The organism is Streptomyces sp. NPDC092369 (assembly GCF_044755245.1).
GTDB lineage: Bacteria > Actinomycetota > Actinomycetes > Streptomycetales > Streptomycetaceae > Streptomyces.
This window is the reverse complement of record NZ_JBIVQP010000008.1, coordinates 487,521-543,940: the sequence shown is the minus strand read 5'-3', so window position 1 is coordinate 543,940 and position 56,420 is coordinate 487,521. Positions and strand designations below refer to the sequence as shown.

Sequence of the window (56,420 nt, the reverse complement as noted above, 5' to 3'; positions counted from 1 at the left end):
CTGCTGCTCGGCATCGGCTTCTACGGCCGCGGCTGGACCGGCGTCACGCAGGCGGCGCCCGGTGGCACCGCGACCGGTCCGGCGACCGGCACGTGGGAGGCGGGCATCGACGACTACAAGGTGCTCAAGACCAAGTGCCCGGCGACCGGCACCGTGGCGGGCACCGCGTACGCCAAGTGCGGGAACAACTGGTGGAGTTACGACACCCCGGCGACCATCGGCACGAAGATGACGTACAAGAACCAGCAGGGCCTCGGCGGCACCTTCTTCTGGGAGCTGAGCGGGGACACCACGAACGGTGAGCTGATCAAGGCCATCAACTGACCTTCAGCAAAGGGTGACTTAGGGCGGTGGTCCGGCCACGGGCCGCCGCCCCTTTGTCAGTTGGCCCGGTCAGGTGTCGCGGCGCGCGGGTGCCGGGGCCGGGTAGGAGGGGTCCAGTTCCTCGATGGCGCGCATGGCGCCGCCGAGCGTCTTGACCAGGATCTCGCGCATGGTCTCGCGGGACAGCGAGGGGCGGTCGATCCAGTCGAGGGTGGCGCCCTCGACACCGCACACCCACGCGAACAGGCCCATACGGGCCAGCGGCGCGATGTCGGTACGGCCGTACGCCCCGTCGGCGATGGTCGCGACGATCGCCTCGCGCACCCCGTCCCGGACGGCGTGCACCTCGGCGTCGAAGCCGACGCCACCGCTGACGATCGTGCGGTAGGCGGCCTGGTTGTTCTCGGCCCAGCGCAGATAGCTGTCCATCGTGCGCTGGACCCGGTCCACCTGCGGCAGTTCGAGTCCGCTCGCGGCGAAGGTGATCAGGTCGGCGACCGAGTCGTGGATGATCGCCAGGTAGTAGCCGCGCTTGGACTGGAAGTAGTAGTAGATCAGCCCCTTGGCGACATGCGCCTGCCGGGCGATGTCGTCCATCGAGAGCGCGTCGTACGACGTGTCGGCGAACAACTTCCGCCCGATGGCGATCAGTTCGGCCCGGCGCGCCAGCGAGCGCTCCGTGCCGCGCGCCCGCGGTCGGACGGCGTCGCTGTGGTGGCTGATGTTCAAATTCGACCCTGTTTCCAAAGGGCGGTGGGACTTCCGCAGTATGGCAGGTCGTATGTGTCAGGTCACAGCAGTCCGAGCTGGGCCACGAGCATCGCGACGACCACGACGAGGGTCCAGCCCATGACGTGCTCCAGGACCTTCGGGCCGTCGTCCTTGGGACCGCCGGTGCGGGCTCGGGCGGCGGTGGCTGAGTGTGTCGTCATGGCTTCTCGCTGAGGTCGGATGCGTCGGTGGATTCCCCCACCGATCCGTCCACCTTGCCACTGATCAGCCCTTTTGCGTCCGAGAGCTTGGTCACACGGGGTTTGGTTTCCGGACAGGCGCGGGGGGCCGGTCTCCCAGCACCCCGCGCCTGTCCGTTCCTGTGCGTTCCTGTCCGCTCAGCGCACGCCGACCGCCGCGAGCGCCTTGCGTTGGCGGTGGCTGGGATCCGCCGGGAAGTAGAGGTAGCAGACCCCGCCGGTGCCGGAGACGACCTTGCCGGAGGCGTTGTACCGCTTGGTCCGCAGCCAGATGTTCTCGAATTCCCGCCGCTTGTAGACGCGCCGCACCGCCGCGTCGCTGGCCGAGAAGGGGTCGTTGGCGATCACATCGCCGTCGGCCGTGAAGCCGATCACCGTCATCAGGTGCCCGGAGGTCCCGTAACCCGCCCCGGTCAGCTCCTCCTTGAGGAAGGACTGGGACGTTATGGCCGGGACGCCGGCCGCGATCAGCGTCTCCAGGTCGGTGAGCGAACCGAGCCGGGTCACCACGCCCTGCAGATCCTTGAAGGTGGCCGCGTAGGCCGCGTTGAACGGCCAGTTGCCGCAGCCCGCGTACTGGTAGTCGTAGGTGTAGCGGGCCGCGTGGCACACCTGCGGGTCGGCGAACGCCGGGTCCACCCACGCCAGTTGCTCGGGGGTGAGCCGGCCGCCCCAGTACTCGATGATCATCTGCGAGGAGGTGGGGCTGCACCAGGCCTCGCCGCCGTTGTCGTACTCGGGGTACTGGCCGGCGTGGATCTCCTGCGAGTAGCGCGGGACGATCAACTCCTGGGCCAGGCCCGGGGTCGAGGCAGGGACGGTGAAGCGGTCCGGGACGTCGGAGCCCATCGCGCCGAGCCGCCACACCGTGGGCGTGAGCCGGGTGCCGGGCTTGCGGTAGAGGGTCAGCCGCAGCCGGTACGACACCAGGCGCAGGCCGGTGGTGGCGTCGTCGATGGCGAAGGTGTCGGTCCAGACCGTGCTCCTGCCGTCGGTCTGGTCGTCGACCGACGTCCGCTTGATGTCCCCGTCACCGGCGGCCCAGCGGCCCATGACGTACCAGGGCGTGGCCGTGCCGTCGGAGTAGGTCCCGGTCAGCTCGACCTGGATCCAGGTGCCGGCCGGGGTGCGCGCGTTCCAGGAGGAGATCACCTCGGTGGCCGGGACAGCGAGCTTGTGGACGGGGGACGTCCAGGTCGCGTACTCCCAGGCGGCGGTCGTGCCGGTGTGCGGGTCGGTGTAGTCGGTCGTCCCGGCCGGGGCCGCGATCACCACGCCGGGACGGGCGCCCGCGAGCGCCCGGGCCCCCTTGGCGGTACCGCCGCGCCAGTCGGTGTACGTCGTCCAGGCCCGGTAGTCGACCTGGCGGCCCTGCCGGGCCGGGATGTCGCCGGCGTCCACGGAGTCGGTCGCGTCGGCGGCGACCGCGGGTCCGGCGCTGCCCACCACGGCCGCGGCGACCGCGGCGGCCAGGACGGTTCTGCGGGACGGCTGTTCGGCTCTGCTCATAAGTGGAGAGACCCCCGTGTGTCCGATTCGGTGCTGGTCCCATGCACGGTGCGCTGCACGGTTGTGGGCCAACTATGACCGCACGTGACCGCTCCTGCCAGCACTTCCGTCCATGGCACGCCCACCAATATTGGTCTCGACCGCTGGCGTGACCGCATCAGGAACACGGTGGGGTGAGCGTCCCGGGATCCCGCCCCGAACACCCTCGTGAGACACTGCCCACCGCTCATCCCATATCGGCCCATTTCGCCACCGCACAGCCAAGGAACAGCCATTCACGACCTCGCCTCCCGGCTCCGTCACCTTCCCGCCTCCTGCGGCCCGGTCCGCCTGGTCGGCGTCGACGGGCACGCCGGCTCCGGAAAGACCACGTTCACCGGGGAGTTGAGCCGCGCCCTCGACGACGCCCCGGTGCTGCACCTCGACGACATCGCCAGCCACGACGAGTTGTTCGCGTGGACCGGGCGACTGCTGACGCAGGTGATCGAGCCGCTGTGCCGCGGCGAGCGCGCCGAGTACACCCCCTACGACTGGCACGCCCGCCGCTTCGGACCGCCCCGCGCACTTCCGCCCGCCACGGTCGTCCTGATCGAGGGCGTCGGTGCGGGCCGCCGGGCACTGCGCCCGCATCTCGCGTGTCTGCTGTGGATGGAGTTGCCCTCCGAGGAGTCGTGGACACGGGGGCTCAGGAGGGACGGGGAGGAACAGCGGGACTTCTGGGGCGAGTGGGTCACGGTGGAGCGTCTGCATTTCGCCGAGGATCCTTCACGACCGTTCGCCGACGCCTTGGTACGGCAGTGCGTGAAGGGGTACGAGGTGCTCCCGGGGCCGGGGAACACCGCTGGACCGGACCAGGAAATCACGCTGGGTGACGGACCATCCGCAGTGTGCTGAACTTGTGAAGACGCCCCTTCGGCAACTTGCCGGAGTGCCTCAACTCGGCTTGACCGGGGGGCCGTACAGGACTTACGTTCTGAATGTGCGGCCATGCGAAGCCGCCCAGAAACGCGAAGCCCCCGGTTGTTCCCCCGTGATCGGGGGCTTCGTTCTGCCCGCGTCCCGCCATCCGGACGCTGTACGGCGCAATTCGCTCACGCACGGTGACCGTTCCCGATGCGCCCCCTCTGCTCCCACCTCGACAAACGGCCTGTGCGGCACCCTACGGCGGGCGACACCTGCGCAGGTACGATGCCCTCGGTGCGACCTTCGGACGGCTGCGCGCACCGCAACTCCGGTCCGCGGCACGGCGGTTCGATCAAGGAGGCCGACGGGCAACGGCCCGCCGGCCAACCGACGGGGGCACGGTTTGTGGGGGACGTGATGGACTTCGGCACGCGGGGCCCCGAGGCCCCGGCCGACCTCGCCTGGCTGCGAGGTGTGGATGCCTACACGATGGGCGCCTATCCGCAGGCGGAGGAGGAGTTCCGGGCCGCGGTGCGGATGGATCCCGGGATGGCCGACGGATGGCTCGGTCTGCACGCGCTGCGCGCCGACACGACGACCGCGCTGCTGCGGATGTTCCGGCACCGCGACCGCTTCGGCGAACAGCGCGCCCGGCACCGGCGTTCCCTCAACTCCTGGTACTGGCTGGGCTGGTGGGTGCAGCCCGTGCTGGAGAGCCCGCGCGATCTGCTGCTCGCGCACGCCTCGCACTGGCTGGACGGACGGCATGTCCCCGAGCTGGACCGGGCCCTGGCGGGCCTGCCGCCGGTGGACGCCGACCACCAGGTCCGCTTCCTGCACGCCTGCCGTGCCTACCTGGTCAAGGACTGGGAGCAACTCGTCCGGCACACCGACCCGTTGATCGACGACGCCCTGCTCGGCATCGAGGCGGGTCTGTTCGGCGGCATGGCGCGGGTCCGTCTGGAGATGTACGGGCAGGCCGAGCCCCTGCTCGCCTCCGCGCTGATGCGCTGTCGCAGCGAACAGCCGCAGCGCAAGGAGCTGCGCTACTGGCTGGCGCGGGCCCACGAGGGCACCGGCCGCTCGGCCGCCGCGCTCCCCCTCTACCGGGCCGTGCACCGCGTCGACCCCGCCTTCATGGACACCTCGGCCCGGCTCGCGGCGATCTCCGAGGGCGACGGGTACGACGAGGCCACCGACCTCGCGGCGATCACCCTCTCCGGCGGCGCGGACGCGCTGGAGGGGCCGGACAGCCTGGACCCGCTCTTCGGCGCCGAGGGCCGCGACCTGCGGCTGTCCGAGCCGGAGTTGCCGCCGACCGGTCCGCTGCCGTCGGTGATCGATCCGACCGTGCGGGAGAAGAACGCCACGACGTCGTCGGCGCTGCCCACCGGCCCGACCGACCCCGCATTACTCGAGGAGGCGCTCGCCGAACTGGAGCGCATGGTGGGCCTTGAGCCCGTGAAACGCCAAGTCAAAGCGCTGTCGGCGCAGTTGAACATGGCCCGGCTGCGTGCCGGGCAGGGCCTGCCGGTCCAGCCGCCCAAGCGGCACTTCGTCTTCTCCGGGCCCTCGGGCACCGGCAAGACCACGGTCGCCCGCATCCTGGGCCGCGTCTTCTACGCGCTGGGTCTGCTCGGCGGCGACCATCTGGTGGAGGCCCAGCGCGCCGACCTGGTCGGCGAGTACCTCGGGCAGACCGCCGTGAAGGCCAACGAGCTGATCGACTCGGCGATCGGCGGGGTCCTCTTCGTCGACGAGGCGTACTCGCTCTCCAACTCCGGTTACGGCAAAGGGGACGCGTACGGCGACGAAGCCTTGCAGGTGCTGTTGAAGCGCGCCGAGGACAACCGGGATCACCTGGTCGTCATACTGGCCGGCTATCCCGAGGGGATGGACCGGCTGCTCGCCGCGAACCCCGGTCTGTCGTCGCGCTTCACCACGCGGGTCGACTTCCCGTCCTACCGTCCCCTCGAACTCACCTCCATCGGCGAGGTGTTGGCCGCGGAGAACGGGGACGTGTGGGACGAGGAGGCTCTTGACGAGCTGCGGTCCATCGCGGGGCATGTGGTGGATCAGGGGTGGATCGACGAACTCGGCAACGGGCGGTTCCTGCGCACCCTTTACGAGAAGAGCTGCGCGTACCGGGATCTTCGGCTGTCGACGTATCCGGGTGTGCTGACGCGTGATGATCTGTCGACGTTGCGGCTGCCGGATCTCATGCAGGCGTATGGAGAGGTGTTGTCCGGACGGGGGCCGCAGGACCCTGCAGGGATGTGACGGTCGCGAGAGCGCGATTGGTTCTGTGTGATGCGCGGCTGCGGGGGCGTGGGGGCCCGTCGCGCAGTTCCCCGCGCCCCTGGGTGGGTGCGGGGGAACCGCGTCGGTCAGCACCGCCTGCCTCAGCGCGCCAAGGCCTGCTCCGGGTCGGCGGTGGTCGAAGCCTGCTCCGCGTTGTCGCTCGCTCGCGGCTCCGTCACCTTGACCTCCGGAGTCTCCCTGTGCGCCGGGTCCGTCACCTCGCCCACCAGTAGCTCCAGGACGTCCTCCAGGGCCACCAGGCCCAGGACCTTGCCGGAGGTGTCGGCGATCTGGGCGAGGTGGGTGGCCGCTCGGCGCATCACCGTCAGGGCGTCGTCCAGGGGGAGTTCGGCCCGTAGGGTCGTCATCGGGCGCCACAACTGTTGCGGCACCGCGCGGTCCGAGTCCTCCAGGTCCAGGACGTCCTTCACGTGCAGGTAGCCCATGAAGGCGCCGTTGTCGGCGGCGATCGGGAAGCGGGAGTAGCCGGTGCGGCCCGTGAGTTCGACGATCCTGCCCGGCGTCACCGACGGGCTGACCGTGATCAGGGACTCGCGCTTGAGGAGTACGTCCGTCACCGGGCGGGAGCCCAGCTCCAGGGCGTCCTCCAGGCGCTCCTGCTCCTCGGGGTCGAGCAGACCCGCCTGACCGGAGTCCTCCACCAGGCGGTTGAGCTGCTCGCTGGTGAAGACCGCCTCGACCTCGTCCTTGGGCTCGACGTGGAAGAGCCGAAGGATGGCCTGGGCGCAGGCGCCGAGGGCGACGGTGATGGGCCGGCACACGCGGGCGAAGGCGACCAGGCCGGGGCTGAGCCACAGCGCGACCTTCTCAGGAGCCGCCATCGCGAGGTTCTTCGGGACCATCTCGCCGATCACGAGGTGGAAGAAGACGACGGCGGCGAGCGCGATGACGTAGCCGAGCGGGTGGATCATCCCCTCGGGCAGACGGACCCACTCGAAGACCGGTTCCAGCAGGTGGGCGACCGTCGGTTCGGCGACCGCGCCCAGGGTCAACGAGCAGACGGTGATGCCGAACTGAGCCGCGGCCATCATCTGCGGCAGCCGCTCCAGGCCGTACAGGACCTGGCGGGACCTGGCCGTGCCGAGCGGTTCGATCTGGCTGCGGCGCACGGAGACGAGGGCGAACTCGGCGCCGACGAAGAAGCCGTTGGTGAGCACGAGCAGTCCGGCGAACAGGAGTTGGAGCACGCTCATCGGGCGACCTCCACGACCGACCCGGTCCGCACCAGGCGGACGCGCTCGGCGCGGTAGTGGCCGACGCGTCGCACGGTGAGCCGCCAGCCCGGCAGTTCGGCCCGGTCACCGGCGGCCGGGATCCGGCCGAGCAGGTCGGCGACGAGACCGGCGACGGTTTCGTACGGCCCCTCGGGCACGTCCAGGCCTATGCGTTGCAGGATGTCGACCCGGCAGCTGCCGTCGGCGTCCCAGGCGGGCCTGCCGTCCTCCGGCGGTGCGGCGGCGAGTTCGGGCACGTCCTGTCCGTCGTGCTCGTCGCGGACCTCGCCGACGATCTCCTCGACGATGTCCTCCAGCGTGACCACGCCGGCCGTGCCGCCGTACTCGTCGACGACCACCGCGATGGGCTGCTCGCTGCGCAACTGACTGAGCAGCGGCTGCACCGGCAGGGTCTCGGGGACCAGCAGCGCCGGGCGGGCGATGCGGCCGACGGGGGTGCGCAGGCGGTCGTGCGCGGGGACCGCGAGGGCGTCCTTGAGGTGGACCATGCCGACGACCTCGTCGATCTTCTCCCGGTAGACGGGGAAGCGGGACAGGCCGGTGGCGCGGGTCAGATTGACCACGTCCTCGGCGGTCGCCGACGACTGCAGGGCGCTCACCTTCACACGCGGTGTCATGACGTGCTGCGCGGTCAGTTCGGCGAGCGACAGGGTCCGTACGAACAGGTCGGCGGTGTCCTGTTCGAGGGTGCCGGCCTGGGCCGAGTGGCGGGCGAGGGAGACGAGTTCGCCCGGGGTGCGGGCGGAGGCCAGCTCCTCGGCGGGCTCGACGCCCAGGGCCCGCACCAGGCGGTTGGCCACGGTGTTCAGCGCGGAGATGACCGGGCGGAACAGCCGTGCGAAGGCGTGCTGCGGGCCCGCGACGAAGCGCGCGACCTGCATGGGCTTGGACACCGCCCAGTTCTTGGGCACGAGTTCGCCGATCACCATCTGCACGGCCGAGGCCAGCAGCATGCCGACGACCACCGCCACCCCGGACACCGCGCCCTCGGGGACGCCGACGGCCGTGAACGGGCCGTGCAGCAGTTCCGCGAGCGCCGGTTCGGCGAGCATGCCGACGACGAGGGAGGTGATGGTGATGCCGAGCTGGGTGCCGGAGAGCTGGAAGGAGAGTTCCTTGAGGGACTCCGCGACTCTGCGGGCCCGTCGGTCGCCCTCGGCCGCGGCCTTCTCGGCGTCCGTCGACTCGACCGTGACCAGGCCGAACTCGGCCGCCACGAAGAAGCCGTTGGCGAGGATCAACAGGAATGCCGCTCCGAGAAGCAGCAGGGGGATGGTCATGATGCCGCCGCCTCGATATGTCGTGAGGGGGCGGCGCAGGTACTACAGGACGATCCGTCCATCGCTGGAGGGAGTCACTCCTCGGGTAGCAGGGGGCCTCTGAGGACCGGTGGGAACATCAGTGGCGGAGGCGCAACGAAAACGCCTCCGCCAACAGATTAATCAAGACATGGGTCTCTAGGGCAGATCCCTTGTCGAGTGGGCTTCGGCGAGCGCCCGCAGGGCGCGCGCGTCGGCGATGGCGTGCTGCTTGGCGATGCCCGGCTGGATGCCGAGCGCGGGCAGGCTGGTCCCGTCACTGAGGTTGAGGAACACCCACGGGTCGCCCGGCCGCAGGTTGACCTGCAGGATCTCCGCCCAGGCAAGGCGGCGCCTGCTGGCGATGTTGACCACGGTCACACCGGACTCGTCGGCGACGACCTTCACCCGGGCCAGCATCGCGAGCACACCGAAGAGCAGCGCGGCCGTGACGATGAAACTCAGCCGCTCACCGGGGCCGAGCTGCTCCAGGAGCATCGCGACCGTCGTGATGACCACGAAGATCACGGCACCGGCGACGAGCAGCACGGCGCGCGTACGGCCCGGCCGGAAGGTGACGGGGAGAACTGGCAGATCGGACATGACTCGTACGTCCCTCAGAGCCGGCAGGCGTGGATCGCCGTGGTCAGGATGGCGCGGGCGCCGATGTCGTACAGGTCGTCCATGATCCGCTGGGCCTCCTTGGCGGGGACCATGGCACGGACGGCGACCCAGCCCTCGTTGTGCAGCGGGGAGACGGTCGGCGACTCCAGACCCGGGGTCAGCGCGACGGCCTTCTCCAGCTGCTCGACGCGGCAGTCGTAGTCCATCATCACGTACGTCCGCGCCACCAGGACGCCCTGGAGGCGGCGCAGGAACTGCTGCACCTTCGGCTCGGCGGCCTCGTCGGCGTCCGCGCCGGTGCGCCGGATCACGATCGCCTCGGACTTCATGATCGGCTCGCCGAAGACCTCAAGGCCCGCGTTGCGCAGGCTGGTGCCGGTCTCGACGACGTCGGCGATGACCTCGGCGACACCGAGCTCGATGGCGGTCTCTACGGCGCCGTCCAGGTGCACGACGGAGGCGTCGACGCCGTTGTCGGCGAGGTACTTGGCGACGATCCCCTCGTAGGAGGTGGCGACCGTCTTGCCCTTGAGGTCCGCGAGGGTCTTCGCGGCGCCGGGCTTGGAGGCGAAGCGGAATGTGGAGCGGGCGAAGCCGAGCGGCAGGATCGCCTCGGCGCTCGCGCCGGAGTCGATCAGCAGGTCGCCACCGGTGATGCCGATGTCGAGGCGGCCGGAGGAGACGTAGATCGCGATGTCACGGGGGCGGAGGTAGAAGAACTCCACCTCGTTGACCGGGTCGACGATCCGCAGTTCCTTGGACTCGCGGCGCTGCTGGTAGCCGGCCTCATGGAGCATGTCCGCCGCAGGTCCTGAGAGGGAACCCTTGTTGGGGACGGCGATGCGCAGCATGAGGTCGGCTTCCTTCGCGTGACGGTTTTGTACGGGTTTACGTGGAACCAGGAGACGTGCGGGCCTGGAGACTTACAGGTGGGCGTAGACGTCGTCCAGCGAGATTCCGCGGGCGACCATCATCACCTGGACGTGGTACAGCAGCTGCGAGATCTCCTCGGCGGCCGCTTCCTTGCCCTCGTACTCGGCGGCCATCCAGACCTCGGCGGCCTCTTCGACGACCTTCTTGCCGATGGCATGGACGCCCTTGCCGACCAGCTCTGCGGTGCGGGAAGTGGCGGGGTCGCCGGTGGCGGCCTTGTGCTGGAGCTCGGTGAAGAGCTCCTCGAACGTCTTATTGGACATGATGGTGCTCAGCCTATGCGCAAGTGCCCGGCACTCACCTCCAGGGTTCAGATACTGAGCGGAGAGTGGCCGCCGTCGCCACCGCGGCCGTCACCGCCTCGTGCCCCTTGTCCTCGTTGGAGCCCGCAAGGCCCGCCCGGTCCAGGGCCTGCTCCTCGGTGTCGCAGGTCAGCACGCCCATGCCGACGGGGACGCCGGTCTCGACCGAGACCTGGGTCAGGCCCTGGACCACGCCCTGGCACACGTACTCGAAGTGGGGGGTGCCGCCGCGGATGACGACGCCGAGGGCGACGATCGCGTCGTAGCCCCGGCCCGCCAACACCTTGGCCACCACCGGGAGTTCCCAGCTGCCGGGGACCCGGAGCAGGGTCGGCTCGTCGATGCCCAGGTCGTGCAGGGCGCGCAGGGCGCCGTCCACCAGTCCGTCCATCACCTTCTCGTGCCACTGTGCCGCGATGACGGCGACCCGCAGGTCTCCGACGTTGCGTACGGACAGGTCCGGTGCGCCCTTGCCGCTCACGTTCTCTCGTCTCCTCTGTGCCGGTCCGTGCCGGGCTCGAAAAACGTTGCTGTTACTGGTTGTTGCAGGTGGACAGGGGTGCCGCCGGAGCCGCGTCCAGCCACGGCAGGTCGTGGCCCATCCGGTCGCGCTTGGTGCGCAGGTAGCGGAGGTTGTGCTCGCCCGCCTGTACGGGCATCGGCTCCCGGCCGGTGATCTTGAGGCCGTGCCGCAGCAACGCGTCCGTCTTGTCGGGGTTGTTGGTCATCAGCCGCACGCTGCGCACCCCGAGGTCCTCCAGGATCTGCGCGCCGGCGCCGTAGTCCCGGGCGTCGGCGGGCAGGCCGAGTTCGAGGTTGGCGTCGAGGGTGTCGCGGCCGCGCTCCTGGAGTTCGTACGCCCGGAGCTTGGACAGCAGCCCGATGCCGCGGCCCTCGTGGCCGCGCAGGTAGACGACCACGCCCCGGCCCTCCTCCTGGATGCGCTCCAGGGAGGCCTCCAGCTGCGGGCCGCAGTCGCAGCGCAGGGAGTGGAAGACATCGCCGGTCAGGCACTCGGAGTGGACGCGGACCAGGACGTCCTCGCCCTCGCCGATCTCGCCGTGGACGAGGGCTACGTGCTCGACGCCGTCGACGGTGGAGCGGTAGCCGTACGCCGTGAACTCGCCGTGCTTGGTGGGCAGTCGGACCTCGGCCTCGCGGCGGACGGTGGGCTCGGCGGCCTGGCGGTAGGCGATCAGGTCCTCGATGGAGATGATCGTCAGGCCGTGCTTGCGGGCGAACGGGATCAGTTCGGGCAGGCGGAGCATCCGGCCGTCCTCACCCGCGATCTCGACGATCGCGCCGGCCGGGCGCAGGCCCGCGAGGCGGGCGAGGTCGACGGCGGCCTCGGTGTGGCCGTTGCGGGTCAGCACCCCGCCGTCCCGTGCGCGCAGCGGGAAGATGTGGCCGGGGCGGACGAGTTCGTCGGCCTGGGCCGTGCCGCTCGCGAGCAGCCGAAGCGTGGTCGCCCGGTCGGCGGCCGAGATACCGGTGGTCACACCGTGAACGGCCGAGGCGTCGACCGACACCGTGAACGCGGTCTTCATGGACTCGGTGTTGTCCTCGACCATCTGCGGCAGCTTGAGCCGGTCCAGCTCGTCGCCCTCCATGGGGGCGCAGATCAGACCGCGGCACTCGCTCATCATGAAGGCGACGATCTCGGGCGTGACCTTCTCGGCGGCGACGACGAGGTCGCCCTCGTTCTCGCGGTCCTCGTCGTCGACGACCACGATCGGGCGGCCGGCCGCGATGTCGGCGATGGCCTGCTCGACCGGGTCCAGGGACCAGTCCTCGATGCCGTCTGTGCTGTAGAGAATCGGTGCCGATGTCATGCCGGCGCTCCTTCCAGGACGGGCCGCGCGCCGTCGCGGGAGCGCAGCCACCAGTCGCGCATGCCCCACAGGACGAGTGCGCCGTAGATGACGTAGACGAAGCCGGAGAAGGCGTAGCCGTTGGCGAAGTTGAGGGGGACGCCGACGAGGTCGACGAGGAGCCAGGCGAACCAGAACTCGACCATGCCGCGCGCCTGGGCGTACATGGCGACGACGGTGCCGACGAAGATGTAGGCGTCCGGCCAGGGGTCCCAGGACAGGGACGGGTAGGCCTTGAAGAGCAGGGCCACCGCGACCGTGCCGACGGCCGCGGCGCCGATCATCGCGCCGCGCTCGCGCCAGGTGGCGAACCGCGGGGCGATGTGACCGTCGGCTCCCGTGCCCTTGTTGCGGTTCCACTGCCACCAGCCGTACAGCGCGACGACCACGACGACGGCCTGCTTGCCGGCGCTGCCGGTCAGATGGCCGTAGAAGGCGCCGAAGAGGATGAGGCCGGAGGCGAACTGCACCGGCCAGCTCCACAGGTTGCGCCGCCAGCCGAGGGCCAGGGCGATCAGGCCGAGGATGTTGCCGATCATGTCCGACCAGAGGATGTGCTGGCCGAACAGGACGAAGGCCTCGGAGTTGAGGGAGTTCACCTGCCCGCTCCCTGGCTGGACGCGAGCAGCCGCTCGACGTACTTGGCGACGATGTCCACCTCGAGGTTGACCGGGTCGCCGGGCTGCTTGAGGCCGAGCGTGGTCAGGGCGAGGGTGGTGGGGATCAGGCTGACGGTGAAGTAGTCGGGGCCCGCGTCGACGACGGTGAGGCTGATGCCGTCGACGGTGATGGAGCCCTTCTCCACGACGTACCTGGCCAGGTCCGCGGGGAGGGAGATCTTGATGATCTCCCAGTTCTCCGACGGCTTGCGCTCCAGCACCGCGCCGGTGCCGTCCACGTGCCCCTGCACGATGTGCCCGCCCAGGCGGTCGCCCACGGCGGTGGGGCGTTCGAGGTTGACGCGGGAGCCGACGGCGAGGGCACCGAGGCTGGAACGGTTGAGGCTCTCGGCCATCACGTCGGCGGTGAACTCGTCACCCTCGTGCTCGACGACGGTGAGACAGACCCCGTTCACGGCGATGGAGTCGCCGTGCTTCGCTCCGTCGGTGACGACGGGGCCGCGCAGACGGAAGCGGGACGAGTCGCCGAGATTCTCGACGGCGGTGACCTCACCCAGCTCTTCGACGATTCCGGTGAACACTTCCCGGGTCCTCCTGCCACATCGGGCACGGACTCCGGGGCCTGTCGATGACGACAGAATCGAGCGAACGAGAACACCGGGGGCGACGCCGAGAGGGACCCGCCCGACAGGGCGAGCCCAGAAACGGCGACGCGCACACAAATGGTGCTCGTCCGCCGCGCACTGCCTCCCATCCGGACTTTAACCGTCGGTCCAGGAATTTCACCTGGTCAACCGGTCACTGGAAGTGACCGGGTCGCGGACTGTAACCGCCGGTTCGGACTTTCACCGACCCCGGAGTGCGCTGCTTCTGGTACACGGCCAGTCTGCCACGCCTGATCCAGGTCCATACGGGCGAACGATGTGGGGTGGCTCACAGGCGACGTCGCTGGACTTCTCAACAGGGCATTCCTTGAGGAACCCTTTGGTCTAGTCCTTTCCGAGGTACCCTGAACCGGTCCGGCGACGGTGACGACGGCCCTTGCCCGTCGCCGGGCCTCCCAACGCGCGCCACGGCTTCGAGCATCACGGACGGTCGAGGGCGCGCGCGGCTCACCGCCCCGGCGCGAACAACTCCTCCTGCGCCCGGTCCCGCGCCGTCAGCAGCGCCCCGCGCAGCACCGCCCCACCGCCCAGCGCACCGGCCCGCACCTCCGTCGGCAGCGGTGACATCCGGCGCAGCCGCGCCTCCACCCGCCCCGCCAGCTCCGCTCCCCCGGCCTGCCCGACCTCGCCGCCGAGCACCACGCAGCCGGGGTCGAGGATCGCGACGACGGAGGCGACGCCCACGGCGACACGGTCGGCGAGCGCGTCGAGGAAACGGTCGGCATCGGTACCGCGGCCGGTCACAGCAGCGCGTACGAGCCCAGCCGCGACCGGTTCGTAGGGTCCCGACTCCGCCACCACCCCGTACCCCTGGGCCAGTTCGGCGATCGCCGACGACCCCGCCAGCGTGTGGAAGCCGCCCTCGCAGTCCGTGGCGGACGGCAGCCCCGCCGTCCCCGGCACCGGCAGGAACCCGATCTCACCCGTGCCGCCCGACGCGCCGCGGCGCAGGGTGCCGTCCAGGACGACCGCCGCTCCGGTGCCGTGGCCGAGCCAGAGCAGGACGAAGGTGTCGCGGTCCTGGGCCGCTCCGTCGCGCTGCTCCGCGAGGGCCGCGAGGTTGGTCTCGTTCTCGACGCTGACGCGGGCCTCGGGAAGCCGTTCCTGGAGGGCGGTGGCCAGCCGGCGGTGCCAGGCGGGCAGGCCCGAGGAGTCGCGGAGTTCGCCGGTGACCGGGTCGATCAGACCGGGGGCGCCGATGCCGACGGTGTGCAGACGGTCGGCGCCGGCCTCCTTGACCACCCGCTCGACCAGGGCGACCGCCTGTTCCACGGCGGGGCCGGTCCCGGTGTCGTCGCCGATCGGCACGGACGCCTCGGCGAGGACCTGGCCGACCAGGTCCGACACGACCACCCAGACGCCCTCGGTACGCACGTCCAGGGCGGCCAGTTGGGCCCGGTCGGTGACGATCCCGTACAGCTTCGCGTTCGGCCCGCGCCGCTGTTCGCCCGCCTCGCCGACCACCGTGATCAGGCCGGAGGCGGTGAGCCGCTCGACGAGGTCGGCGACCGTCGGGCGGGACAGTCCGGTCAGCTGCTTGAGCTGCCCCGCCGTCAACGGGCCCTCCTGCTGGAGCAGTTGGAGGGCGACCCGGTCGTTGATGGCCCGGGCGGTGCTCGGTGATGCGGGCATGCCGAGATCCTTCCAGATCGGCGCTGCCGTACGGCAGTGGGGACGGGTACTCGGCCCGAGTGCCCGCGGCCATTATTGCCCTATCTATCAGGCAGGGTTCCTGATAGTTTACGCGGCGCAGGTGGGGAGCCGTAGAGATCCTGGGAGGGACCGGAGCATGAGCGACGTGGCATACGACGCGCACGAGGTGAGGCGGGCCCGGTACGCGGTGGCCGCCGTGTTCGCCGTGCACGGCGCCGTGACCGGCTCGTTCGCGACCCGGGTGCCGTGGATCCAGGAGCACGCCCACCTCAGCGCCGGCCAGCTGGGATTCGCGCTCGCCTTCACGGCGTTCGGCGCCTCCTGCTCCATGCCGCTGGCGGGCCGTATCAGCCATCGCTTCGGCAGCCGCACCGCGCTGCGCGGTCTGCTCGCCCTGTGGACCCTGTCGCTGATCCTGCCCTCGCTCGCGCCGAACCTGTACACGCTGTGCCTGGCGATGTTCGTCTACGGCGCGAGCGCGGGCATGGCCGACGTCGCCATGAACGCGCTCGGCGTCGAGATCGAGGCGCTGCTCGGCAAGTCGATCCTGTCCGGGCTGCACGGCATGTGGAGCGCCGGCGCCCTGATCGGCTCGGCGGGCGGCACCCTCGCCGCGCACCTGGATTCGGACGCGCGCGTGCACTTCGCGCTGGCGGCGGCCACGCTCACCGCGCTCGGCACGCTGTTCTGCCGCTGGGTGCTCGACCTGCAGCCGGCCGAGGACGAGGAGCCGCCGCCGAGGTTCGCGCTGCCGCCGAAGTCGGCGCTGCTGATCGGTGCCGTCGGTTTCTGCGCGGTGTTCGCCGAGGGCGCGAGCCTGGACTGGTCGGCGGTCTATCTCCGTGACCAACTGGACTCCTCCGCGGGTCTGGCGGCGGCCTGCACGACCGGCTTCATGCTCACCATGGCGGTGGCCCGGCTGGTGGGGGACGCGGTGGTCAACCGCTTCGGCTCGGTCCGCACGGTCCGCGTCGGCGGCTTCCTCGCGGCCGCGGGCGGCCTGCTCGTGGTGGTCGCGGGGCATCCGGCGGTGGCGATGACCGGCTTCGCGCTGATGGGCCTCGGCATCGCCGTGGTCGTGCCGCTGTGCTTCGCGGCCGCGGGACGCAGCGGCCCGAACCCCAGTCAGGCCATCGCGGGCGTCGCGACCATCACGTACACCTCGGGTCTGATCGCGCCCAGTCTGATCGGCGGGGTGGCGCAGGCGTCGAGCCTGGTGGTGTCGTTCGTGCTGGTGTCGGTGCTGGCGAGCGGGCTCGTCGTGTTCGCGGGGGTGCTGCGGGCCGGCGACCGGGACCGGCCGAAGGTCAGTCGGCCGAGCGCAGCAGTGCCCGACCCGCGGCCCTGAAGTCCTCGCTCCACGGCGCCGGGCGCATGGTGACCGGGTCCAGCCGGACCAGGACCCGGGTGCCGCGGGCGTAGGTCACCGAGCCGTCGGCCGAGCAGAGGCGGAAGCCGTAGGTCAGGCCCGTGGTGCCGAGCCGGTCCAGCCACAGATGGACGGCGTACGTGCCCGGCCGGGTGACCGGTGCCTCGTAGCTGATCCGGAGTTCCTTCACCGCGTTGCAGGCGTCGCCGGCCGCCACCCAGTCGCCCGCGTAGTGGAAGCCGTGCTCCTCCAGGAACTCGCCCCAGGCCCGCTCGACCAGCAGCGGGTAGCGGGCGTTGTGGAGCAGGCCGAGGGCGTCCAGGTCGTCGAAGTGGACGGTGACGGGGGTGAGCCGGCCGTGCGACAGGGCGGGGGCGGTCGAGGCGTCGGCGGTCACGGCGGGGCTCCTGGGCGTCACGGATGAAGCGGTGGGGACACTTCATCCTAAGCGGACGCTCAGGAGCCCCTGTCGGAAGGGCCAGGTCGGCCCGCTGGACCCGGCCGGCTCCGGTCAGCCCGCTATCGAGTCCAACTGCTCCGCGGCCGGGCGCAGCGCCCAGAGGTCACCGCCGGGCGGCGCCTGCAGCTTCGGTACGGCCTTCTGCGCCGCCTTGTCGCCCGCGTCCGCCGCCGCGTGCACGACGTCGCTGGCCGCGTAGCGGTAGAACTCCAGCTCCGGGTGCGGCCACGGCACGGCTCCGGTCGCGGCCGGCAGCAGATAGTCGACCGCCTTGAACAGGCTCTGCCCGTCCGGCCCTTGATGCGCCCAGAGGTTCACGCCGACGTGCCGCCCAATGGCGGCGAGCCGGGTGTACGCGACCAGGTCGAAGGTCGAGTAGTGCCAACTCCGCGTCCGCGCCAGCTCCTGCGGCTGGCTGCCGTCGCCCGCGATCTGCGGGTCGAGGCGCTTGGCGGCGGCGTCGCGCACGGTCCGCCGGGCCAGACCCGTGTCGCCGGTCGCGTAGGCGAGAGCGGCGACCTGCATGTCGTAGAAGGTGCCGTGGTTGTTGGCCGCGGCTCCCTCCTGCTTGCCGAAGTCGCTGTCGACCAGCCAGTCGAGGAAGTCGGAGTTCCAGCGGGTCATGCCGGTGCGGTCGGCCTTCGTCCAGCCGGGGGCGCCGGTGGCGAGCAGCGCGAGCGCGTCGACCACGCTGGTGTACGACTGCGAGAAGTCGATGATCCCGATCGCGCGGCCGTCGTACTTGCAGGGGATGAACTGGGCGTGGTTCAGGTTGGGGTTCATCTTCGTGGCGGGGTTCAGGAACCAGGTGCGCAGGACCTGTCCGGCCTTCTCGGCGTACTTCTTCTTGCCCGTGTAGTACCAGGCGAGCGAGAGGTCGTACGTCGAGTCGAAGACCTTCTCGACGTCCTGGCGGTCGGTGCCGGTGTCGACCTCGGGGTTGCGCTGTCCGTCGCGCTGGACGTAGGGGCAGCCCCAGGGGTTGTCGGCGGTGGGGGTCGTCGACGGCCACCAGTAGGGCGCCTGGCTCAGATAGTCGTGAACATCCCCGCCGGGAGCGGGCTTCGGCTTGTCGACGACCGTCCAGGGGCCCTGGTTCAGCCAGTTGTCGGCGCGGGCCGTCAAGTTCCGCACGGAGCCGCGCAGTTGGGAGTCGCCTCGGTCGAGGCGGTGCTTCGTCTGCTGGAGGCGGGCGCCGTCGAGGACGGCGGTGTCCGGGGTCTTGGGGGCGGCATGGGTGGCGTGGGTGGCCTGTGCGGAGGGGACGAGCACGGCTGCGAGAGTCACCACGGCGGCGAGAACGACGGCCGCACGGGATCTTCCACTCATCTAACGCTCCGATCGATCGAGCATCGGTTCAGACACGTGAACAGAATTCATGAGTAGGACCGTGCGAGCGTAGGACTGCTGGATACCCGTGACAATGGTCCGGACAGCATTCATGGACGGAGATGGCCGATGTCGACCTGAACGACGATCCGTCGAGGACGGTCCGCTACGAGGACGCCAGGTCGTACGCGTACGACGGGCTGAACGTTCCGGGGCTCCCCTTGCAGCCGTCCGACTCCCCCGGCAGCTTCACCCACAGATAGGCGTCGATCCGGGCCTCGCCGGTGCTGAGCGTCGGCGCGCGACCGATCTTGCGGCCCGCGGGGTCGCACCACTCGCCGTCGTTCGGGGCGCCGTTGCCGTTGCGGCTGGTGTCGATGACGGCGCCCAGGCTCGCGGGGCCGCCCAGCGCGGCGAGGACCTGTCGGTCGTAGGCGATCTCGGCCGACGTGGTGTGGAAGTTGGAGACGTTGCTGAAGACGCCGTCGGAGGAGGCGGCCGAGGCGGCGCCCGCCTGGCGGAGCAGTTCGGCCTGCTTGCCGGCGGGGTTCCAGCCGGAGTGCCCTGCGTCGAAGTAGACCCGCGCCTGGGGGTCGGCCGCCTTGAGGACGCGGCCCGCACGGGCCAACGAGGCGAAGCGGTCGGCCCGTTGACCGGCGCCGAGGCAGTCGGCCTGGGCTATGGAGTCCGGTTCCAGGACGACGATGACCTCGGCGGAGCCGAGCCCCCGCGCGAAGGCGTCGATCCAGGCGTCGTACGCGTCGAGGTCGGGCGCCCCGCCCTGGGAGGCACCTCCGCAGTCGCGGTCCGGTATCGCGTACGACACGAGGACCGGCACCCGGTCCTGCCCGGCGGCGCCCGAGGTGACCGCGCGGACCCGGGCGGGGATGGTGTCCGGCGAGTAGTCGGTGAACCAGACCGCGGCCGGCCGGTCGGCGATGCGCGACTCGATGACCGGTGTGCGCGGGTCGGAGGGGTTGGCTCGGACCCAGTCCAGGACCTGGGACTCGGGGTGACGGTAGAGGCCCTCGGCCACGGGGACGCTCGGCTCCTTCCTCGTCTTCCTCGGGGCGGAACTCGCGGACGGGCGTGCCTTCTTGGGCGAGGGAGCGGCCGAGGTGCCGCTCGTCGAGGGGGACGGCACCACGGGCAGGCGTTCCAGGCTCGGGGAAGCGGTCACGTCGGATCCGGCCCGGTCCGCACCACGTCCGTCGTCGAGGGCGGACAGCATGCCGGTCGCGGTGCCGACGGCGACCACGACGGAGGCGACCGCGAGCATCGCGGAGCGGCGGGCGGCGCGACGGTGCTCGGCCCTGCGCTCGGCCAGCCGCTGGGCGCGCAAGCCTGACACGGTGGTGTGTCCCCTCCCCACGGCGGGTGCGTTCCCCCGTTCTGGGGAAGCGTCGGTCCCGCCGGCACTTCGGTCAGCGTATGACTGGGACCCTTCCCCCATGCCGCAATTGGAACAGATCACCACACCTGTGGACGTCGTCGTCTCGCGCATGCGCGCCCTGGACGCGGCTCTTCCGCAGCGGGACGGGATCGCGGTCTTCAACCGCGTCTACCTGGCCGTGACGGAGGCGGTCGACCGGCGGATCGAGGCCGGTGCCTTCACGGACGCGCGGGCCGCGATCACGCTGGACGTGCGGTTCGCGGAGCGGTACTTGGCGGCCGTGGAGGCGGCGACGGACGACCGGCGGCCGCCCGCCTGCTGGCGGCCGCTGTTCCAGCTCCGCCGGCATCCCGGCGTACGCCCGCTGCAGTTCGCCCTCGCGGGCATCAATGCGCACATCGGCCACGATCTGGCGCTCGCCGTGGTGGACACGTGTCGTAGCCTCGACTGCGAACCCGCCGAGGTGGAGGACGAGTTCGACCGCGTGGGTGATCTCCTCGTCTCGCTGGAGGAGCGCATCCGCGAAGATCTGATGCCGGGCCCCGACCTCTTCCAGATCGCCGACCCGCTCACCCATCTGCTGGGTTCGTGGAGTCTGGACCGTGCCAGGGACGCCACCTGGACGGCGGCACGGGCCCTGTGGGCGCTGCGCGGACTGCCCGATGTGGCCGAGGAGTTCACCGAGCGGCTGGACGCGGCGGTGGGTTTCGCCGGGCGCATGATGCTCACGCCGCTGCCCGACTGAGGCCGGGCGCCGCGGCCCCGCTCAGTCCTCCGGCAGCTCCACCGGCGCGATCTCGTCGTACACGTCACCCGGACCCGGGTTGGTCGCGTCCGTCCCGCCGCCGAAGTGGTGCATGACGCCCCACACCGCGTTCAGCGCGGTCTGGATCGCGCCCTCGGCCCAGCCCGCCGTCCAGGAGATGTCGTCGCCGGCGAGGAAGATGCCCCGCTTGTCCTCGGGCAGCCGGTCCTGCATGAAATGCGTGAACAGGCGCCGCTGATAGCGGTAGTGGCCGGGCAGGTTGGCCTTGAACGCGCCCATGAAATAAGGCTCGTTCTCCCAGGAGACCGTCACCGGGTTGCCGATGATGTGCTTCCTGATGTCGACCTTCGGATAGATCTCCCCGAGCGACTTCAGCATGACCTCCATCCGCTCGTTCGCCGACAGCGGCAGCCACTTGAGGCTGTCGTCGCACCACGTGTACGAGAGGCAGATGACCGCAGGCTTGTCCGGACCGTCGTCCAGGAGGTAGGTCCCGCGCGTCATCCGGTCGGTGAGGGTCATCGACATGACATCGCGGCCGGTCGGGTTTCCCCTGTCGTCGACGGCCTTGTCGAGCCAGAACGGCCGGTCGACAGGCACGAACAGCTTCGAGCTCTCCATGTAGTGCGTGCGCTCGATCGCCGTCCAGTGGTCGATCGGGAAGAGCGAGTCGTCGCAGGCGATCTTGGAGAGCAGCATCCAGGACTGGGCGGTGAAGATCGCCGCCTGGTAGGTGCGGATGTCGCCGTTGGCGTCGGTGACCGTGATCCGGTTGCCGGCGGTGCGGTGCAGCCGGGTCACGGCGGGGCGGGGTTCGCCGCCCACGTGCAGGGACGCCAGCGAGGTGCCGTAGGGCCAGTGCACGATCTTCTGCGGCTCGCGTTCCCAGAGTCTGACGGGCAGTTGCTGGGAGCCGCCGACGATGCCGCGGTGGTGGTCGTCGGCCTCGGTGTAGACGACCCGCAGGATCTCCAGGATGGAGTTGGGGAAGTCGGTGTCCCAGCCGCCGGTGCCGAAGCCGACCTGGCCGAAGATCTCGCGGTGCCGGAAGGACTTGAAGGCCTCGGAGTCGCAGAGGAAGCCGTAGAAGGTCTGGTTGTCGAGCCGTTCGACGAGCTTCGCCCAGATCTCGCGGATGCGCGGCACGTCCCGCTCGCGCAGGGCGCGGTTCATGTCGGAGAAGTCCGCGCCCTCTTCGAGGCACCTGTTCCACGCCTCGGCGACATCGCGGTAGACCTGCGGCAGATCGGCGACCGTCTCGGCGTAGTGCGACTCGCCCTTGAGGTCGACGACGGTCGAAGGGGTCGTCTCCGCAAGGGGGTTGGGGAACGGCCGGGTCCGAAGACCCACCAGGTCGATGTAGTGCTGGAGCGCGGTGGAGGAGGGCGGGAAGCGCATCGCCCCCATCTCGGCGGTCAGTTCCTCGGTGCCGACGCCGTCGAAGCCGACGGTGCGCAGCCGTCCGCCGATCCGGTCGGCCTCGTAGACGACCGGCTTGAGGCCCATCTTCATCAGCTCGTACGCGGCGACGATGCCGGACAGGCCGCCGCCGATGACCGCGACCTCGGTGCCGTGCTCGGTCGCCGGTATCTGGCCGAGGCCCGCCGGGTGGGCCAGGAAGTCGTCGTAGGCGTAGGGGAAGTCCGGCCCGAACATGGTGATCGGCGGCTGCTGTCGCTCGTCGGTGTGCTCGACGGCGTTGGGCACCGTGGACGTCATGGGGTGGGGACTCCTTGCGCGAAAAGAACGTGAGGGGAGAGGGAGAGAAAGCCGGCGCGTCAGCTGAGGGACCCGTAGAGACCGGGGCGGCGGTCCGTCAGATACGGGTTCGCCTCGCGGGAGGTCTTGAGGACGGCGGGGTCGGCCTCGGCGAAGGTCAGCTCCTCGCCGCGGCCCGCGCGGGCGCGGGCGACCCCGTCGGGTCCGGCCAGCGTGGAGAGACCGAAGAAGTCGAACTCCCCTTCCTCGCCGATCCGGTTGACGTACGCCACGTACATCTGGTTCTCCCAGGCCCGCACCGGGATCATCGACTCGGCGACGAACTGGAACGGGTGCATGTTCGCCGTCGGGACGAGCAGCAGGTCGGTGCCGGCGAGGGCGTGGGCGCGGACGGGCTCCGGGAACTCGACGTCATAGCAGATCATGAGCCCGACGGTCAGCCCGCCCAACTCGGCCTGGACGACCGGCTGTTCGCCCGGTGTGAAGTGGTCGCGCTCGAAGCGGCCGAAGAGGTGGGTCTTGCGGTAGTTCGCGAGGCGGGTGCCGTCGGCGGAGATCAGCTGGGCGGAGTTGAAGACGCTCTCGCCGTCCCGCTCGGGGTAGCCGTAGGCGATCGCGAGACCGTGCCGACCGGTGATCTCGGCGATCGCGTCGGCCGAGTCCCCGTCGGCGGGTTCGGCGAGGCGGCCGATGTCGTCGCCGATCGCGTACCCGGTGAGGAACATCTCCGGCGCGGTGAGCAGCTCGGCGCCCGCGGCGGCGGCCCGGCCCGCGGCCTCGTCGAGGACCCTGAGCTTCTCGACGATCGAGCCGGGGCGGCCGGAGCTCTGGAGCAGGGCGGTGCGCATGCGTGTTCCTCACCAGGACGAGAGGGGCGAAGTGCCGGAAAAGATGGAAGGGCCACCAATGGGACCCACTTAGACGGTACGGGCGCGGGTGGCCGAGCGACAAGGAGGAGCCGTTGCGCGCCGGTGAGCGGTTCGTTGCGCGGGCCACCCGTCCGGCGGAGATTCGTTGCGCGCCCCCGGGACCACCTCCGGTCCTCCTTGAGGCGCAGGTCACGGCCGGTTCCCCGCCGGACGGCGGAGGCGGGGTGCCTACTCGCGCGCGATGTGACGGCGAGGCGGCGCCGGGAGAGTGGTGACCGTCCGCTTCACCTGCAGAAAGGTCCGTCATGCAGCGTCGTACGAAGGTCGCCGTGCTCGGGGTCGCGCTCCTGCTCACCGTCGGTCTGACGGGTTCCGCCGTGGCGGCGGGATCCGCCGTCACCTCGGGAGCCGAGGGCAGGCCGCAGCGCGAGGCCGCCGCCCTCACCGGTACCGCGAAGCTCTACCGCTCGCTCGGCGACGACATCACCTTCTCCTTCGACGCCCACCTCGCGGCGAAGGACGACGCCGACCCGATGAAGGCCACCGGCACCTTCGAGTGGAGCCACTACCTGAACGGCGACGGCGCCTGGGCGAAGGCGAAGGTCGACTGCCTGGTCACCGGCGGCAAGGTGGCCGTCGTCTCGGGCATCGTCACCGACACGAACCTCCCCGACGCCAAGGGCACGCGGGTCGGCATCTCGGTCCACGACCTCGGCCACCGCGACCGGCTCGGCTACAGCTGGGCCACGACCGAGGACCTGGGCCCCAAGGACCTGCCCAAGTGCGTGAGTTCGGCCCCCTTCGAGAAGGTGAAGCAGGGCACGGGTGACTTCACGGTCGTGCCATGGGAGCCGCAGTTCTAGACCCGGTCCCCCGGGTCCGGCACGCGCACTCCCTAGATCTCCCGCAACCGCTCGACGATCTCCCGCAGCAGCTCGGGGTCGTCGGTCGGCAGCACGGTCGACGCCGGCCGGGGAGGATCGATCCGTACGAGACCGGTCTCGGCCAGATCGCCGAGCAGGACGCGTACGACGGTCAGCGGCAGGTCGGCGTCGGCGGCGAGTTCCACGACGGGCCGCGGGCCGCGGTGGAGCAGGGCCAGCAGGCACGCGCCCACGTGGTCGAGGCCCGGTGCCGTGCCGACCGGGGGCACCACGGTGACCTGCGACATCAGGTCGATGTGATGCCGGTCGGAGGGGCGGGTGCGGCCCCGCGTGACGGTGTAAGGGCGTACCAGGGCCCCGGTCTCGCCCTCGTACCAGCGCTCGTCTCTCACGGTGGGGTCACGGGCCGGCCGGGGCCTCGGCGGATCGTACGGCGGCGGCCAGGTGCCGGCCCACGCGGCGGACCAGGAGGCCCATCTCGTGGGCGAGTTGACCGACGTCCGTCTGTGCCTCGCTCAGCACGGCCAGTCGGCTGCCGTCGCCGGCCGGGGTGATGAAGAGGTAGGCGTCGTCGAGCATCACCATGGTCTGGCGGATCTCGCCCGCCCCGAACCGCTCCCCCGCCGAACCGGCCAGTCCGTGGAAGCCGGCGCAGATGGCGGCGAGGTGCTCGATGTCCCGGGCGCGCATGCCGTCCGAGGCACTCAGGGGCAGGCCGTCGGCGGTGAGCAGCACGGCCTGACGGACCTGGCCGGTGCGGGCGACGAGGTCGTCGAGCAGCCAGCCGAGGCCGGTGCCCGGGGTGTCGGCGGGGGTGGCGCGGCTGATGGCGCGGTCGGGGCTCCGGTCACGGGGCATCGGCGGGGTCCTTGCCTTTCTCGTTCTCGGTTCGCCACGTGGGGTCGGAGTCCAGGGGCAAGCCTCGGCGGCCTCGGGCGAGACCCGTCGCAAGGCCCCGAGGGCGGTGCGCGTACCTTCTCGGAGTTCTCCTCGCGCGGGGCCGCGAGGGCCACGCGGGGAGACCGAGCCATGCCGTCCTCGCCCTCAGCCAACACCCCTTCGGGCAACAGCACCAGCGCCGACGGAACCGGCTGCCCGCGAAGTGCGGAATTCCTTGCCGATGACGTTACCGACTGTTCCTACTCACCGGTAGTGAATCGTCGCACAAGCTGGCGGCCCGTCCGCCGGGACCACGACGACCGACCGGCCGCCAGCACCGCAGCCGTCACGAGATACGGCACGGCGAACAGCGCGAACGCGGTGCCGTTGGAGGCGCCGGTGGCGATCGTCGCGTACCCGGCGTAGACGGCGACCGTGCCCAGTTCGGTGCCCAGGCTCGCGACCGAGGTCAGCGTGGCCCGGCCGGCGTCGTCGCCGATGCGCTGCTGGAGGCGGACGTCGGCCAGCACGGTCGCCAGCTGGAAGCCGCCGAAGGCGACCGCCACCAGGCCGAGACCGACCGTCGTCCGCGTCAGCGCCCCCGCGGCCAGGGCGATCCCGGCACCCGCGAGCACCGACGCGAATCCCGCCGTACCCAGCCGCTCGAAGGGTCCGGCGAGCAGGCTCCCGGCCGTGGCCCCGGTCCAGATCAGCAGCAACAGATACGGCACCGTCGTCTCCGCGACGCCGGTGTCGCGCACCAGCAGGGGCGTGTACTCGTCGAGCGCCCCCCAGACGGCACCCACCGCGGGGATCAGCAGCAGTGCCCCGCGCAGCGACCGGTCCTTACGGACCTCGGCGAGCCCGGAACGCAAGGTCGCGGCCCAACTCCCTTCTCCGGAGCGGGAGATGATCCGGTGCTCCGGGAACCGCGTCGCCGTCACCGCGGTCGCCACGCAGGCCAGCACGCTCGCCGCGCCCACGGCCGGGTAGCCGCCCCAGGCGAACACCGGACCGGCGAGCCCCATCGACGCCATCACCGCGACCAGACCCGCCGCCCGGGCCCGGCCCATGATCCGGGCGTACCGATCGCCCGCACCGGCCCGCTCCAACTCCTCGTAGACAAGCGCCTCCAGCGCGCCGGAACCCAGTGCTCCGCGCGCGCCCCACAGCACGAAGCCGAGGGCGAAGGCCCAGTACGAGGGGGTGAGCACCCACAGGGCGAAGCCGGCCGCGGTGAGCAGCGGACCGAGCCACAGCAGCAGCTTCCGGGACACGGCGTCGGCCCAGGCGCCCGAGGGCACCTCCAGGAACACGCCGGTCAGCGACCAGAGGGCGAAGAGGGACGAGATCTGCCAGACGGACAGTCCGGTGTCGCTGAACAGCAGCGCGTACACCGGGTAGAGCAGGACGAAGTCGTCCAGGAACGCATAGCCGTACAGCGTGGCCGTGAGCCGGCGGACGCCGGTGCCGACGGGCACACGCGCAGGTGAGAGTGTCATGAGGCCTTCCCGCAGGGACGGATCGGATGCCGGAGGTACGGCGTCCGAGGCGGCCCTCGGGAGGCACGGCTGGTGGATCAATGTCGCCAGGTCATGTCACCGATGGTAGACACGCCGGGCGGATCCGTCCGGGAATTGCTCCCAGCACTACGTGGGCGAGCCCGACGAGAAGCGGCGCAGCAGCGGTGACAGCACCAGCACCGACTTGGTGCGCTCGACGAACGGCTCCCCGGCGATCCGTTCCAGGACCCGCTCGAAGTGCCGCATGTCGGAGGCGAAGACCTGCACGACGGCGTCCGCGTCACCGGTGACGGTCGAGGCCGCCACGACCTCCTGGTAGCGCTCCAGGCCACGCTGGATGGTCTCCGGCGAGGTGTTGGACCGGCAGTAGATCTCGACGAACCCTTCGGTCTCCCAGCCCAGCGCCGCCGGGTCGACCCGCACGGTGAAGCCGGTGATGGCGCCGCTGGCGCGCAGCCGGTCCACCCGGCGCTTCACGGCGGGCGCCGACAGGCCGACCAGCTGCCCGATGTCCGCGTAGGAGCGACGGGCGTCCTCGGCGAGGGCGTGCACGATGCGTTCGTCGAGATCGTTCAGCACAGTGGGTTGATCACTTTTCGGGTGACGCGATTACGGGAGCGGCGACGGCCGTGGGTGACGCGGCGATGGCCGTATACGAAGTAGAACACGAGCCGGTGGCCGTCCGGACGCCGAAGCCCACCCGGGCACCGCCTACCTCGGCCGGCACCCGTCAGCGTCCCCGGCACGCACTCAGCGCGAGCAGTTCGAGCATCTCGACGTCAAGGCGACTTGACGAGAGCGCCCGGCCCCGGACACAGGGACGGCCCCCGCCGTACGACAGGGGCCGCCTCAACCAGGACGGTCTCAACAGGAGCCGTCGGCAACGGACTCGGTTCAGCTCCAGCTGGCGTGCAGCGGCTTGCCCTCCGCGTAGCCGGCCGCGCTCTGGATGCCGACGACCGCCTTCTCGGCGAACTCCTCCAGGGAGCCGGCGCCGGCATAGGTGCAGGAGGAGCGGACGCCCGCGATGATCGAGTCGATCAGGTCCTCGACGCCCGGGCGGGCCGGGTCGAGGAACATGCGGGAGGTGGAGATGCCCTCCTCGAACAACGCCTTGCGGGCCCGGTCGTACGCCGACTCGTCCGAGGTGCGGTTGCGCACGGCCCGCGCGGACGCCATGCCGAACGACTCCTTGTAGAGCCGCCCGTTCGCGTCCTGCTGGAGGTCGCCCGGCGACTCGTACGTGCCCGCGAACCAGGAGCCGATCATCACGTTCGATGCCCCGGCGGCCAGTGCCATCGCGACATCACGCGGGTGGCGGACACCGCCGTCGGCCCATACGTGCTTGCCGTACTTCTTCGCCTCGGCCGCGCACTCGAGGACCGCGGAGAACTGGGGCCGGCCGACGCCGGTCATCATCCGGGTGGTGCACATGGCACCCGGTCCGACCCCGACCTTGATGATGTCGGCGCCCGCCTCGATCAGGTCCCGGACCCCCTCCGCGGCGACGATGTTGCCGGCCGCGATCGGGACCTGCGGGTCCAGGGCGCGTACCTGCTTGATAGCGCTGATCATCGACTCCTGGTGGCCGTGGGCCGTGTCGATGACGAGCGTGTCGACGCCCGCGTCCAGCAGCTGCTTGGCCTTCTGCACGAAGTCGCCGTTGATGCCGACGGCGGCGGCGATGCGCAGCCTGCCGTTCGCGTCGGTGGCCGGCGTGTAGAGCGTGGCGCGCAGGGCGCCCTTGCGGGTGAGGATGCCGGCGAGCCGGCCGTCCTTGTCGACCGCGGGCGCGTACCGCCGGTTCGCCGCGTCGAGCCGGTTGAAGGCCTCGCCCGGGTCGATGTCCGCGTCGAGCAGCAGCAGGTCGCGGGACATGACCAGGCCGATCTGGGTGAAGCGGTCGACGCCGGTGAGGTCCTGGTCGGTGACGACACCGACCGGCCGCCCGCTGTCGTCGACGACGACACCGGCGTTGTGCGCGCGCTTGGGCAGCAGGGCGAGCGCGTCGGCGACGGTCTGGTGCGGGGTCAGCCGGATCGGGGTGTCCAGGACCAGGTGGCGGCTCTTCACCCAGGAGACGACGTCGGTGACGACCTCGATCGGGATGTCCTGCGGAATGACCACGAGCCCACCGCGCCGGGCCACGGTCTCGGCCATGCGCCGGCCGGCGATCGCGGTCATGTTGGCGACGACCAGCGGGATCGTGGTGCCCGTGCCGTCCGGGGAGCCGAGGTCCACGCCCTGCCGCGAGCCGACCGCGCTGCGGCGGGGCACCATGAAGACGTCGTCGTACGTCAGGTCGTACGGGGGCTGGATGTCATTGAGGAAACGCACGTGCCGCACATCCCAGTCGATCAGAGGTGGTCCCCGGACAGGTCAGCCAGGGGGAAGAGCACGTACTTCATTGTCCCACGGTGGGCGCGATGCGATGCCCGGGAGCATCATCCAGGCAGGTCAGCGCCGCATTCGGAGGAACCTCCAAGCGCTCGCCCGTCGAAAGCGACTAGGCCCCACCGAGCGCGAGCACCACGGAAAGCGCCGCCGTCCGGTCCACCGCCTCGCCGAACACGTCGACCGCGGTCCGCCACTCACCGGGCCGCGCCTCGGCATACGGTCGCCAGTTCCGTACGACGATCAGGAGCCCCTGCTCGACGGCTCCGTCGGGCCAGACGGTGTGGTCGGAGAGGCTGTCGGCGAGGGCGTCCCAGTTGCGGCCGAACCAGTCGGGCAGCGCCAGGGCGCGGGCGCACCGGTCCATCAGGCCCGCCTTGTCGGTGACCCCTTCGAGGTCGAGCGTGACCGTCAGTTCCGCCATCTCAGTACCGCCTCCGTCATCTCAGAACCACCCTGAACGAGTTGTGGTGATCGTCGGAGTAGTTGTATCCCGGCACACGGCCCCGCACCCCTGCCTTCGGCCCTGCGTCCCGGGACTGAAGACACGGCACAAGGGGCGAAGCCCTACGCCGTGCGCTCGATCCTGTCCAGCGTCTCCTCCAGGCCCGCCAGGTCCGGATGGGACCGCAGGTCCGCGAGTTCCAACTCCCGTCTGGAGCGCAGGAACTCGTGCATCTCGTCGGTGTAGGCGTCGGTCAGCTCCTGCGGAGTGACGGCGAGTCCCGCCGCCATGCTCGCCGTGATCGCGTCGTCCAGGCCACCGGACAGCGCCAGCGACGTGACGATCAGGAGCGTCGCGCGCATACCGGTGGCCTCGACGTCGTACCCGGCCGACCGGGCACGGCACAGCAACCATTGAGCGAAGTGGGTCTTCGCGGCCTCTTCCCCGTACATGAACTCTCCCTGCGTCGAGCCGGGCGGTGGCCCGGTGACTGTTCTTACGTACGCGAAGCCCCAGAACGCACCTCCGGGCCCGTCCGCCACCGTCATCGGCGACAACTCGAACCCGCGTGCTGGGCAAAATCAGAGGCCTCAGCGGCGCCCGGAACGGGGTCGTACGCGGCCTCGGCGGGCCCCCGGACGGACGACGGACGCTGTACGCGCGCCCTGTTCCGGGCGCCCTCTGACGAGCCCTCACCTGCCCGCCCACGACCTCACCAGAACTGCTCTGACCTGGTGTTTTCATGAATTTCTCCTAGGGTGGAGACATCTGCCGGACGCCATGGGAGGGGTTTACATGAGTGGGGATGGCATGAGGTACGACGCTGCCCAGATCGAGGTCTTCGAGGGGCTGGAAGCCGTACGCAAACGGCCTGGGATGTATGTCGGGTCGACCGGTGAACGGGGCCTGCAGCAGATGGTGCTCGATGCCGTCGGCCAGGCGGTGAACGGAGCACTGGCCAAGGGAGGCGGCCGTATCGACGTCACGCTCACGGCCGACGGCGGGGTGCGGGTCGCCGATGACGGGCCCGGAGTTCCCTTCGAGGACCCGGGCGACGGAGTCACCGGCGAACTCGGCCTCGAAAGCCTGCTGACCAGCTTGCGCACCGGGCCCGAGCCCAGCGGCCGGCACATCGTGTTCCTGGCCCCTCTCGGTGTGGGGCTCTTCGTCGTCAACGCCCTGTCGAGCCGACTGACGGCCGAGGTGCGGCGCGAGGGGACCCATCGGGTCCAGGAGTACGCGCGCGGTGTCCCTCTCGCCCCGCCCACGACCGTGGGACCGGCGACCGGAAGCGGGACGACCATCGCCTTCTGGCCCGACGCCGAGATCTTCGAGACGACGCACTGCGCGTTCGCCGTACTGGCGGAGCGTCTGCGACAGGTGACCTTCCTCAACCGGGGTCTGGACATCTCACTGACCGACGAACGTCCGGGGGGAGGAACCCGGGCGGTTCGGTTCCAATTCCCGGACGGCGTACGGGACTTCGTGGCCGCTCTCGCCACGGATGGGCTGGGCGCATCTCCGGACGTCATCGGCTTCGAACGGGAGGACCCGCGGATGGCGGGGACGATGGAGGTCGCCCTCGCCTGGCACAGCCGCCAGAAGTCGGTACACAGCTTCGCCAACAGCCTCGCCACTCACGAGGGCGGCACGCACGTGGAGGGCTTCTACGACGGTGTGGCGGCCGCGGTCTCGGCCTACGCGCGAAAGCGGGAGCTGCTGACGGCAGTTGATCCCGGCCCCGGCGCCGAGCGCGTAGGCACGCACCTCTCGGCGGTCGTGTCGGTGAAGCTCGACCAAGTCGAATTCCGCGGCGCCACGCGGACATTGCTCAGCAACCCGCCCGTACGCACCTGCGTCGGAGACGCCGTCCAAGAACATCTCGGGACCTGGTTCGACGAACACCCGGAACAGGCGACGGGGATCGTCGAACAGATCATCCGGGACCGCCCCCAGGACCACCACCACGACTGCCACCAGGGCTGAACTCCCGGCCGACGAGCAGGCACAGCGGCAGACAGGGGACGGGCGGGGCGGCATCTCACCGATGCCACCCCGCCCGTCCCCTCACGACCTGCCTCGTGACCCGCGTCAGCCCCTGTCAGGGTCCATCCGGATCCGTCCGGCTGAGCGCCGACTTCGGGGTCGGTCCCGACGTCATCAACACGTCCGCCGCCGACGTGTCCGTCACCAGGCTGGTGACGAGCCCGGACCGCAGTACCGCGTCGATCGCGGCAGCCTTCCGCGCCCCGCCCGCGATCGCCACGACCTCGGGGATACGGCGGAGCTGGTCCGCCTTGACCGTGATGCACCGCTCGCCGAGGTCCCGTCCGACCCGACGGCCCTGCGCGTCGAAGAGGTGCGCGGACATCTCGGCGGCGACACCGAGGGAGGCGTAGTGGCCCCGCTCCTCGTCGCTGAGCATGTCGTGCACCGTCGAGATGCCGGCCTCCCAGGAGCCGATGGAGACGCAGGCGACCGTGACCTTGTCGAAGTACTCGAAGGCCCGGGCGATGCCGGTCTGGTGGCGCAGCGCCTCCGCGGTGGCCGCGTCCGGCAGCAGCATCGGCGCGTAGATCGGGTGGGCGTCGCCGCCGGCGACCTGGGCCGCGCGGCGGACCGCCTCCACCGAGCCGCGCTCGGCGGTCCCGGCGTCGTACACACCCGTCAACTGCACCACCGTGCACGGCGGCAGCCGGTCCAGGGCCGCGGCCATGTGGATGGTGGAGCGGCCCCAGGCGAGGCCCAGCACATCGCCCTCGTTCAGCAGCTCGCCGAGCAGTTCGGCGGCCACCTCGCCGAGGTTCTCGGGGTCGGGCGACTCGTCGGGTTCGGCCGGGGACTCGACCACGACGGCGTGCCGCAGGCCGTAGCGGGCGCGGAGCGCGTCGGAGCGCTCGGCGTCCAGTTCGGCCGGGACACGGATCTCGATGCGTACGAGGTCTCGTTCGAGGGCAGTCTCCAGTACCCGGGCCACCTTGAAGCGGCTGACGCCGAACTCCTCCGCGATCTGGATCTTGGACTTGCCCTCGAGGTAGAAGCGGCGGGCCATGGCCGCCGCCTGCACCAGCTCAGCGGGTCCCATCCGCACGGCTGACCGGCCCGCCGACATACCCGACACGGCGTTCTCCTCACTGCTGTTCACACTCTGGATTCGCCGTTCATCCTTGCAGATCCGGCGCACTTGATCCGCCCTGATGGGCGCCGTTCACGTAGCTGTTCACCGTCCTGTGGCTCAGTGGTCGCATGCCCAGGACGCCTGGGCGATCGCCCCCTCCGCCTGGGTGCGCAGTGCACGTACCGCCGCGGCCGGGTCGGACGCGCCGTAGACCGCCGAGCCGGCGACGAAGACATCGGCGCCGGCCTCGGCGCAGCGCTCGATGGTGGACTCGGAGACCCCGCCGTCGACCTGCAGCCACAGCTCCAGACCGTGCTTGCTGATCAACTCGCGGGTTCGCCGGATCTTCGGGAGCATGATGTCGAGGAACGCCTGCCCGCCGAAGCCCGGCTCAACGGTCATGATCAGCAGCATGTCGAGCTCGGGGAGCAGGTCCTCGTACGGCTCGATGGGCGTCGCGGGCTTCAGCCCCATGGAAGCGCGGGCACTCTTGGCCCGGATCTCCCGGGCCAGCCGCACCGGCGCGGCGGCCGCCTCGACGTGGAAGGTGACGGAAGAGGCCCCCGCTTCGACGTACTGAGGTGCCCACCGATCGGGGGCCTCGATCATCAGATGGCAGTCCAGCGGGGTGTCCGTCGCACGGGCCAGCGACTCTACGACCGGCACGCCGAGCGTGAGGTTCGGGACGAAATGGTTGTCCATGACGTCGACATGGAGCCAGTCGGCTCCCGCGACCGCCTGCGCCTCGTCCGCGAGGCGGGCGAAGTCGGCGGACAGGATGCTGGGGTTGATCTGCGCGGCCATGCCCCAAGCCTGCCATGTCCGGGCACGTTTGTTCGCGCCGGTCCGGACCTAGGACGTTCATCGGATGTCCTACCGGGACCGCGCGTGCCATGCTGGGCCGCCGATCGGCACGACGTAGGTCGACGGGGGTCGCCATGACGGACGGAAACACAGACACAAACGCGGACGCCACCACGGACACGAACTCGGGCAGGGACCCGAAGACGGACGGCAAGGGCCATGGGCGCCATGTCCGCCAAGGGTTCATCGGCTTCGTGACGGGCCACCGCAGCAAGTGGGTCATCGTGGCCCTGTGGCTGGTGGTGCTGGTGGTCGCGGCGCCGCTCGCCTCGAAGCTCACCGACGCCCAGGACAACGACGCGGCCTCCTGGCTGCCGGGCTCGGCGGAGTCGACCAAGGTCCTCAACACCTCGAACGGCTTCCGGCCGGAGCAGATCCCGGCCGTCGTCGTCTACGCGCGCGAGGGCGGGCTCACCGAGCAGGACCGGGACAAGATCGCGCAGGACGCGGACCAGATCAAGAAGCTGACCGCGCACGGCATCCGCGGCTCCGAGGTCCGCGGCCCCGTCTACAACAACGAGTCCGCGCCCGAGGCCGCCCAGATCTACATCCCGATCACGATGGACGAGAAGGGCTGGGAGGAGATCGCCCCGGCCGTCGACTCCATCCGCGATCAGACGGGCAAGAGTACGGGCGAACTCTCCGTGCACGTCACCGGCCCCGGCGGCGTCTCCGCCGACTTCTCCAAGGCCTTCGAGGGCATCGACTCGACGCTGCTGTTCTCGGCGATGGGCGTCGTGATCGTGATGCTGCTGCTGACCTATCGCAGCCTGACGCTCATCTTCGTACCGCTGATCGGCGTGGTCGTCTCCCTGTTCACCGCCCAGGCGCTGATCTATCTCCTCGCCCAGCACGCGGGGCTGACGGTCAACGGCCAGAGCGCGGGCATCCTGACGGTCCTCGTCTTCGGCGCGGGGACGGACTACGCCCTGCTCCTGGTCGCCCGCTACCGGGAGGAGCTGCGCCGCCACGAGGACCGGCACGAGGCGATGGCGCTCGCCCTGCACCGCGCGGGCCCGGCCGTCCTCGCGTCGGGCGCCACCGTCGTCGTCAGCATGCTCGTCCTGCTGGCCGCCGAGATGAACTCCACCCGCGGCCTCGGCCCGGTGGCCGCCATCGGCGTGGCCGTCGCCCTCCTCGCGATGATCACCCTCTTCCCCGCCCTGCTGCTGATCTTCGGCCGCTGGATCTTCTGGCCGGTGATCCCGCACTTCGGCTCGGCCGACCCGACCGAGCGCGGCATCTGGGCCCGGATGGGCCGCTCCATCGCCCGCCGCCCGCGCGCCGTCTGGGCCGCCACGGCCCTCGTCCTGGCCGCCCTCTCCCTGGGCCTGCTGCAACTGCGCGCCGAGGGCATCAGCAACGCGGACGCGTTCACCGGCACACCGGACTCGATCACCGGCCAGAAGGTCTCGGAGCGCTACTTCCCGGCGGGCACCGGCGACCCCTTGGTGATCGTCTCCAACGAGGCGCAGGCCGCGCAGGTCCGCACCGCGGTCGCCGGCACCAAGGGCGTGGTGCCCGACAGCATCGCCGTACCACCGGGCACGAAACCGTCGTACGAGGGTCAGGTGCTGTTCGAGGCGACGATGTCCGATCCCTCCGACAGCGAGGCCGCGAAACACACCGTCGACCGGGTCCGGGACGCCGTGCACGCGGTGCCGGACGCGGATGCCCGGGTGGGCGGCGGCACCGCGTCGCTGCTCGACATGGAGGCGGCGACGACGCACGACAACCTGGTGATCATCCCGGCGGTCCTGGTGGTCGTCCTGCTGATCCTGGGCCTGCTGCTGCGCGCGCTGGTGGCGCCGCTGCTGCTGATCGGCACGGTGGTGCTGTCCTTCGCGGCGGCCCTCGGCGCCAGCGCCCTGGCCTTCCGGCACATCTTCGACTACGCGGGCGAGCAGACGGACTTCCCGCTGTTCGTCTTCGTCTTCCTGGTGGCCCTGGGCATCGACTACAACATCTTCCTGACCACCCGCATCCGCGAGGAGGCCGGCCACCAGGGCACCCGCCCGGGCGTGGTGACGGGCCTCGCGGCCACCGGCGCGGTCATCACCTCCGCGGGCCTGGTCCTGGCCGGCACCTTCGCCGCCCTGGGCACGCTCCCGATGGTGGCCTTCGCGGAGATCGGCTTCACGGTCGCCCTGGGCGTCCTCCTGGACACCTTCATCGTCCGCTCGGTCCTGGTCACATCCCTGTTCCTGGACGTCGGCCCGAAGATCTGGTGGCCGCACCGACTGGCCCACGACGACGCGCCCGCGCCGACGGAGACGGAACGGGTCGGCCAGACCTCCGAATGACCGCAGGGATCGTGGGCTGTCCGGCGCTCAGTGGAGCAGGGGCCGGACAGCCGACGCTCAGCCGGTCCGCCGGATGAGCGCCAGATACATGGCGTCGGTCCCGTGCAGATGCGGCCACAGCTGTACGTCGGGACCGTCGCCGAGGTCCGGTACGCCGGGCAACAGCGGGCGGGCGTCGATCAGTTCGGCGTCCGGCCACTGCTTGAGCGCGTCGTCCACGACGGCCCTGGTCTCTGCGAGGTGCGGCGAGCAGGTCGCGTAACCGACGACACCACCGACCCGTACGGACTCCAGTGCGGTGTGCAGCAGGGCGCGCTGGAGCGGCGCGAACCCTTCGAGATCGTCAGGACGGCGCCGCCAGCGCGCCTCGGGCCGCCGCCGCAGAGCGCCAAGTCCCGTGCAGGGCACGTCCATCAGCACGCGGTCGAAGGAGCCGGGCTGCCACGGCGGCCGCGTCCCGTCGGCGGCGATCACCTGATACGGCCCCGGGTTCCCGGCCAGCGCCTTGGCCACGAGCCCGGCCCGGTGCGGCTGCTTCTCGGCGGCGAGCAACATGGCGCCGCGCTCGGCGGCGAGAGCCCCCAACAACGCGGCCTTGCCACCGGGCCCGGCACACCCGTCGAGCCACTTCTCGTCGGGACCGTCCAGCGGGGCGTTGGCGAGGGCGATGGCCACGAGCTGGCTGCCCTCGTCCTGCACACCGGCCCGACCGTCCCGCACGGCCTCGACGGCCCCCGGCTCACCGCCCTCGGACAACCGCACGGCATACGGCGACCAGCGCCCGGCCACGGCGGCCTCCTCACCGAGCAGTTCCTCGACGGTGGACCGACCGGGCCGCGCGACGAGGGTCACCTCGGGCCGCTCGTTGTCGGCCGTCAGCAACTCCTCGATCCCGGCCCGCCCGCCGCCCAGCGAGTCCCACAACGCGGAGACGACCCAGCGAGGGTGGGAGTGCACGACGGAGAGATGATCCTCCGGATCATCGTCATAGGGCGGCGCGACCTTGGCGAGCCACCCGTCGAGGTCGTCCTGCGAGACCTTCCGCAGCACGGCGTTCACGAACTTCGCCCGCCCGTCCCCCAGCACGACCCGAGCGAGCTCGACGGACGCGGACACGGCGGCATGCGTAGGAATCCGCGTCCCCAGCAACTGATGGGTCCCGAGACTCAGCACATCGAGCACAGGCGGATCGACTTCACGCAACGGCCGGTCGACACAAGCCGCGATGATGGCGTCATACGTCCCCTGCCGCCGCAGCGTCCCGTACACCAGCTCGGTCGCGAGTGCCGCGTCCCGCGCGTCGAAGTCCCCCTTCTCCCGCGCCTTGCGCAGCAAGGGCGGCAGTACGAGATTCGCGTAGGCGTCCCGCTCGTCCACCGCCCTCAACGCCTCGAAGGCGATCATGCGGACGGGGTCCTTCTTGGGCCGCCGGTAGGGCTTGCCGCTGGGACGGGGCCGACGGGAGGTGTCGCTCACGAAAAAGGTGCTCCGGACATCAGGACGAGAGCGCGACGACAGCGCGCGGGATACGCACCAAGGGTACGTCGACGGGACATTCTTGACCCTACGACCGCAGGCGGACGGTCATGGTCGGGCTGGTGGCCGTCGGCTACCGGCCGAGCCGCTCCTCGTCGGAGATCCGCACACCACGCGCCCAGTCCGCCGCCCGCATCGGCTTCTTGCCCTGGGCCTGCACCCACAACAGCTCGACGGCGTACGAGCCGGAACCGACATGGACGCTGTTCTTGCCGACGTCGAGCTGCCCGGGCACCAGGTCGGTCCGATCGGTCGCCGGAGCCACCTGGATCAACTTGAGCCGTTCGTTGCGGAAGGTGGTCCAGGCACCGGGCGCCGGCGTGCACCCGCGCACGACCCGGTCCACGCGGAGCGCCGGCGCGGCCCAGTCGATCTCCGCGTCCTCGACGGTGATCTTCGGCGCGAGGGTGATGCCGTCCGAGGGCTGCGGTACCGCCTTCAGGGTGCCGTCCTCGATGCCGTCCATGGTCGCGGCGAGCAGCCCGGAGCCGGCGAAGGCGAGCCGGGTCAGCAGGTCACCGCTGGTGTCGGTGGGCCGGATCTCCTCGGTGACGGTGCCGTAGACGGGCCCGGAGTCGAGGCCTTCCTCGATCAGGAAGGTGGAGGCTCCGGTGATCTCGTCGCCCGCCATGATGGAGTGCTGCACGGGCGCGGCCCCGCGCCAGGCGGGCAGCAGCGAGAAGTGCAGGTTGACCCAGCCGTGGGCGGGGATGTCGAGGGCGACGCGGGGCAGCAGGGCGCCGTAGGCGACGACGGGACAGCAGTCCGGCGCGATCTCCCGCAGCCGCTCCAGGAACTCCGGGTCCCGGGGCTTCCCCGGCTTCAACACCTCGATGCCGGCCTCCACGGCCCGCTCCGCCACGGGTGACGCCACCAGCCTGCGCCCCCGCCCGGCCGGCGCGTCGGGCCGCGTGACAACGGCGGCCACGTCGTGTCGCCCGGAGGCGATAAGAGCGTCCAGAGCGGGAACGGCAACCTCGGGCGTACCGGCGAAGACAAGCTTCATGGGTGGATGGGGGCCTCTCGGACGGGGACGGGCGGGGACGGGACGGGACGGGACGGAGGAAGGAACGGCGGATCAACACCCCAGTCTATGACGAGGGGGCGAGGCCAGGTGCCCACGGCGGATCAGCCGCCAATGGCGCTGCCCCCTCAGGCGACCCCCGCCTCTTGCCCAACTGGAAACGGGTGGTGCGCGGGTGGGCGAAGGATCGCCCGATGGCCGAAGGCCGAGGCGTAAACCCACCCCCAGGGGCGTACGCATATGCCCACACGCCCCCATTGCGTGACCCGCGGAGCGATCCCGCGTTGGTCAAGAAAGAGTTGACCACAACGGGCCGCCTACCACGCGGCCCGATCATTTTCACGCCGGTTCGAGAGGCTTGTTCATGGCCGACCACGCAACCCACGACGCCCAGGCTCGGGCCAGCCTGCACTTGCTGGTGCGGGACATCGAGCGGGTCCGCCGGCAGGTGGACGCGTTGCGCACGCTCACCGCCCAGTTGGGCAACGTCTACCGCCCGCGCCGCTCCGGCCCCTCCACGGGCTTCGTCGTCTACGGCCGTGCCCCCGCCCCCACGGTCCGCCTCGCGCAGGAGCTGCGGGACAGCGTCGAGACCCTGGTCACGGCCGCCGTCGACTTCGACCGCTCCCTCGGCTTCTCGTGGGACGCGGTGGGTTCCGCGCTGGGCGTCACGAAGCAGGCGGTGCACCGCCGTTACGGCGCGCGCCGCGCCGCGACGCAGGCCGCCGCCGAGGCCGAGCGCACCACGGAGGCGGCGGGAGCCCGCCCGGTGAGCGTCAACACCGGTATCCCCACCGTGCCGACGGTCCCCGCGGCCCGCTCGATGCCGACCCAGCCGACGGCGGGCAGCCCGGTCCTGCGCGAGCCGGTCCTGCGCGACGAGGCCAGACCCACGGCCTTCCCCGGCCCGCGCAACGGCTGACCCACGTCTATCTCCTGCCCTCCCGGAACTCCCCGGGAGGGCAGACGCATGCCCGGGGAGTGCAGACGCACCACGGGGACGGCAGACGCATGCAAATGAACTCCCCCGGCGCCCCCACCCCCTCGCCCCTCCCCGTCACCCAATATCCGGCGGATCAACCCTCACCCGCACCACAGAATCCCCACCGCCCCCACCACTCCCGCTCCCACTCCCCCGAGCCATCCGCGCAGCCTGCGCGGTCTTCAACGCGGCCGCCAAAGCCGCCCCACTCCCGGGCGGCACCCTGATCAACATCCGCTCCCAGTGCTCCCCCACCGGCGGCGCCCCGACCCGCCGCGGACGCCCAGCGGCAGCGCCCGGCACCGGAACGGGCCCCAACAGCTCCGCCTCCCGCGGCAGTTCAGCCGTACGCAGAAACTCCGCGACGGCCTCCGCGCTCCCCGTGACCGCGGCCATCCGCGAAACCGGCGGAAATCCCAGCTCGGCCCGCTCGGCAAGCTCCCGCACCGCATGCCCGACGGGGTCCCACCGCACCAGCGCCTGCACCGGCCGCAAGGTCGGCTCGGCGACGACGACCACAGTGCCGCCGCCCTGCGCGCCCCCAACCCCCTGCGGCCGCACCAACGCGGCGGCCGCGATCCACCGCCGCAACGCGTCCTCGCCGGCCCGCAGATCGGGCCGCCCGAGCATGGCCCAACCGTCCAGCAGCAGTGCCGCCGCGTAGCCGCCCTCGGCGACCGGCTCGGCCCCGGGGGTGCTGACGACCAGCGCGGGAGCGCCCGGCACGGTGTCCAGCACATGCTCGCGCCCCGAGGTCCGCACGGGCACGGCGGGAAAGGCCCGCCCCAACTCCTCAGCGGTCCTCCGGGCCCCCACCACCTGAGCCCGCAACCGAAACCCACCGCACTCGGCACAGTGCCAGGCGTTCTCGTCCCGACCACACCACCCGCACCGCAGCGCGGCCCCCGACTCCTGCCCCTCCAGCGGCCCGGCGCAGTGCCGACAGCGCGCGGGCGCACGGCAGTTGGCGCAGGCCATCCGGGGCACGTACCCGCGCCGGGGCACCTGGACCAGCACGGGCCCGTGCCGCAGCCCCTCTTTGACGGCCTGCCAAGCGAGGGTCGGCAGGCGAGCGGCCCGCGCGGCCTCGTCGCGCGCCAGATCCCCGTCCCCGACGGTCCGCACGAGCGGCGCGGCCGCCCGCACCTGTTCCCGCCCGGCGACCACGGGCCGCGCCCATCCGCTCTCGACCAGCTGGGCGGCCTCCACGGTGCAACTCCAACTGCCCAGCAGAAAAGCGCACTTGTCCTGAGCGGCCCGCAGCAACAACACCTCACGCGCGTGCGGCTGAGGCGCGTGCAACTCGCTGTGGCTGTCGTCCCCGTCATCCCAAATGGCGACCAGCCCGAGATCCTGAACCGGCGCGAACATGGCGGCACGCGTCCCCACCACCGCCCGTACGGCCCCCCGCCGCACCGCCAGCCACTCCCGGTACCGCTTCTCGGGCCCGGCGTCGGCAGTGAGCACCGCGTGCCGTCCCTCGCCCAGCAGCGCGGTCAGCGCGGCGTCGACCCGGGCGACGGCCCGTCCATCGGGCAGCACCACAAGTGCCCCTCGCCCGGACGCGAGGGTCGCCGCCACGGCCCGCGCCAGCTCGTCGCTCCACTCGGGTCCGGGCAACGCGTTCCACACGGCCCGCGGCGCACCCCCCGAGGCGAGCGCAGCCACGAACGCGGCCCCTTGCTCGTACCGCCCCCAGCTGCCCGCCTCCGGCGCGGAAGGCGGCGGCAACGGCTCGGGAGACGGCCGCTGCTCGGCCCGCGCACTGCGCGGCGGCACGGCGAGTTGCAGCACATCGGCAAGACTCCCCGCATACCGATCGGCGACAGCCCGAGCGAGCCCTAGCAACTCCGCGCTCAACACCCGCTCAGGCGAGACGACCTGGGCCAGCGCGGCAAGAGGTCCCGAGTAATCGGACTCGGCAAGCCGCTCGACGAGGAACCCGTCGATCAGCCCGCCGCCCTCACGCCGCCCGTCCCGCACGCGATGCCGCCCGGCCCCGAACCGCACTCGCACCCGCACTCCGGGCTGCGCGTCGGCGTCAAGCTCCTCCGGCACCGCGTAGTCGAAGTACCGATCAAGATGCAGCACCCCCTTGTCGACCAGCACCCGCGCGACCGGCAGCTCCTCGGCCAGCGCGGCCCCCCGCCAGGTCCGCGGCTTGGCCCGCGGCACCTCCGCCTTCCGCACACTCTCCCGAATCAACGCAAGCTGCTCAGGCGGCGCCCCCTCGGCCCCGCCGCCCCCCTGCCCGTCTTCGCTGCTCACGCTTGCATTCTTACCAAACCGCACTGACATCGGCGGACCGGCCGCCCCCGACCGGAACGCGCCGAGGCCCGGCTCCCCGAAGGAAACCGGGCCTCGAAAGGGTGCCGCGGGACCTACAGCCCCGCCGCCTTCCGCAGCGCGTCCACGCGGTCCGTCTTCTCCCAGGTGAACTCGGGGAGCTCGCGGCCGAAGTGGCCGTACGCCGCCGTCTGGGCGTAGATCGGGCGGAGCAGGTCGAGGTCGCGGATGATCGCGGCCGGGCGCAGGTCGAAGACCTCGTCGATGGCCTTCTCGATCTTGTCGGTGTCGACCTTGGCGGTGCCGAAGGTCTCGACGAAGAGACCGACCGGCTCGGCCTTGCCGATGGCGTAGGCGACCTGGACCTCGCAGCGGGAGGCGAGGCCCGCGGCGACGACGTTCTTCGCGACCCAGCGCATGGCGTACGCGGCGGAGCGGTCGACCTTGGACGGGTCCTTGCCCGAGAAGGCCCCGCCGCCGTGGCGGGCCATGCCGCCGTAGGTGTCGATGATGATCTTGCGGCCGGTGAGGCCGGCGTCGCCCATCGGGCCGCCGATCTCGAAGCGGCCGGTGGGGTTCACCAGGAGGCGGTAGCCGTCGGTGTCCAGCTTGATGCCCTCGTCCAGCAGCGCCTTCAGCTCCGGCTCCACCACGAACTCGCGGATGTCGGGCGCGAGCAGCGACTCGAGGTCGATGTCGGAGGCGTGCTGCGAGGAGACGACCACCGTGTCGAGGCGGACGGCCTTGTCGCCGTCGTACTCGATGGTGACCTGTGTCTTGCCGTCGGGGCGCAGGTAGGGGATGGTCCCGTTCTTGCGGACCTCGGAGAGGCGCTTGGCCAGGCGGTGCGCCAGGAAGATCGGGAGCGGCATCAGCGTCGGCGTCTCGTCCGTCGCGTAGCCGAACATCAGGCCCTGGTCGCCCGCGCCCTGGCGGTCGAGCTCGTCCTCGTCGCCCTCGACCCGGTTCTCGTAGGCCGTGTCCACGCCCTGCGCGATGTCCGGGGACTGCGCGCCGATGGAGACCGAGACGCCGCAGGAGGCGCCGTCGAAGCCCTTCTTGGACGAGTCGTAGCCGATCTCGAGGATCTTGCCGCGGACGAGGGTCGCGATGTCCGCGTAGGTCTTGGTGGTGACCTCGCCGGCCACGTGCACCAGGCCGGTCGTGATCAGCGTCTCGACGGCGACGCGGGACGTCGGGTCCTCGCGCAGAAGCGCGTCGAGAATGGTGTCGCTGATCTGGTCAGCGATCTTGTCGGGGTGGCCCTCGGTGACGGACTCCGAGGTGAACAGGCGACGGGACACAACGCTCCCTGGGGTTGCAGCGGCTGCTGGCTGATCATTGGCGGACGGGCTCGGAGGCTGCGCCCGGCATCGTCCGAGAACAGTTTATCGGTCGCGCTCGGCCACCGGCCCCCCTGTCTCGCGCCTCGGGAGTGCTGTGACCTGCGGCACGCGCATTCTGCCCAATACCCAGCGGCCTTGGCCAGAGTCGCCACGCCTCGTCGTTGAGGTTTGAGATGACTGAGAGACGAATGAAACATTCAGCGAAGGCGCGGTGCCACCAGGTCCCAGACGATTTCGGCCAGGGCCTCCTTCGGGCCGTGCGGCACAAAGGTCTCGCTGCCGTCGGCGCCCAGCACCACGGCCTCGTTCTCCTCGGAGCCGAACGTCTTGCGCTCCCCCACCTCGTTCACCACCAGCAGATCGCAGCCCTTGCGCGCCAGCTTGGCGCGTCCGTTGGCCAGCACGTCGTCGGTCTCGGCGGCGAAGCCGACGATCACCTGCCCGGCGCGGGCGCGGTCGGCGGAGATCTCCGCGAGGATGTCCGGATTCCGTACGAGGACGATCGGCTCGGGGTCGTGATCGTCCTTCTTCTTGATCTTCCCGGCCGCATACGCAGCCGGGCGGAAGTCGGCGACGGCCGCGGCCATGACGACGGCGTCGGCGTCCGCGGCCGCCTTCAGGACCGCCTCCCGCAGTTGCACCGCCGTGCCGACCGGGACGACGTCCACGCCCGCGGGGTGCGGCAGTCCGGTGTTCGCGGCGACGAGCGTGACGCGGGCGCCGCGCGCGGCGGCGGTGCGGGCGAGGGCGTAACCCTGCTTGCCGGAGGAGCGGTTACCAAGGAAGCGCACCGGGTCGAGGGGCTCGCGAGTACCACCGGCGCTGACGACGACGTGCTTGCCTGCGAAATCCGGCTCGGTGACTCCGCGGGCCAGCACGCGGCGGCAGACCTCGAAGATCTCGGCGGGGTCGGGCAGCCGTCCCTTGCCGGTGTCGACGCCGGTGAGCCGGCCGACCGCCGGTTCGATGACGACGGCGCCGCGGCGGCGCAGCGTCGCCACGTTCTCCTGGGTGGCCGCGTGCTCCCACATCTCCGTGTGCATCGCGGGTGCGAAGACGACCGGACAGCGGGCGGTGAGGAGGGTGTTGGTGAGCAGGTCGTCGGCGAGGCCGTGGGCCGCCTTGGCGAGCATGTCCGCCGTCGCGGGAGCCACGACGACCAGATCGGCGCCCTGGCCGATGCGCACGTGCGGAACCTCGTGGACGTCGTCCCACACCTCGGTCGAGACCGGGTGCCCGGACAGCGCGGACCAGGTGGCGGCGCCGACGAAGTGCAGTGCGGAGGCGGTGGGCACGACACGGACGTCATGACCCGACTCCGTCAGTCTGCGCAGCAGCTCGCACGCCTTGTACGCCGCGATGCCACCGCTGACCCCCAGCACGACCTTCGGCTTGTCCACCGTCTCTCCCCGAGCTCGGAAACCGTACAACCCCATGACACACCACAGGCCCGACAGTCGCGCTGCCGGGCCTGTGGACAAAGCTGTCGCAATCTGCGGATACGACTATCCGCAGATGTCGTACGGGTCTCAGGTCGCGGGGCCCTCGACGGCCTCGGACGTCAGCAGACCCGCGTTGATCTCGCGCAGGGCGATGGAGAGCGGCTTCTCGTGGACGTGGGTGTCGACGAGCGGACCGACGTACTCGAGGAGGCCCTCGCCGAGCTGCGAGTAGTACGCGTTGATCTGACGGGCGCGCTTGGCGGCGTAGATCACGAGGCTGTACTTCGAGTCGGTGGCCTCGAGGAGCTCGTCGATCGGAGGGTTGATGATGCCCTCGGGAGCGGTGATGGAAGAGGACACGCTCTGCCTTCCGAAAGATGGGATGAGATCGGAAAAACGATCACACAACTTCCATCAAGGCTAGCAGCTCGCGTGCTACGTCCTCGACGGAGGTGTTGACAAGGGTCACGTCGAACTCCGGCTCGGCGGCCAGCTCGACCTTCGCGGCCTCCAGACGGCGCTCGATCACGTCGGGCGGTTCGGTGCCCCGTCCGGTGAGCCGGCGCACCAGCTCCTCCCAGGAGGGGGGAGCCAGGAACACCAGCAGCGCGTCCGCCATGGACTCGCGGACCTGCCGGGCCCCCTGGAGGTCGATCTCCAGCAGGACCGGTACGCCGGACTCGAGATGTTCCAGCACGGCCGCACGCGGTGTGCCGTAGCGATTGCCGGCGAACTCGGCCCACTCCAGCAACTCACCGTTGGCGATCAGCTTGTCCATCTCCTCGTCGGTGACGAAGAAGTAGTGGACGCCGTGCTTCTCGCCGGGGCGGGGCTTGCGGGTCGTCGCCGACACCGAGAGCCAGGCCTCGTCGTGTTCCTTGCGCATATGGGCGACGACCGTGCTCTTGCCGACCCCAGAGGGGCCGGAGAGCACGGTCAGCCGCGGACGTACGTCCGGGGGCTCGGGGGTCGTCCCCCGGAATGTTGCAGCCATGCAGCGATTATTCCAGCAATCCCGGACTGCCCGGGACTCCCCGTCTCAGCGATCGGGACTCAGGAGCCGGTGCTGCCGAACTCACGCTCCAGGGAAGCGATCTGGTTGGAGCCGAGACCACGCACTCGGCGGCTCTCGGAGATGCCGAGTCGCTCCATGATCTGCTTGGCGCGGACCTTGCCCACGCCGGGCAGCGACTCGAGCAGCGCGGAGACCTTCATCTTGCCGATGACGTCGTTCTCCTGGCCCTGCTTGATGACCTCGTGCAGGGAGGCGCCGGAGTGCTTGAGTCGATTCTTGACCTCGGCCCGCTCCCGGCGAGCCGCGGCGGCCTTTTCGAGCGCGGCTGCGCGCTGTTCAGGGGTAAGGGGCGGAAGAGCCACGCCTACGTCACCTCGGATGTCGAACTGTCGGATACGGACCGGTGAGGAACCTAGTCGCCCCACACCTGGGGAGCTACGAGCAACACGCTTGCCCGTTAACTCTGCTCGGAGACTAGCGGCCAAGTACGCCAGAGTCAGCGAGAACAGCGGAAAAGTCCTGGTCAGCCTCCGCCAGGCCGGACATTTAGGACATAGTGCCCTGGATTTGAGGATGTATTCAGGCTCAAGCGCTTCCCGGACCGCCGTCGAGCCACTCATCGGAGGACTCCGACGACCAGGTCGAACGCCCGCGACGACCGTCGCGAAAGCCTCATACGGCCGTGAGTGTGACCCTGATCTCCTCGGCGAAGCGATCCGCGGACTCCCGCAGCGCGCTCGTGTCGGGTCCGTGCCGCAGTACTGCCCGGCTGACGTTCGGGACGACGTTGGACAGCGCGGCCCCGAACACCCCGGGAAGGTCGGCGGGCGTGGCCCCCTGCGCACCCACACCCGGAGCGAGCAACGGACCGTTGATCTCCAGGTCGTACGACGACAGGTCGCCCAGCGTGGCGCCGACGACGGCGCCGAAGGAACCCAGCGGCTCCTCCCCGGCGTTCTCCGCCGCGAGGTGGGCCAGCATCGTCGCTCCGACGTCCTGCCCGTCCGCGCGGACCGCGTGCTGCACCTCGCCGCCCTCCGGGTTGGAGGTCAGCGCGAGCACGAACAGGCCCGCGCCGCTCTCGCGCGCCAGCTCGATCGCCGGCGAGAGCGACCCGTAGCCGAGATACGGCGACACGGTCAGCGCGTCCGAGAACAGCGGGGAGTCCTTGCGCAGGAAGGCCTCGGCGTACGCGGCCATGGTCGAGCCGATGTCGCCGCGCTTGGCGTCCATGACGACGAGCGCGCCGGCCGCCCGCGCCTCCTCCACCGTCTTCTCCAGGACGGCGACGCCCCGCGATCCGAAGCGCTCGAAGAAGGCGCTCTGCGGCTTGAAGACGGCGACCCGCTCGGACAGCGCCTCGACGACCGTGCGGCTGAACCGCTCCAGGCCCGCCACATCGTCGTTGAGGCCCCACTCGGCGAGCAGGGACGCATGCGGGTCGATGCCCACGCACAGCGGTCCGCGCTCGTCCATGGACCGGCGCAGTCGCGCACCGAAGGGTTCGAGAACGCTCATACTGACTTCCTCACGTCGGCGCCGACCGCGTCGGCGAGGGTGGCGTACGGGCTCGTGCGCAGGCGCGCGGCGAGGCCCTTGTGGAGGGCGCGGCCCCAGAAGGGACCTTCGTAAATGAACGCGCTGTAGCCCTGTACCAGCGTGGCGCCCGCCAGGATGCGCTGCCAGACGTCCTCCGCGTTCTCGACACCGCCGACGCCCACCAGGGTGATGCGGTCGCCCACGCGCGCGTAGAGGCGGCGCAGCACCTCCAGGGAGCGTGCCTTCAGCGGAGCGCCGGACAGGCCGCCGGTCTCTTTGACCAGCTCGGGTTCGGATTTCAAACCGAGGCCCTCGCGCGCGATGGTGGTGTTGGTGGCGATGATCCCGTCCAGGCCGAGTTCGACGGCCAGGTCGGCGACGGCGTCCACGTCCTCGTCGGCGAGGTCGGGCGCGATCTTCACCAGGAGCGGGACACGGCGGACGGTGACCGTACGGTCGGCGGCCTCGCGCACGGCGCTCAGCAGCGGGCGCAGCGCCTCGGTGGCCTGGAGGTTGCGCAGCCCGGGCGTGTTGGGCGAGGAGACGTTCACGACCAGGTAGTCGGCGTACGGCGCCAGACGCTCGGTCGACTTGACGTAGTCGCCGACGGCCTCCGTCTCCGGTACGACCTTCGTCTTGCCGATGTTGACGCCCACGACGGTCCTGAAGACCGGCTCACGGGCCGCCAGACGGGCCGCCACGGCCAGCGAGCCCTCGTTGTTGAAGCCCATGCGGTTGATGAGCGCGCGGTCCGGTACGAGGCGGAACAGCCGCTTCTTGGGGTTGCCGGGCTGCGCCTCCCCCGTGACCGTGCCGATCTCGACGTGGTCGAAGCCGAGCATCGTCATGCCGTCGACGGCGACCGCGTTCTTGTCGAAGCCGGCCGCGAGCCCGAAGGGGCCGTGCATGCGCAGCCCGAAGGCCTCGGTGCGCAGTTCCTTGTGGCGGGGCGCGAGCGCGGCGGCGACGAAGGTGCGCAGCACCGGGACGCGGACGGCGAGGCGGATCCAGCGGAAGGCGAGGTGGTGGGCCTGCTCCGGGTCCATCCGTTTGAAGACGAGATTGAAGAAGATCTTGTACATGGTGTCCTCATGAAGAGGGGGACACCGTTTCCGGTGTCCCCCTCGGGCTGCTAGTCGCGGGCCGCGGTCAGGTGTTCGGCGTGTTCCTGGAGCGAACGGACGCCCACGTCACCGTGATTGAGGGCGTCGATGCCCTGGACGGCGGCGGCGAGCGCCTGGACCGTCGTCAGGCAGGGGACCGACCGCGCCACGGCCGCCGTACGGATCTCGTAGCCGTCCAGGCGGCCGCCGGTGCCGTACGGGGTGTTGACGATGAGGTCGACGTCGCCGTCGTGGATGAGCTGGACGATCGTCTTCTCGCCGCCTGGGCCGGTGCCCTCGGACTGCTTGCGCACGATCGTGGCGTTGATGCCGTTGCGCTTGAGGACCTCGGCCGTGCCGGAGGTGGCGAGCAACTCGAAGCCGTGCGCGACCAGTTCACGCGCGGGGAAGATCATCGAGCGCTTGTCGCGGTTGGCGACCGAGATGAAGGCGCGGCCCTTGGTCGGCAGTGGACCGTAGGCGCCCGCCTGCGACTTGGCGTACGCCGTGCCGAAGACGGAGTCGATGCCCATGACCTCGCCGGTGGAGCGCATCTCCGGGCCGAGGACCGTGTCGACGCCCCGCCCGTGGATGTCGCGGAAGCGCGACCACGGCATGACCGCCTCCTTGACGGAGATCGGCGCGTCGAGCGGGAGCTCACCGCCGTCGCCGTTGGCCGGCAGCAGCCCCTCCGCGCGCAGCTCGGCGACGGTGGCGCCCAGCGAGATGCGGGCGGCGGCCTTCGCGAGCGGTACCGCGGTCGCCTTGGAGGTGAAGGGAACCGTGCGGGACGCGCGCGGGTTGGCCTCCAGGACGTAGAGGATGTCGCCGGCCAGCGCGAACTGGATGTTGATCAGTCCACGCACCCCGACTCCCTTGGCGATGGCCTCCGTCGAGGCCCGCAGGCGCTTGATGTCGAAGCCGCCCAGGGTGATCGGCGGCAGGGCGCACGCCGAGTCGCCGGAGTGGATGCCGGCCTCCTCGATGTGCTCCATGACACCGCCGAGGTAGAGCTCCTCGCCGTCGTACAGGGCGTCGACGTCGATCTCGATGGCGTCGTCGAGGAAGCGGTCGACCAGGACCGGCCGGGAGGGGCTGATCTCGGTCGACTCCGCGATGTAGGACTCCAGCCGGGTCTCGTCGTAGACGATCTCCATGCCGCGTCCGCCGAGGACGTAGGAGGGGCGGACGAGGACCGGATAGCCGATCTCGTCGGCGATGGCCTTGGCGCCGACGAACGTGGTGGCCGTGCCGTGCTTGGGAGCCGGCAGGCCCGCCTCCGCGAGCACCTGGCCGAAGGCACCGCGGTCCTCGGCGGCGTGGATGGCCTCCGGCGGGGTGCCGACGATCGGCACACCGTTGTCCTTGAGGGCCTGCGCCAGGCCCAGCGGGGTCTGGCCGCCGAGCTGCACGATGACACCGGCGATCGGTCCCGCCTGCTGCTCCGCGTGGACGATCTCCAGCACGTCCTCAAGCGTCAGCGGCTCGAAGTACAGGCGGTCGGAGGTGTCGTAGTCCGTGGAGACGGTCTCCGGGTTGCAGTTGACCATCACGGTCTCGTACCCGGCGTCGGACAGCGCGAAGGAGGCGTGGACGCAGGAGTAGTCGAACTCGATGCCCTGGCCGATGCGGTTGGGCCCGGAGCCCAGGATGATGACGGCCGGCTTCTCGCGCGGGGCGACCTCGTTCTCCTCGTCGTAGGACGAGTAGAAGTACGGCGTCTTCGCGGCGAACTCGGCGGCGCAGGTGTCGACCGTCTTGTAGACCGGACGGATCCCGAGCGCGTGCCGGACCTCGCGCACGACGTCCTCGCGCAGGCCGCGGATCTCGCCGATCTGCTGGTCGGAGAAGCCGTGCCGCTTTGCCTCGGCGAGCAGTTCGGGGTCGAGCTTGGGTGCGGCGGCCAGCTCGTCCGCGATCTCCTTGATGAGGAAGAGCTGGTCGACGAACCAGGGGTCGATCTTCGTGTACTCGAAGACCTCCGCCGGGGTGGCGCCCGCGCGGATCGCCTGCATGACGGTGTTGATCCGCCCGTCGGTGGGCCGTACGGCCTCCTCCAGGAGCTGGACCTTGTCACCGGGCTCGCCGACGAACGTGAACTGGCTGCCCTTCTTCTCCAGCGAGCGCAGCGCCTTCTGGAAGGCCTCGGTGAAGTTCCGGCCGATGGCCATGGCCTCGCCGACCGACTTCATGGTGGTCGTCAACGTCGAGTCCGCCGAAGGGAACTTCTCGAAGGCGAAGCGCGGGGCCTTCACGACCACGTAGTCGAGGGTCGGCTCGAAGGAGGCCGGGGTCTCGCCCGTGATGTCGTTCGGGATCTCGTCGAGGGTGTAGCCGACGGCGAGCTTGGCGGCGATCTTGGCGATCGGGAAGCCGGTCGCCTTGGAGGCGAGTGCGGAGGAGCGCGACACGCGCGGGTTCATCTCGATGACGATCACCCGGCCGTCGACGGGGTCGATCGCGAACTGGATGTTGCAGCCGCCGGTGTCGACGCCGACCTCGCGGATGATCGCGATGCCCACGTCACGCAGCACCTGGTACTCGCGGTCGGTCAGCGTCATCGCCGGGGCGACGGTGATCGAGTCGCCGGTGTGCACGCCCATGGGGTCGAAGTTCTCGATGGAGCAGACGACCACGACGTTGTCGTTCTTGTCGCGCATCAGCTCCAGCTCGTACTCCTTCCAGCCGAGGATGGACTCCTCAAGGAGCACCTCGGTGGTCGGCGAGAGCGTGAGGCCCTGGCCCGCGATGCGGCGCAGCTCCTCCTCGTCGTGCGCGAAGCCGGAGCCGGCGCCGCCCATGGTGAAGGAGGGGCGCACGACGACCGGGTAGCCGCCGAGCGTCTCGACGCCCTTCAGGACGTCGTCCATGGAGTGGCAGATCACCGAGCGGGCGGACTCGCCGTGCCCGATCTTCTCGCGGACGGCCTCGACGACGCCCTTGAAGAGGTCGCGGTCCTCGCCCTTGTTGATGGCCTCGACGTTGGCGCCGATCAGTTCGACGCCGTACTTGTCGAGCGTGCCCGCCTCGTGCAGGGAGATGGCCGTGTTGAGGGCCGTCTGACCGCCCAGGGTGGGCAGGAGGGCGTCGGGGCGCTCCTTGGCGATGATCTTCTCGACGAACTCCGGGGTGATCGGCTCGACGTAGGTGGCGTCGGCGATCTCGGGGTCGGTCATGATCGTCGCCGGGTTGGAGTTCACCAGGATGACGCGCAGGCCCTCGGCGCGCAGGATGCGGCACGCCTGCGTACCCGAGTAGTCGAACTCGGCGGCCTGGCCGATGACGATCGGGCCGGAGCCGATGACCAGGACGGACTGGATATCGGTGCGCTTAGGCACGCTGGCCCTCCATCAAAGACGTGAAGCGGTCGAACAGGTAGGCCGCGTCGTGCGGGCCCGCCGCCGCTTCTGGGTGGTACTGGACGGAGAAGGCGGGCTGGTCGAGCAGCTGGAGCCCCTCCACGACGTTGTCGTTCAGGCAGACGTGGGAGACCTCGGCGCGGCCGAACTTCGTCTCGCTGACCTGGTCGAGCGGCGCGTCCACGGCGAACCCGTGGTTGTGCGCGGTGACCTCGACCTTGCCGGTCGTCCGGTCCTGGACCGGCTGGTTGATGCCGCGGTGGCCGTACTTGAGCTTGTAGGTGCCGAAGCCGAGGGCGCGGCCGAGGATCTGGTTGCCGAAGCAGATGCCGAACAGGGGCGTACGGCGCTCCAGGACGGCGGTCATCAGCGCGACCGGCCCGTCGGCGGTGGCCGGGTCGCCCGGGCCGTTGGAGAAGAACACACCGTCCGGCTCGACGGCGTAGACGTCCTCCACGCTCGCGGTGGCGGGCAGCACGTGCACCTCGATGCCACGCTCGGCCATGCGGTGCGGGGTCATGCCCTTGATGCCGAGGTCGACGGCGGCGACGGTGAACTTCTTCTCGCCGACCGCGGGGACGACGTACGCCTCCTTGGTGGCGACCTCCTCGTACAGCGAGGCGCCCTTCATCTGCGGCTGGGCCTGCACCTGCGCGACCAGTTCGGTGTCGGGGACGATCGCCTCGCCGGAGAAGATGCCGGCGCGCATCGAGCCGCGCTCGCGCAGATGGCGGGTCAACGCGCGCGTGTCGATCCCGGAGATGCCGACCACGCCCTGTGCGACGAGTTCGTCGTCCAGGGAGCGCTTGGCCCGCCAGTTGGACGGCACGCGCGCGGGGTCGCGGACGACGTAGCCGGAGACCCAGATGCGGGCCGACTCGTCGTCCTCGTCGTTCCAGCCGGTGTTGCCGATCTGCGGGGCGGTCGCGACGACGATCTGACGGTCGTACGACGGGTCGGTGAGGGTCTCCTGGTAGCCGGTCATCCCGGTGGAGAAGACGGCCTCGCCGAAGGTCACCCCCACGGCCCCGTAGGCACGGCCGCGGAAGATCCGGCCGTCCTCCAGGACGAGTACGGCGGGAGCTGCCTTGTGCCTCTGCGAGGCCGCTCCCTGGATGGAGGTCGTCATCGTGCGCCTTCCGTCTTGTTGATCATGTTGTTCAGAGTCTCGACCCACTCGGCGTGCTCCGCCGCGTGGTCGGAGCGGAACCCGGAGTCGATCAGCTTGTCGCCGTGCGCCCAGGTGACGATCAGCAGACCGCCCTCGCTGAGCACCTTCCCGGCGATGCCCTTGCCGAGCAGGGCCTCGCGCAGTGCCTCGGCGGGGATGAAGAAGTCGGTGGCCCCGGGGCGTACGACATCCAGGCCCGCGTCCGTCAGGGTCAGCTCGACCCGGCTGCGGGTGCCCAGGCCGTGCGCGACGATGCGGTCCAGCCACTGACCCGCGGTGGTGGAGCCGTGGTAGCGGCCGCTCATGGTCAGTTTCGCCGGGCCGGGTTCGTCCGGCATTCCAGGCTGTGGCGGCTTGCCGCCTCCGTTGAGGGTGGTGGTGGGCGACGGGCGGGCGGGCAGCTCGGGCAGGTCGCCCTGGAGCGTGCCGCGCCACTTCCAGCCCTCGCGCATCAGCCAGTACACGAGCGCGACGAAGAGGCCGAGGCCGACGAGCCAGCCGATCCGGGCGGCCCAGTCGGTGACGTCGGCCGACTTCTTCTCGGCGGCGAGCGATGCGGCGGCGAGCAGAGTTGCAGATGTCACGTGAGCTTCCCGTCGACGAGCGTGGCCTTGCCCCGGAGCCACGTATGCGTCACACGGCCCGGCAGCTCACGCCCCTCGTACGGCGTGTTCCGGCTGCGCGAGGCGAAGCCCGCGGGGTCCACCGACCCACGGTATGCCGTGTCGACGAGCGTGAGGTTGGCGGGCTCACCAGCCGAGACGGGACGGCCGTGCCCCTTGGCCCGCCCGATCTCGGCAGGCTTGACGGACATGCGCTCGGCCACCCCGGCCCAGGTGAGGAGCCCGGTGTCCACCATGGTCTCCTGCACCACCGACAACGCGGTCTCCAGGCCCACCATCCCCATGGCGGCCGCGGCCCACTCGCAGTCCTTGTCCTCGTGCGGGTGCGGGGCGTGGTCGGTGGCGACGATGTCGATCGTGCCGTCGGCGAGCGCCTCGCGCAGGGCGAGCACGTCCCGCTCGGTGCGCAGCGGCGGGTTGACCTTGTAGACCGGGTTGTAGCTGCGCACCAGCTCGTCGGTGAGCAGGAGGTGGTGCGGGGTGACCTCGGCGGTGACGTCGATGCCGCGGGACTTGGCCCAGCGGACGATCTCGACGGAGCCGGCGGTCGAGAGGTGGCAGATGTGGACGCGGGAGCCGACGTGCTCGGCGAGCAGGACATCGCGGGCGATGATCGATTCCTCGGCCACCGCCGGCCAGCCGCCCAGGCCCAGCTCGGCGGAGACGACGCCCTCGTTCATCTGGGCGCCCTCGGTCAGCCGCGGCTCCTGCGCGTGCTGGGCGACGACCCCGCCGAAGGCCTTCACGTACTCCAACGCGCGCCGCATGATCACGGCGTCGTCGACGCACTTGCCGTCGTCGGAGAAGACGGTGACGCCTGCGGCCGACTCGTGCATGGCGCCCAGCTCGGCGAGCTTGCGGCCCTCCAGTCCGACGGTGACGGCTCCGATGGGCTGCACGTCGCAGTAGCCGTGCTCCTGGCCGAGCCGGTAGACCTGCTCGACCACGCCTGCGGTGTCGGCGACCGGGAAGGTGTTGGCCATGGCGAAGACGGCCGTGTAGCCGCCGGAGGCCGCCGCACGCGTGCCGGTCAGCACGGTCTCGGAGTCCTCGCGGCCGGGCTCGCGCAGATGGGTGTGCAGGTCGACCAGGCCCGGCAGCAGCACCTTGCCCTCGGCCTCCACGACCTCGGCGCCTTCGTCGGACAGCCCTTGGCCGACGGCCTCGATGACCGAGCCGTCGATCAGGACGTCCTGCGCCTCGCCGCCGAGCACCTTCGCACCACGGATCAGGATCTTGCTCATGGGTCCTACTTCTCCTCGATGGTGCGGGCATGGGCGACGGCGGGTTCGTTGCCGCCGAGCAGCAGGTACAGAACGGCCATCCGGATGGAGACTCCGTTTGCGACCTGCTCGATCGCGGTGCAGCGCTCGGAGTCGGCGACCTCGGCGGTGATCTCCATGCCGCGGACCATCGGACCGGGGTGCATCACGATGGCGTGCTCGGGCATCTTCGCCATGCGGTCGCCGTCCAGGCCGTAGCGCCGCGAGTACTCGCGCTCGGTCGGGAAGAAGGCGGCGTTCATGCGCTCGCGCTGGACGCGCAGCAGCATCACCGCGTCGCTCTTGGAGAGCGTGCTGTCGAGGTCGTACGACACCTCGCAGGGCCAGGACTCGACGCCGACCGGCACCAGGGTGGGCGGGGCGACGAGGGTGACCTCGGCGCCGAGCGTGTGCAGCAGGTCGACGTTGGAGCGGGCGACGCGGCTGTGCAGGATGTCGCCGACGAGCGTGATCCGCTTGCCGTCCAGGTCCTGCCCTATCCCGGCGTCCCGCCCGATGAGGCGACGGCGCATGGTGAAGGCGTCAAGGAGGGCCTGTGTGGGGTGCTGGTGGGTGCCGTCACCGGCGTTGATGACGGCCGCGTCGATCCAGCCGGAGTTGGCGAGCCGGTAGGGCGCTCCGGAGGCGCCGTGCCGGATGACGACGGCGTCGACACCCATGGCCTCCAGGGTCTGGGCGGTGTCCTTGAGGGACTCGCCCTTGGAGACGCTGGAGCCCTTGGCGGTGAAGTTGATGACGTCCGCGGAGAGGCGCTTCTCGGCGGCTTCGAAGGAGATACGCGTGCGCGTGGAGTCCTCGAAGAAGAGGTTGACGACGGTACGGCCGCGCAGGGTCGGCAGTTTCTTGATCGGCCGGTCGGCGACCCGGGCCATCTCCTCGGCGGTGTCGAGGATCAGGACGGCGTCGTCGCGGGTGAGGTCGGCGGCCGAGATGAGATGACGCTGCATCTGTCAGGCTCCGTAAGGCAATTCAGGAGTTTTCGGGCGTACGGGCATGCGTGAGCGCACTCCGGCGGGAGACCGGAGTGCTACTGCGACGCGCCCGGGGCGGCCGGCTTGGCGCCGAGCAGCACGGTGTCGCGACCGTCCTCCTCGGCGAGCAGGACCTTGACCGTCTCCCGCAACGACGTGGGGAGGTTCTTGCCGACGTAGTCGGCGCGGATGGGCAGTTCGCGGTGGCCGCGGTCGACCAGGACCGCGAGCTGCACCGCGCGCGGGCGCCCGATGTCGTTCAGGGCGTCGAGGGCGGCGCGGATGGTGCGGCCGGAGAAGAGCACGTCGTCGACGAGGACGACCAGGCGGCCGTCGATGCCGTCACCGGGGATCTCCGTGCGGGCCAGCGCACGCGGCGGGTGCATGCGCAGGTCGTCGCGGTACATGGTGATGTCGAGGGCGCCGACCGGGATCTTGCGGTCGGTGATCTCCTCCAGCTTGACGCCCAGCCGTTGGGCGAGGAAGACGCCTCGGGTCGGAATGCCGAGGAGCACCACGTCGTCGGCGCCCTTGGCGCGTTCGACGATCTCGTGGGCGATGCGGGTCAACACCCGCGCGATGTCGGGCCCTTCGAGCACGGGCCGGGCATCGGAGGCATGCGTGTCGCGCTTGTCCTGCTTGTCCATATGAAACGGACCTCCTTCTCCGCCTCACGGGACGGACGTTAAAGGACGTCGGATTTGCGCCATCCACGGTAGCAGGCCCGGACGACGTCCCTGATCACCCCCCTGGCGTAATCAACCACGGGTTCCCCAGAAGAGGCGGTGTGGACCATTCGGCTTGACGGGCGAGAGTCACGCTGCGTAACCTCACAGTGAGTTACCAGACGCGCGGCTCGGAAACACCATCGGTCGCGTCGATCCAGTGTCCGGGGAGCTATATGTCCAGCGAATACGCCAAACAGCTCGGGGCCAAGCTCCGGGCCATCCGCACCCAGCAGGGCCTTTCCCTCCACGGTGTCGAGGAGAAGTCCCAGGGACGCTGGAAGGCGGTCGTGGTCGGGTCGTACGAGCGCGGTGACCGTGCCGTGACCGTGCAGCGCCTCGCCGAGCTGGCGGATTTCTACGGTGTGCCGGTGCAGGAGCTGCTGCCGGGCACGACCCCGGGCGGCGCCGCCGAGCCGCCGCCGAAGCTGGTCCTCGACCTGGAGCGGCTGGCCACGGTGCCGGCCGAG

Annotated in this window: 53 protein-coding genes and 1 riboswitch (2 of these 54 cut by a window edge); of the genes, 10 read left to right on the top strand and 43 right to left on the bottom strand. The window is 70.7% G+C overall.

All coding sequences use genetic code 11. The features are described 5' to 3' along the window. Positions 1-324: the final stretch of a glycoside hydrolase family 18 protein gene (locus ACIQI8_RS40460; protein ID WP_402362588.1), read on the top strand. The gene continues 918 nt to the left of window position 1, outside the view; 324 of the gene's 1,242 nt are visible here — the last part of the coding sequence; the start codon falls outside the window, past its left edge; its stop codon occupies positions 322-324. 69 nt (positions 325-393) lie between these two features. Here ACIQI8_RS40460 and ACIQI8_RS40455 read toward each other — a convergent pair whose 3' ends face one another. From ACIQI8_RS40455 to ACIQI8_RS40445, 3 genes are all read right to left on the bottom strand, one after another. Next, the gene (locus ACIQI8_RS40455) at positions 394-1,053 is read right to left on the bottom strand and encodes a TetR/AcrR family transcriptional regulator (protein WP_402362585.1); all 660 of its coding nucleotides are present in this window, start codon (positions 1,051-1,053) and stop codon (positions 394-396) included. 62 nt (positions 1,054-1,115) lie between these two features. Beyond that, on the bottom strand, positions 1,116-1,256 hold the full coding sequence (locus tag ACIQI8_RS40450; RefSeq protein ID WP_124002909.1) for an SCO1431 family membrane protein: 141 nt from the start codon (positions 1,254-1,256) through the stop codon (positions 1,116-1,118). A 177-nt stretch (positions 1,257-1,433) separates the two neighbouring features. Further along, positions 1,434-2,804 carry a peptidase C39 family protein gene (locus tag ACIQI8_RS40445; RefSeq protein ID WP_402362582.1) on the bottom strand — a complete coding sequence of 457 codons (1,371 nt, stop codon included), beginning with the start codon at positions 2,802-2,804 and terminating at the stop codon, positions 1,434-1,436. 243 nt (positions 2,805-3,047) lie between these two features. Here ACIQI8_RS40445 and ACIQI8_RS40440 point away from each other — a divergent pair, with 243 nt between their 5' ends. Together ACIQI8_RS40440 and ACIQI8_RS40435 are read left to right on the top strand one after the other, a co-directional pair. After that, entirely contained in the window at positions 3,048-3,698 is a 651-nt protein-coding gene (locus ACIQI8_RS40440) for a uridine kinase (RefSeq protein ID WP_402362812.1), read from the top strand. Between the two features lie 426 nt (positions 3,699-4,124). Further along, positions 4,125-5,987: an AAA family ATPase gene (locus tag ACIQI8_RS40435; RefSeq protein ID WP_402362809.1), complete on the top strand. Its 1,863-nt coding sequence runs from the start codon at positions 4,125-4,127 to the stop codon at positions 5,985-5,987. Between the two features lie 122 nt (positions 5,988-6,109). Here ACIQI8_RS40435 and ACIQI8_RS40430 read toward each other — a convergent pair whose 3' ends face one another. The 10 genes from ACIQI8_RS40430 to ACIQI8_RS40385 all read right to left on the bottom strand — a co-directional run bounded on the left by ACIQI8_RS40430 (position 6,110) and on the right by ACIQI8_RS40385 (position 15,209). Further along, complete coding sequence (locus ACIQI8_RS40430) at positions 6,110-7,222, bottom strand: hemolysin family protein (protein WP_402362579.1); 1,113 nt, start codon at positions 7,220-7,222, stop codon at positions 6,110-6,112. Continuing rightward, complete coding sequence (locus ACIQI8_RS40425; protein ID WP_402362576.1) at positions 7,219-8,544, bottom strand: hemolysin family protein; 1,326 nt, start codon at positions 8,542-8,544, stop codon at positions 7,219-7,221. The genes ACIQI8_RS40430 and ACIQI8_RS40425 overlap by 4 nt, the downstream gene beginning before the upstream one ends. Positions 8,545-8,721: 177 nt before the next feature. Next, the gene (locus tag ACIQI8_RS40420; protein WP_402362573.1) at positions 8,722-9,165 is read right to left on the bottom strand and encodes a PH domain-containing protein; all 444 of its coding nucleotides are present in this window, start codon (positions 9,163-9,165) and stop codon (positions 8,722-8,724) included. A gap of 14 nt (positions 9,166-9,179) precedes the next feature. After that, positions 9,180-10,037, bottom strand: coding sequence for an ATP phosphoribosyltransferase (gene hisG / locus ACIQI8_RS40415; protein WP_402362570.1), 858 nt, complete (start codon positions 10,035-10,037; stop codon positions 9,180-9,182). 72 nt (positions 10,038-10,109) lie between these two features. Then, the gene (locus ACIQI8_RS40410; protein WP_006378313.1) at positions 10,110-10,382 is read right to left on the bottom strand and encodes a phosphoribosyl-ATP diphosphatase; all 273 of its coding nucleotides are present in this window, start codon (positions 10,380-10,382) and stop codon (positions 10,110-10,112) included. Between the two features lie 34 nt (positions 10,383-10,416). After that, entirely contained in the window at positions 10,417-10,902 is a 486-nt protein-coding gene (ribH, locus tag ACIQI8_RS40405; RefSeq protein WP_124002903.1) for a 6,7-dimethyl-8-ribityllumazine synthase, read from the bottom strand. Between the two features lie 52 nt (positions 10,903-10,954). Further along, positions 10,955-12,253 (bottom strand): bifunctional 3,4-dihydroxy-2-butanone-4-phosphate synthase/GTP cyclohydrolase II, encoded by a 1,299-nt coding sequence (locus tag ACIQI8_RS40400; protein ID WP_402362566.1) that lies wholly within the window; start codon positions 12,251-12,253, stop codon positions 10,955-10,957. Next, on the bottom strand, positions 12,250-12,891 hold the full coding sequence (locus ACIQI8_RS40395) for a nicotinamide riboside transporter PnuC (protein WP_402362563.1): 642 nt from the start codon (positions 12,889-12,891) through the stop codon (positions 12,250-12,252). Before ACIQI8_RS40395 ends, ACIQI8_RS40400 begins: the two co-directional genes overlap by 4 nt. Next, positions 12,888-13,493: a riboflavin synthase gene (locus ACIQI8_RS40390; RefSeq protein ID WP_124002900.1), complete on the bottom strand. Its 606-nt coding sequence runs from the start codon at positions 13,491-13,493 to the stop codon at positions 12,888-12,890. Before ACIQI8_RS40390 ends, ACIQI8_RS40395 begins: the two co-directional genes overlap by 4 nt. 155 nt (positions 13,494-13,648) lie before the next feature. Further along, positions 13,649-13,779: riboswitch (FMN riboswitch) on the bottom strand. A 245-nt stretch (positions 13,780-14,024) separates the two neighbouring features. After that, the gene (locus ACIQI8_RS40385) at positions 14,025-15,209 is read right to left on the bottom strand and encodes an ROK family transcriptional regulator (RefSeq protein ID WP_402362560.1); all 1,185 of its coding nucleotides are present in this window, start codon (positions 15,207-15,209) and stop codon (positions 14,025-14,027) included. Between the two features lie 157 nt (positions 15,210-15,366). Here ACIQI8_RS40385 and ACIQI8_RS40380 point away from each other — a divergent pair, with 157 nt between their 5' ends. After that, complete coding sequence (locus ACIQI8_RS40380) at positions 15,367-16,578, top strand: MFS transporter (RefSeq protein ID WP_402362557.1); 1,212 nt, start codon at positions 15,367-15,369, stop codon at positions 16,576-16,578. Here the strand turns inward: ACIQI8_RS40380 and ACIQI8_RS40375 are convergent. From ACIQI8_RS40375 to ACIQI8_RS40365, 3 genes are all read right to left on the bottom strand, one after another. After that, complete coding sequence (locus ACIQI8_RS40375) at positions 16,538-16,996, bottom strand: acyl-CoA thioesterase (protein WP_402362554.1); 459 nt, start codon at positions 16,994-16,996, stop codon at positions 16,538-16,540. The genes ACIQI8_RS40380 and ACIQI8_RS40375 overlap by 41 nt on opposite strands. A 114-nt stretch (positions 16,997-17,110) precedes the next feature. Further along, complete coding sequence (locus ACIQI8_RS40370) at positions 17,111-18,388, bottom strand: alginate lyase family protein (protein ID WP_402362551.1); 1,278 nt, start codon at positions 18,386-18,388, stop codon at positions 17,111-17,113. A 166-nt stretch (positions 18,389-18,554) separates the two neighbouring features. Beyond that, complete coding sequence (locus ACIQI8_RS40365; RefSeq protein ID WP_402362806.1) at positions 18,555-19,667, bottom strand: glycoside hydrolase family 6 protein; 1,113 nt, start codon at positions 19,665-19,667, stop codon at positions 18,555-18,557. Positions 19,668-19,839: 172 nt separating this feature from the next. Between ACIQI8_RS40365 and ACIQI8_RS40360 the strand changes: the two genes are divergently transcribed. Beyond that, positions 19,840-20,526 (top strand): DUF5995 family protein, encoded by a 687-nt coding sequence (locus ACIQI8_RS40360; protein ID WP_402362548.1) that lies wholly within the window; start codon positions 19,840-19,842, stop codon positions 20,524-20,526. Positions 20,527-20,547: 21 nt separating this feature from the next. Here the strand turns inward: ACIQI8_RS40360 and ACIQI8_RS40355 are convergent, their stop codons facing one another. Then, positions 20,548-22,266, bottom strand: a complete 1,719-nt coding sequence (locus ACIQI8_RS40355; RefSeq protein ID WP_402362545.1) for a flavin monoamine oxidase family protein — start codon at positions 22,264-22,266, stop codon at positions 20,548-20,550. 59 nt (positions 22,267-22,325) lie between these two features. After that, complete coding sequence (locus ACIQI8_RS40350; RefSeq protein WP_402362542.1) at positions 22,326-23,114, bottom strand: carbon-nitrogen hydrolase family protein; 789 nt, start codon at positions 23,112-23,114, stop codon at positions 22,326-22,328. Positions 23,115-23,440: 326 nt separating this feature from the next. On the opposite strand from ACIQI8_RS40350, the gene ACIQI8_RS40345 reads away from it, so the two are divergent. Further along, positions 23,441-23,998 (top strand): Repetin, encoded by a 558-nt coding sequence (locus ACIQI8_RS40345; RefSeq protein ID WP_402362539.1) that lies wholly within the window; start codon positions 23,441-23,443, stop codon positions 23,996-23,998. 32 nt (positions 23,999-24,030) lie between these two features. On the opposite strand, the gene ACIQI8_RS40340 is transcribed toward ACIQI8_RS40345, so the two are convergent. From ACIQI8_RS40340 to ACIQI8_RS40310, 7 genes are all read right to left on the bottom strand, one after another. Then, on the bottom strand, positions 24,031-24,411 hold the full coding sequence (locus ACIQI8_RS40340) for a DUF742 domain-containing protein (protein ID WP_402362536.1): 381 nt from the start codon (positions 24,409-24,411) through the stop codon (positions 24,031-24,033). Positions 24,412-24,418: 7 nt separating this feature from the next. Further along, positions 24,419-24,877: a roadblock/LC7 domain-containing protein gene (locus ACIQI8_RS40335; RefSeq protein ID WP_402362533.1), complete on the bottom strand. Its 459-nt coding sequence runs from the start codon at positions 24,875-24,877 to the stop codon at positions 24,419-24,421. 281 nt (positions 24,878-25,158) lie between these two features. Then, complete coding sequence (locus ACIQI8_RS40330; RefSeq protein WP_402362530.1) at positions 25,159-26,400, bottom strand: MFS transporter; 1,242 nt, start codon at positions 26,398-26,400, stop codon at positions 25,159-25,161. A 147-nt stretch (positions 26,401-26,547) separates the two neighbouring features. Next, on the bottom strand, positions 26,548-27,000 hold the full coding sequence (locus ACIQI8_RS40325; RefSeq protein WP_124002888.1) for an Lrp/AsnC family transcriptional regulator: 453 nt from the start codon (positions 26,998-27,000) through the stop codon (positions 26,548-26,550). A gap of 315 nt (positions 27,001-27,315) precedes the next feature. After that, positions 27,316-28,758, bottom strand: a complete 1,443-nt coding sequence (locus ACIQI8_RS40320; RefSeq protein ID WP_402362526.1) for a GuaB1 family IMP dehydrogenase-related protein — start codon at positions 28,756-28,758, stop codon at positions 27,316-27,318. Positions 28,759-28,927: 169 nt separating this feature from the next. Then, the gene (locus ACIQI8_RS40315; protein WP_402362524.1) at positions 28,928-29,239 is read right to left on the bottom strand and encodes a barstar family protein; all 312 of its coding nucleotides are present in this window, start codon (positions 29,237-29,239) and stop codon (positions 28,928-28,930) included. A 143-nt stretch (positions 29,240-29,382) separates the two neighbouring features. Beyond that, positions 29,383-29,712, bottom strand: coding sequence for a hypothetical protein (locus ACIQI8_RS40310; RefSeq protein WP_402362521.1), 330 nt, complete (start codon positions 29,710-29,712; stop codon positions 29,383-29,385). Positions 29,713-30,070: 358 nt separating this feature from the next. Between ACIQI8_RS40310 and ACIQI8_RS40305 the strand changes: the two genes are divergently transcribed. After that, positions 30,071-31,246, top strand: coding sequence for an ATP-binding protein (locus ACIQI8_RS40305; protein WP_402362518.1), 1,176 nt, complete (start codon positions 30,071-30,073; stop codon positions 31,244-31,246). A gap of 115 nt (positions 31,247-31,361) precedes the next feature. Here ACIQI8_RS40305 and ACIQI8_RS40300 read toward each other — a convergent pair whose 3' ends face one another. Next, positions 31,362-32,405, bottom strand: coding sequence for a sugar-binding transcriptional regulator (locus tag ACIQI8_RS40300; protein ID WP_401725350.1), 1,044 nt, complete (start codon positions 32,403-32,405; stop codon positions 31,362-31,364). Between the two features lie 90 nt (positions 32,406-32,495). Beyond that, positions 32,496-33,182 (bottom strand): ribulose-phosphate 3-epimerase, encoded by a 687-nt coding sequence (gene rpe, locus ACIQI8_RS40295; RefSeq protein ID WP_402362515.1) that lies wholly within the window; start codon positions 33,180-33,182, stop codon positions 32,496-32,498. A gap of 134 nt (positions 33,183-33,316) precedes the next feature. On the opposite strand from rpe, the gene ACIQI8_RS40290 reads away from it, so the two are divergent. Continuing rightward, complete coding sequence (locus tag ACIQI8_RS40290) at positions 33,317-35,545, top strand: MMPL family transporter (RefSeq protein ID WP_402362512.1); 2,229 nt, start codon at positions 33,317-33,319, stop codon at positions 35,543-35,545. Positions 35,546-35,602: 57 nt separating this feature from the next. Here the strand turns inward: ACIQI8_RS40290 and ACIQI8_RS40285 are convergent, their stop codons facing one another. After that, on the bottom strand, positions 35,603-37,021 hold the full coding sequence (locus ACIQI8_RS40285) for an RsmB/NOP family class I SAM-dependent RNA methyltransferase (RefSeq protein ID WP_402362509.1): 1,419 nt from the start codon (positions 37,019-37,021) through the stop codon (positions 35,603-35,605). A 133-nt stretch (positions 37,022-37,154) separates the two neighbouring features. Beyond that, a complete protein-coding gene (gene fmt, locus ACIQI8_RS40280; RefSeq protein ID WP_402362506.1) occupies positions 37,155-38,087 on the bottom strand; it encodes a methionyl-tRNA formyltransferase in 933 nt (310 codons plus the stop codon). Positions 38,088-38,469: 382 nt separating this feature from the next. Between fmt and ACIQI8_RS40275 the strand changes: the two genes are divergently transcribed. Then, positions 38,470-39,027 (top strand): hypothetical protein, encoded by a 558-nt coding sequence (locus tag ACIQI8_RS40275; RefSeq protein WP_402362504.1) that lies wholly within the window; start codon positions 38,470-38,472, stop codon positions 39,025-39,027. Positions 39,028-39,162: 135 nt separating this feature from the next. On the opposite strand, the gene ACIQI8_RS40270 is transcribed toward ACIQI8_RS40275, so the two are convergent. The 14 genes from ACIQI8_RS40270 to pyrR form a co-directional block, all read right to left on the bottom strand. Then, a complete protein-coding gene (locus ACIQI8_RS40270) occupies positions 39,163-41,355 on the bottom strand; it encodes a primosomal protein N' (RefSeq protein WP_402362501.1) in 2,193 nt (730 codons plus the stop codon). Between the two features lie 113 nt (positions 41,356-41,468). Continuing rightward, positions 41,469-42,677: a methionine adenosyltransferase gene (metK, locus tag ACIQI8_RS40265; RefSeq protein WP_402362498.1), complete on the bottom strand. Its 1,209-nt coding sequence runs from the start codon at positions 42,675-42,677 to the stop codon at positions 41,469-41,471. 239 nt (positions 42,678-42,916) lie between these two features. Further along, positions 42,917-44,119, bottom strand: a complete 1,203-nt coding sequence (gene coaBC, locus ACIQI8_RS40260; RefSeq protein WP_402362495.1) for a bifunctional phosphopantothenoylcysteine decarboxylase/phosphopantothenate--cysteine ligase CoaBC — start codon at positions 44,117-44,119, stop codon at positions 42,917-42,919. A gap of 129 nt (positions 44,120-44,248) precedes the next feature. Continuing rightward, complete coding sequence (gene rpoZ, locus ACIQI8_RS40255; protein ID WP_019059732.1) at positions 44,249-44,521, bottom strand: DNA-directed RNA polymerase subunit omega; 273 nt, start codon at positions 44,519-44,521, stop codon at positions 44,249-44,251. 40 nt (positions 44,522-44,561) lie between these two features. Next, positions 44,562-45,155, bottom strand: coding sequence for a guanylate kinase (gmk, locus tag ACIQI8_RS40250; RefSeq protein ID WP_402362492.1), 594 nt, complete (start codon positions 45,153-45,155; stop codon positions 44,562-44,564). Positions 45,156-45,214: 59 nt separating this feature from the next. Beyond that, positions 45,215-45,538, bottom strand: a complete 324-nt coding sequence (locus tag ACIQI8_RS40245; protein ID WP_003977346.1) for an integration host factor — start codon at positions 45,536-45,538, stop codon at positions 45,215-45,217. 310 nt (positions 45,539-45,848) lie between these two features. Continuing rightward, entirely contained in the window at positions 45,849-46,694 is an 846-nt protein-coding gene (gene pyrF, locus ACIQI8_RS40240) for an orotidine-5'-phosphate decarboxylase (protein ID WP_402362490.1), read from the bottom strand. After that, entirely contained in the window at positions 46,691-47,797 is a 1,107-nt protein-coding gene (locus tag ACIQI8_RS40235; RefSeq protein ID WP_402362487.1) for a quinone-dependent dihydroorotate dehydrogenase, read from the bottom strand. The genes pyrF and ACIQI8_RS40235 overlap by 4 nt, the downstream gene beginning before the upstream one ends. A 50-nt stretch (positions 47,798-47,847) precedes the next feature. After that, the gene (gene carB, locus ACIQI8_RS40230; protein ID WP_402362484.1) at positions 47,848-51,156 is read right to left on the bottom strand and encodes a carbamoyl-phosphate synthase large subunit; all 3,309 of its coding nucleotides are present in this window, start codon (positions 51,154-51,156) and stop codon (positions 47,848-47,850) included. Next, on the bottom strand, positions 51,149-52,306 hold the full coding sequence (carA, locus tag ACIQI8_RS40225; protein ID WP_402362481.1) for a glutamine-hydrolyzing carbamoyl-phosphate synthase small subunit: 1,158 nt from the start codon (positions 52,304-52,306) through the stop codon (positions 51,149-51,151). Before carA ends, carB begins: the two co-directional genes overlap by 8 nt. Continuing rightward, positions 52,303-52,932: a hypothetical protein gene (locus ACIQI8_RS40220; protein WP_402362478.1), complete on the bottom strand. Its 630-nt coding sequence runs from the start codon at positions 52,930-52,932 to the stop codon at positions 52,303-52,305. The genes carA and ACIQI8_RS40220 overlap by 4 nt, the downstream gene beginning before the upstream one ends. Beyond that, positions 52,929-54,215 carry a dihydroorotase gene (locus ACIQI8_RS40215; RefSeq protein WP_402362475.1) on the bottom strand — a complete coding sequence of 429 codons (1,287 nt, stop codon included), beginning with the start codon at positions 54,213-54,215 and terminating at the stop codon, positions 52,929-52,931. Before ACIQI8_RS40215 ends, ACIQI8_RS40220 begins: the two co-directional genes overlap by 4 nt. A gap of 5 nt (positions 54,216-54,220) precedes the next feature. Further along, positions 54,221-55,201 (bottom strand): aspartate carbamoyltransferase catalytic subunit, encoded by a 981-nt coding sequence (locus ACIQI8_RS40210; RefSeq protein WP_402362472.1) that lies wholly within the window; start codon positions 55,199-55,201, stop codon positions 54,221-54,223. 80 nt (positions 55,202-55,281) lie between these two features. Then, entirely contained in the window at positions 55,282-55,872 is a 591-nt protein-coding gene (pyrR, locus tag ACIQI8_RS40205; protein WP_402362469.1) for a bifunctional pyr operon transcriptional regulator/uracil phosphoribosyltransferase PyrR, read from the bottom strand. Between the two features lie 254 nt (positions 55,873-56,126). Between pyrR and bldD the strand changes: the two genes are divergently transcribed. After that, positions 56,127-56,420 carry the 5' portion of a transcriptional regulator BldD gene (bldD, locus tag ACIQI8_RS40200; RefSeq protein ID WP_124002855.1) on the top strand. It continues 210 nt past the right edge of the window, so only the first 294 of its 504 coding nucleotides appear in the window; it begins with the start codon at positions 56,127-56,129; its stop codon lies off the right edge, out of view.

Excerpts from the sequence above, each read along its gene's own strand:
- ACIQI8_RS40370 (WP_402362551.1), bottom strand. The coding sequence starts at position 18,388 with ATGAGTGGAAGATCCCGTGCGGCCGTCGTTCTCGCCGCCGTGGTGACT.
- rpe (WP_402362515.1), bottom strand. The coding sequence starts at position 33,182 with ATGGCCGCGCAGATCAACCCCAGCATCCTGTCCGCCGACTTCGCCCGC.
- ACIQI8_RS40235 (WP_402362487.1), bottom strand. The coding sequence starts at position 47,797 with ATGTACAAGATCTTCTTCAATCTCGTCTTCAAACGGATGGACCCGGAG.
- ACIQI8_RS40365 (WP_402362806.1), bottom strand. The coding sequence starts at position 19,667 with ATGCTCGCGGTCGCCTCCGTCGTGGTCGCCGTCGGCACCGCGACCGGC.
- ACIQI8_RS40290 (WP_402362512.1), top strand. The coding sequence starts at position 33,317 with ATGACGGACGGAAACACAGACACAAACGCGGACGCCACCACGGACACG.
- ACIQI8_RS40315 (WP_402362524.1), bottom strand. The coding sequence starts at position 29,239 with ATGGCGGAACTGACGGTCACGCTCGACCTCGAAGGGGTCACCGACAAG.
- ACIQI8_RS40450 (WP_124002909.1), bottom strand. The coding sequence starts at position 1,256 with ATGACGACACACTCAGCCACCGCCGCCCGAGCCCGCACCGGCGGTCCC.
- ACIQI8_RS40380 (WP_402362557.1), top strand. The coding sequence starts at position 15,367 with ATGAGCGACGTGGCATACGACGCGCACGAGGTGAGGCGGGCCCGGTAC.
- ACIQI8_RS40345 (WP_402362539.1), top strand. The coding sequence starts at position 23,441 with ATGCAGCGTCGTACGAAGGTCGCCGTGCTCGGGGTCGCGCTCCTGCTC.
- pyrF (WP_402362490.1), bottom strand. The coding sequence starts at position 46,694 with ATGAGCGTTCTCGAACCCTTCGGTGCGCGACTGCGCCGGTCCATGGAC.
- ACIQI8_RS40355 (WP_402362545.1), bottom strand. The coding sequence starts at position 22,266 with ATGACGTCCACGGTGCCCAACGCCGTCGAGCACACCGACGAGCGACAG.
- ACIQI8_RS40215 (WP_402362475.1), bottom strand. The coding sequence starts at position 54,215 with ATGAGCAAGATCCTGATCCGTGGTGCGAAGGTGCTCGGCGGCGAGGCG.
- ACIQI8_RS40210 (WP_402362472.1), bottom strand. The coding sequence starts at position 55,201 with ATGCAGCGTCATCTCATCTCGGCCGCCGACCTCACCCGCGACGACGCC.
- ACIQI8_RS40275 (WP_402362504.1), top strand. The coding sequence starts at position 38,470 with ATGGCCGACCACGCAACCCACGACGCCCAGGCTCGGGCCAGCCTGCAC.
- ACIQI8_RS40335 (WP_402362533.1), bottom strand. The coding sequence starts at position 24,877 with ATGCCCCGTGACCGGAGCCCCGACCGCGCCATCAGCCGCGCCACCCCC.
- gmk (WP_402362492.1), bottom strand. The coding sequence starts at position 45,155 with ATGGCTGCAACATTCCGGGGGACGACCCCCGAGCCCCCGGACGTACGT.
- ACIQI8_RS40330 (WP_402362530.1), bottom strand. The coding sequence starts at position 26,400 with ATGACACTCTCACCTGCGCGTGTGCCCGTCGGCACCGGCGTCCGCCGG.
- ACIQI8_RS40305 (WP_402362518.1), top strand. The coding sequence starts at position 30,071 with ATGAGGTACGACGCTGCCCAGATCGAGGTCTTCGAGGGGCTGGAAGCC.
- ACIQI8_RS40435 (WP_402362809.1), top strand. The coding sequence starts at position 4,125 with ATGGACTTCGGCACGCGGGGCCCCGAGGCCCCGGCCGACCTCGCCTGG.
- ACIQI8_RS40420 (WP_402362573.1), bottom strand. The coding sequence starts at position 9,165 with ATGTCCGATCTGCCAGTTCTCCCCGTCACCTTCCGGCCGGGCCGTACG.
- fmt (WP_402362506.1), bottom strand. The coding sequence starts at position 38,087 with ATGAAGCTTGTCTTCGCCGGTACGCCCGAGGTTGCCGTTCCCGCTCTG.
- ACIQI8_RS40385 (WP_402362560.1), bottom strand. The coding sequence starts at position 15,209 with ATGCCCGCATCACCGAGCACCGCCCGGGCCATCAACGACCGGGTCGCC.
- ACIQI8_RS40410 (WP_006378313.1), bottom strand. The coding sequence starts at position 10,382 with ATGTCCAATAAGACGTTCGAGGAGCTCTTCACCGAGCTCCAGCACAAG.
- hisG (WP_402362570.1), bottom strand. The coding sequence starts at position 10,037 with ATGCTGCGCATCGCCGTCCCCAACAAGGGTTCCCTCTCAGGACCTGCG.
- ACIQI8_RS40350 (WP_402362542.1), bottom strand. The coding sequence starts at position 23,114 with ATGCGCACCGCCCTGCTCCAGAGCTCCGGCCGCCCCGGCTCGATCGTC.
- ACIQI8_RS40425 (WP_402362576.1), bottom strand. The coding sequence starts at position 8,544 with ATGACCATCCCCCTGCTGCTTCTCGGAGCGGCATTCCTGTTGATCCTC.
- pyrR (WP_402362469.1), bottom strand. The coding sequence starts at position 55,872 with ATGGACAAGCAGGACAAGCGCGACACGCATGCCTCCGATGCCCGGCCC.
- ACIQI8_RS40445 (WP_402362582.1), bottom strand. The coding sequence starts at position 2,804 with ATGAGCAGAGCCGAACAGCCGTCCCGCAGAACCGTCCTGGCCGCCGCG.
- ACIQI8_RS40400 (WP_402362566.1), bottom strand. The coding sequence starts at position 12,253 with ATGACATCGGCACCGATTCTCTACAGCACAGACGGCATCGAGGACTGG.
- ACIQI8_RS40430 (WP_402362579.1), bottom strand. The coding sequence starts at position 7,222 with ATGAGCGTGCTCCAACTCCTGTTCGCCGGACTGCTCGTGCTCACCAAC.
- ACIQI8_RS40310 (WP_402362521.1), bottom strand. The coding sequence starts at position 29,712 with ATGTACGGGGAAGAGGCCGCGAAGACCCACTTCGCTCAATGGTTGCTG.
- carA (WP_402362481.1), bottom strand. The coding sequence starts at position 52,306 with ATGACGACCTCCATCCAGGGAGCGGCCTCGCAGAGGCACAAGGCAGCT.
- ACIQI8_RS40360 (WP_402362548.1), top strand. The coding sequence starts at position 19,840 with ATGCCGCAATTGGAACAGATCACCACACCTGTGGACGTCGTCGTCTCG.